This window comes from Stenotrophomonas sp. Marseille-Q5258, assembly GCF_946900935.1.
Classification (GTDB): Bacteria; Pseudomonadota; Gammaproteobacteria; order Xanthomonadales; family Xanthomonadaceae; genus Stenotrophomonas; species Stenotrophomonas nematodicola.
This window is the reverse complement of the sequence record NZ_CAMPPN010000005.1, coordinates 1-57,154: the sequence shown is the minus strand read 5'-3', so window position 1 is coordinate 57,154 and position 57,154 is coordinate 1. Positions and strand designations below refer to the sequence as shown.

Genomic DNA, 57,154 nt, shown 5'->3' with positions numbered 1-57,154 from the left:
GGCCCGCCGTCCCACCGCCGCGAGCGGGTCACCGTGTCGCTGGGCAGGTCCCAGTCCCACAGCCCATGTCCGGCATGCTCCAGAGCCAGCTCCCAGCGACTGCCCGCATAGGCGGCCACCGGCTCGGGCACGCTCAGGGTGAAGGCCAGCAGCTGCCCGTCGGCATCGTGGACCGCGCGCATCCAGCCGTCGAACCGGCCGCGTGGCCCGCCGGGAAGCTGGCACGGCACCAGGCCACCGTCGGCAGCGAGCAGCCGCAGGTCTTCCAGTACCTCGCCGTACGCGGCCAGGGTTGCCGGCAGGCCGTGCTCGCGCGCGGCCGGATTGGCCGCCAGTGGGCGACCGGCACGGTCGAGGATGACCAGTGCCGAGGCCAACGGGTGCTGCAGCAGACTGGCGATGATCCCTTGGTCCACGCGGTATGACTCCGAAAACGCACCCGACAACCGGGAACGCAATCGTTAGCGGCGGGTTTGGCCGATTATTGAGTGCCCCCCCGCATAGGGACCCGCCCGAGGCGTCCTCACCCCCTCACCTCAAAGCCCTCCGCACCCTCTAAGATGGTTGCCGCCCTCGCCACCGTCTCCCGCCGTGCCCATGCCTGTCGACGCCTCCGGCCACTCACCGTCGCCCCCGCCCGAACGCCCGCTTGCGCGCGATCTGCGCCGCGACCGCTGGCGGGTGGTGGGGCTGTATCTGGTGCTGGCGCTGGTGTGGATCCTGTGCAGCGACGCGGCAGTACAGGTGCTCGCCGGGGACATGCATACCGCCGCCCGCTGGCAGACCTTCAAGGGTGCCTTCTTCGTGATCGCCAGCGCCGCGCTGATCTACCTGCTGCTGCGCCCGCTTGCCCAGCACGTGCTGCATACCCACGCGCTGCTGGAAGGCTCGGAAGCCCGCCATCGCCAGATGTTCGAGGGCAACCCGGGGCCGATCCTGGTGTACGACCTGGCCACACTGGCGATCCTGGATGTAAACCCGGCCGCGTGCAGTCTGTTCGGCTGGTCGCGTGACGAGTTCATGGCGCTGCCGGTGGATGCGTTGTGGCCGCCCGGCCAGGATGCCGCACTGACGGACAAGCTGGCCCAGATCCGCGACCAGCCCGAGCAGTTGTGCGTGATCACCGCCGACCTGCGGCTGAAGGATGGCAGCCACCGGCGCATGGAGATGCGCAGCAGTGCGATTGACTACGACGGCCACCAGGCCCGGCTGCTGATCGCCATTGACCGCACCCGCGAGGACCAGGCGCTGCAACGCCGCGACCAGGCCCTCGCCCGCGTCGAAGAGGCGCACGAGATGGCCCGCATCGGCGCGTGGGAGCTGGACCCGGCCAGTGGCCAGGGCCGCTACTCCAACCAGGTCTATCGGCTGCTGGGCCGCCGCCCGCCGGAGGCACGGCGCTGGCACCGCTTCGAGGAACTGCTGGTTCCTGCCGATCCGGCCACTGCGGCGCTGAGCGAGCAGCTGCTGGTCGACATGACCTCCGGCGAGCCGGTGCAGATCGACGTGCTGCTGCCCCTGCTGGCGATGGATGGCCGCGCCCTGATGGTGCATCTGCGCGCGCAGAGCGGCCTGGACGACGCCGGCCGGCCACGGGTACTGGGCACTCTGCAGGATGTGACCGAGCGCGAGCAGTCGCGTCGCCTGCTGCGCGAACGCGAGGAACAGTTCCGTGAGCTGGTGCGGGTGCTGCCGGACGGCGTGGTGATCCTCTCCGACGAACACGTGCTCTACGCCAACGCATGTGCCGCAGCGCAGTTCGGCTATGCCAACCACACCCTGCTCGGCGAACCGCTGGCGGTGCTGGTGGCCAGCGCCGATCTGGCGCGGGTACGGGCCCAGCTGTTCGCGCCCATCCCGGTGCCATCGACCGGCGCCGGCGAAGTGATCGGCATGCGCCGACTGGATGGCCAGCATTTCCAGGCCGGCCTGGCCGTCGGCGATGTGCGATATGGCGGTCGGAACTGCAAACTGCTGATCGTGCGCGACCTGAGCGAACCCGAACGCATCCGCGCGGCGCTGGAAACCAGCAACCGCGAGCTGCAGGCGATGGCGGGCCGATTGTTCTCGCTGCAGGAAGACGAGCGCCGGGCCATCTCGCGCGACCTGCACGATGACATCGGACAGGCAATCACCGCGATGAAACTGTCTGCCTACGCGGCGCAGGACGAGGCCGACCCGCTGCGCCGGGACGAAGACCTGGTGCAGATCATCCAGCTGGCCGACACCACGGTGGCAAAGCTGCGCGACCTCTCCACCCTGCTGCGCCCACCGCAACTGGACGCGCTCGGGTTGGAGGCGGCCCTGCGCTGGCAGGCCGGGGTACTGTTCCGATCGGCGGCCATCGACCTGTTGCCGGACATCCAGTCGCTGCCCCGCCGCCCGGCCGGCGACATCGAACAGGCCTGCTTCCGCATCGCCCAGGAGAGCCTGACCAACGTGCTGCGCCACGCGCGCGCCAGCCAGGTCAGCCTGCAGCTGCGCGACGTGGACGATCACGGCCTGCACCTGCAGATCCGCGACGACGGTGAAGGCTTTGACCCGGACGGCCCGCGCGGGCTGGGCCTGATTGTGATGCGCGAACGTGCGCAGAGCGTCGGCGGCACCCTGAAAATCGAGTCGGCGCACGGCGCCGGCACCCTGATCGACCTGTACCTGCCCTACCGCGCCACCGGCGTGAGGGCCGCTGAACTCCTGGAACACTGAGCCCATGTGGAACCCTTCCCTGCCCCTGGTCAGCATCGAGGATGCCCCGGACCGCCTTGGCGCCGGCAACCCCGAGCTGCAGGCGATGGTGGCCGAGGCCGCCTCCGGCGGCACCCCGCTGATGCTGATGCACGTGGACATCGACCATTTCGCATCGGTCAACGAGAACATGAGCGCCGAGGTGGGCGACCAGGCCCTGGTGCTGGTCGCCCAGCGCCTGCAGCACCACCTGCGTGGCCGCGGCAAGCTGTGGCGGCATGGCAGCGATGAGTTCCTGATCGCGGTGCAGCGCACCGCCGATGTGCCGCTGCCCGAGGACCTCGCCGAGGAAATCCGCCAGCAGCTGGAGCTGCCGCTGTCGGTGCTGCCCTACACGCTGTTCATGACCGGCAAACTGGGCGTGAGCCTGTGCCCCGAACACGCCAGCGGTGCGTCGCGGCTGCTCGACCATGCCGAGGACGCGCTCTACCAGGCCGCGCGCGAAGGCGGCAATGCGGTGCGCATCCATGCGGTGGATACGCCATCGAGCGCGCACAGCGAGAGCATCATTGCCCGGCAGATCGTCGATGCCATTCCCAACGGTGAACTGAAGCTGCGCTACCAGCCGCTGGTCAGCGCACGCGACGGCCACGTGGTGGGCATGGAAGCGCTGCTGCGCTGGCAGTCGCCGACGCTGGGCATGCTGGTGCCGGAGCGCTTCATGCGCACGGCCGAGCGCCTGGGCATCATCGTGCAGATCGGCACGTGGGTGCTGGAAGGCGCACTCAAGCAGGCGCGGTTGTGGCGCGACCAGGGCTTCGACGATTTCACCATCGCGGTGAACGTGTCCACCCTGCAGCTGCTGCGCCCGAATTTCTTTGCCGAGGTAATGGCGCTGATGCAGACCGCCGGGGTGCCGGCGCACATGCTGACGCTGGAGATCAACGAGAGCGCGCTGACCAACAACGTCAATTTCGTGCACGAAACGCTGGTCAACCTGCGCAATGAAGGCATCAGCCTGAGCCTGGACAACTTCGGCACTGGCGACTCCAGCCTGAGCGCGCTGGTGCGCTACCCGGTCGACAAGCTCAAGATCGACCGCAGCTTCATCAAGAGCGCGCCGGCCGGCAACCGCGAGGCGGCCATCGCCCGCGCGATCATCGCGATGGGTCACCAGTTGGGCATGACCGTCATCGCCAATGGCGTGGAGTCGCAGGCACAGCTCGGCTTCCTGCGCCGCAACGACTGCGATGTGTTCCAGGGCTATCTGTTCGGCGAGCCGATGTCGGCCGATGCGGCCGGGATGACGCTGCGCCGGCGCTACCTGCGCCCGGAAGCCTTCGCCGAAACACGCCCGGACCGGACGCTGCTGCTGCTGGACGACGAAGAGAACGTACTGCGCTCGCTGGTGCGCCTGTTCCGCCGCGACGGCTATCGGATTCTGGCGGCCGGCAACGTGCGCGATGCCTTCGACCTGCTGGCGATCAACGACGTGCAGGTGATCCTGTCCGACCAGCGCATGAGCGACATGAGCGGTACCGAGTTCCTGGGCCGGGTGAAGATGCTCTACCCGGACACGATCCGGCTGGTGCTGTCAGGCTACACCGACCTCAACACCGTCACCGACGCGATCAACCGCGGCGCGATCTACCGCTTCCTGACCAAGCCGTGGAACGACGATGAGCTGCGCAAGCACATCCACCAGGCGTTCCGCACGCACGAAGAGCAACGCCGCGCCAACACCGCCCCGCCGGTAGCGATTGCAGCGCCGGAAGACGAGTGACCTGACGCCAGCGCGAACAGCCCCCGGCATCTGCCTGCCGCTGGCTGGGCCGACGGGTGCGGGCTTACGGGACACCCGCACCCGTCAGCACCGCACGGTACGTTCATCGGCCACAGGCTGTTCGCGCCGACCCCGCCCACCCGGCCATCGCCGGGCGTCACGCAATCACCCGATCTCGCCAGCGCGGGGTTCAGCGCGGCTGTTTGATCGGCAGTACCACGCGGAAACGAGCGCCCTCGCCCGGGGTGCTGTCCAGGTCGATGCGGCCGTGGTGCTTGTTGATGATGCTGTAGGAGATCGACAGGCCCAGACCCGTGCCGCTGCCCACCGGCTTGGTGGTGAAGAACGGGTCGAAGATGCGCTGGCGCAGTTCCGGCGAAATGCCGCCGCCTGTGTCCTCGAACTCCACCCAGACCGTGTCGCCGTCCACGCCCGTGCGCACGGTGATCGTGCCGCGTTCGGCGATCGCGTGGCCGGCATTGAGCAGCAGATTCATGTAGACCTGATTGAGCTCGGACGGCAGGCATTCCACCAGCGGGAGCTGGCCGAACTCGCGGTGCAGCGTGACCTTGTACTTGAGCTCGTTCCAGATGATGTTGATCGTCGATTCCAGGCCCGCGTGCAGGTCCACCAGCTTCCACGACTCGTCGCGGCCGGAGTACGAGAAGTCCTTCAGATCGCGCACGATACGCGTCACCCGCTCGATGCCCTCGCGCGACTCGGCCATCAGCTGCGGCAGATCGCGGCTGATGAAGTCGATGTCGAACCGGTTGCGGATGTCGTCGATTTCCGGGATCAACGCCTTGGGGTCGGGCGCACGCAAGGCACGCTCGTAGGCTTCGATCACCGTGAACAGACTGCGCAGGTATTCCTGCAGGCTGCCCAGATTGGAGTGCACGTAGCCGATCGGATTGTTGATCTCGTGCGCCACGCCGGCCGCCAGCTGGCCGATGGACGCCATCTTCTCCGACTGCAGCAGCTTTTCCTGCGTGCCGTTCAAGCGCAGGTAGGCCTGCCGCAGCTCGGCGTGACGCTGCTGCAGCTCACGCTCATAGTCTTCCTGGCCTTCGATGCGGTGGAACAGGGCCAGATAGTGGCGCTCACCTGCCGCCTCATGATGGTAGACGTGGGCGATGACCATGCGCTCGCCGACCGGCAGGCTGCCATTCCAGTGGCCCTGCTGCCGTGCATGCTCCAGCGCGTCCGGCGGCAGGCGTTGCCGCAGCCATTGGGTCGCGCTCAGGCCGGCATCGGGCTCGGCCTGGCCGACGATGGCGCGCAGGGCCGCGTTGGCCACTGCCACGCTGCCGTCCTCGCGAAACAACAGCACCCCTTCACGGGTGTGCTCGAACAGGGCGAGCAGGACCGGCTGGGGCGGCAACGGCGCGGTAACAAACGAGATATCGGCGGTCACGGTCACGTCGGGCAGGTGAAAACAGGCGCCCAATATACGCGAACCGGAAACCCCGGCCCGGCACGTGCTGCCCGGGCCGGTCAGGCGACGGCCAGCGGCCGGCGCGTGTGAAGCGTGCTGGATTGGCCCTTGGCGTCATATGCCGACGCCTCCTCACTGCGGCCCAGCTGGCGCAATGCCCAGTTGACCTCGCGGCGGCGGCGCGCCAGCAGCACGCCGTTGGCGCGATTGCGCTCGGCCAGTTCCTGCAGACGCTCGGCCTGGCCGACCGGCAGCGCCGCTTCGAGCGCACGCAGCGCCTCCAGCTTGGCGCCGGTCGCCTGAATCAGCGCGTGGACATCATGCTCGACCAAGGCCAGGCGTTCGACGTCCAAGGCATCGCTGAGGCGCTGCAACGGCTCGCTCATCGCCAGCGTCATCCCTGCAGCTGCTGGTCCAGCTCAAGCATCCGCGAGGCAATGGCGTCAGGGTTGATCGTGTAAGTGCCGTTCTGCAGCGACTCGCGCACGGCCTGCACGCGGGCCGCGTCGATCGCCGGGGCCGTGCTCAGCTCGCGCTGCATGGCCTGCAGCGAGGTGGCTTCACCGGTCAGCCGCAGGCTGTCCACGGCTTCCACCGGGCGCGCCTGGGGATCGGTACCCGCGCTGGGCTTGGTGCCGAGGGCGACACTGCGCAGATGGGCGGTGGCCTGCAGGTTGCCGTCGATTTTCTGGCTCATGGAGATGTCCTGGGTGTTCGGTTCACAAGGGATAACGGCACAGAGGCCGCCACCTTTAGGGGGAAATGGCAGGGTTTTTCAGCACAAACGGGTGCCGGTCAGCATTGTGATCAACGCGTCACTAAAACGTCGCCACTGGCGTCCACGGTACCTTGAACGATCTTGCGTGACGACAGGTTCTCCACCGACACCCGTTCGTGCTCGCCCGCGTCGGCCATCGCCCGCCCGGCCACCCGCACCTCCACCCCGCCCCGGCGCGAGACCAGGGCGACGCTGTCGCCCCGGCGCACCAGGCGCTGGGCGACCAGGTCGTTGGCCGACAGCAGGCTGCCGGCGCTCAGGGTCCGGCGGGCTACCCGGCCGACCGCCACCTGGGGGTCGGCCAGTGCGGCGCCGGCAATGCGCGCCACGTCACGCTGGGCAGTGGTGATATCGGCCGCCGTCAACGTTTCTCCAGCGGCGATCCCGCGGTTGAGGACCAGCACCTGCTGGTTGCGGCGGACCTTGACCGGCACGAACAGCCGCCAGCCGCCGGCATCCGGGCAGCTCACCTCCACCGTACTGGTACCGGTCGGCTGGGCGCGCAGTGCTTGACCGCAGGCCGGCAGGCGCAGCGCCGAGTCCAGCGACGTGTCGCCTTCGGTGCCGGCCGGCAGCGTCGACAACGCCGCACCGCGGATGCTCTCCACCGGCTGCCAACCGGCGGCAGCCCCGGCCGGGAATGCCAGCAGCAGGGACAGAACGACCAGGACAGAACGCATGCAGTCTCCAGGGGCAACGGACATGCGCAGGGCGATGCAAGGTGCGTGCCGCAACCCACCGTCGCTCCCGGGCGCGCCGCGCTCAAGTCGCGCCGGGTGGCGCCGATACCAGACCCATGTCCCATGACCTGCTCAACCGCATCGACCAGCGTACGCGACTGGCCGGCCACAATCGTCTGGCCCTGCTGCTGTTCCGGCTTGGCGGACGTCAGCTTTTTGGCGTGAACGTGTTCAAGGTACAGGAGGTGCTTCGGCGCCCGTCCCTGTTCCAGGTCCCCGGCCTGCCCAGCCAGTTCGCCGGCGTTGCCGACGTGCGCGGCCGCTCGGTGCCGGTGCTGGACCTGGGCCTGGCCATCGGCCACCCCGAACGCGAACCGGATGCCGATACCGCGCCAGGCTATCTGGTGGTGACCGAGTTCAACCGCTCGATCCAGGGCTTCCTGGTCAGCGGCGTGGAACGGATCGTCAACATCGCGGTGGAGGACATCCACCCGCCGCCGGAACTGGGTGCCGAATCGAGCTACCTGACCGCCGTCACCCGTTTCCAGGGTGAATTGATCCAGGTGATCGACGTGGAAAGCGTCCTGGCCGATATCGCCCAGGTGCGCGGCGAAGCCGTGCTGGACCCGTCGATGGCCCTGCCGGCCGATGCCCCGCCGATGCAGGTACTGGTAGTGGACGACTCGCGCGTGGCCCGCCAGCAGATCCGCAGCGTGCTGGACCAGCTGGGCGTGAGCGCGACCCTGCTGTCGGACGGCAAGCAGGCGCTGGACCATCTGATCCAGATCCATGCGGCCGGGGAGAATCCCGCCGAGCGCTACGCGATGGTGATCTCCGACATCGAGATGCCGGCGATGGACGGCTACACCCTGACGACGGAAATCCGGCGCCACCCGGGTCTGGCCGGCCTGTACGTGCTGCTGCACACCTCACTGTCGGGCGTATTCAACAACGCGATGGTCGAGCGGGTGGGCGCCAACGCCTTCGTGGCCAAGTATTCCCCGCACGAACTGGCCGATTTCGTGCTGGACCGGTTGCGCAAGGTGGCAATGGCCGCCTGAGACACGGCGGTCGCACGCGACCGCCGACGTCCACGCTCCCCCGGGAAGGCCGGAGCGGCATCGTTCATCCTCACGCCCAGCACCTGCTGGGCTTTTTTGTGGGCGTCCGGGCCGCCTTGCCCGCGCGCTGTCGACCCGGGCCATATGCCCCGACGCCATACCGATTGGCACAGCCCTTGCAGCCTCCCCCGCATCGTCCCGTGGGAGCGCGCCATGCCCAATCTGATTTCCGACTATCTGGGGGTCCATGCCCAGGCCATGCCGTTGCGCGAGCAGCGGATGAAGCTGATCGCCAGCAACCTGAGCAATGCCGACACCCCCGGCTACAAGGCCCAGGACCTCGACTTCGACGCCGCCCTGCGCCACGCCCAGGGCCTGGACGCCAACGGACTCATGAAAACCACCAACGAACAGCACTTCGCCATCGGCGGCGGCCTGAACCCCTTCCAGATTGCCAAGGACGGGGTGCAGCCCAGCATCGACGGCAACACCGTCGACCCGGACGCCGAGCGTGCCGCCTACGGCCGCGCCGCGCTGGAGTACCGCGCCTCGCTGAGCTTCGTCGAATCCAAGGTGCGCTCCATGCTCACCGCCATCACGGGCCAATAAGCCATGAGCAATCTGCCGATCTTCGACATCGCCGGCTCGGCCCTGCAGGCCCAGTCGGTGCGCATGAGCACCATCGCGTCCAACCTCTCCAATGCCGATACCGTCGCCGGGTCGGCCGATGCGGTCTACAAACCGCTTGAACCGATCTTCCAGTCCGTCACCAGCCGGACAGACCCGAACATCACCACCGTCCAGGTCAAGGAAATCAACCAGAGCGACGCGGCACCCATCAAACGCTACGAGCCCGGCCATCCGCTGGCCGATGGCGATGGCTACATCTACCAGCCCGACGTCGATCCGGTGGCGCAGATGGTCAACCTCATTTCCACCTCGCGCAATTACCAGGCCGGCGTGGAGATGCTGACCACCGCCAAGGAACTGGCACTGGCCACCCTGAGCATGGGTCGCTGACCCCCACTTTTGCAGGACATACCGTCATGAGCAGCACCAGCGGCGTCGGCCAGGGCAGCGATATCTATACCGCGCTCGGCCTCAACGCACCCAACAGTGACACCAGCAAGAAAAAAAGCACCCTGGACCAGGCCGACTTCCTGCGCCTGATGACCGAGCAGCTGCAGCACCAGGACCCGCTCAAGCCGATGGACAACACCCAGATGGTGGCGCAGATGGCGCAGCTGTCGCAGGTGCAGGGCATCACCGACCTCAACGCCACGGTGAAGGGTTTCCAGGACCAGATGTCCGGTGACCAGATCCTGCGCGGGGCTGCACTGGTGGGCCACGACGTGCTGGTTCCTTCGACCACGTGGTCGCTGGAAACCGAAGGCAGCACCAGCGGCATGGTCGCGGCACCCGGCGCCGGCTTCGTCAATGTGGACATCACCGACGCCAACGGCGTCAAGGTCAACACGCTGAGCGTGGAGGCCAAGGCCAGCGGCGAAGTCACGTTCGAGTGGGACGGCAAGGACGCCAACGGCAACCGCATGCCGCCCGGCAGCTACACCCTCGCCGCCACCTTCACCGACAGCGCCGGCGCCAAGACCAAGGCCAATACCTACGTCGAAGCACCTGTGGAAAGCGTCACGGTCGGCTCCGACGGGCTGTACCTCAACCTCAAGGGCCTGGGTACGGCCCCGATCGACTACGTGCTCCGCATCAGCTGAGCCGCCCCACCCCGCATACCAGGAGCAATCTCATGGGCTTCAATGTCTCGTTGTCCGGCATCAACGCCGCCAATGCCGATCTGAACGTCACCGCGAACAACATCGCCAACGTGAACACCACCGGCTTCAAGCAGTCGCGCGCCGAGTTCGCCGACCTGTTCTCGGCCACCAGTTACGGTCTGTCCAAGAACGCCATCGGCCAGGGCGTGCGCCTGACCAACGTGGCCCAGCAGTTCTCGCAGGGCAACAACGAGCAGACCGGGCGCAGTCTGGACATGGCCATCTCCGGTGAGGGCTTCTTCACCATGACCATGAACGGTGCGCGCGTGTACTCGCGGGCCGGCAACTTCCAGACCGACCAGGCCGGCTACGTGATCAACCCGCAGGGCGCGCGCCTGCAGGTGTTCGCCCCGAACGCGGACGGCACCAGCTTCGACGCCGGTCGCCTGGTCGACCTGCAGCTGCTCACCACCGACAGCCCGCCCAAGCAGACCAGCAAGGTCAACGTCAGCTTCACCCTGCCGGCCGACGCCAAGGAGCCTACGGTCACTCCGTTCAGCCCGACCGACTCCAACAGCTACAGCCAGTCCACCGGCGGCATCACGGTGTACGACTCGCTCGGCGTGAGCCACACCCAGACGTCGTACTTCGTCAAGGGTGCCGCCGCCAACGAGTGGCAGGTCTACAACTATGTGGACGGCCAGGCACAGGGTGCGCCCACCACGCTGACCTTCAACAATGCCGGTGCACTCACCTCGCCCGCCAACGGCCAGATCACCCTCACGCCGTTCACCCCCAGCACCGGCGCCGGCCAGCTCGCGCTGACCCTGGACATCTCCGGGTCCACCCAGTACGGCGAGAAGTTCGCGCTGCGCAATACCCAGCAGGACGGTTACGCGGCCGGCAAGCTCAACGAGATCACCGTGTCTGAAGAAGGCGTGGTGTACGCGCGCTATTCCAATGGCGATGACAAGGCGCTGGGCCAGGTGGCACTGACGACCTTCAACAATACCCAGGGCCTGGAAGCCAAGGGCAACAATCTGTGGGTGGAGACCTTCGGCTCGGGCACCCCCCGCACCGGGGCACCGGACAGCTCCAACCTCGGCAAGGTCCAGGCCGGTTCACTGGAAGCCTCCACGGTCGATCTGACCGAGCAGCTGGTCAACATGATCACCGCCCAGCGCAACTTCCAGGCCAACTCTCAGATGGTCTCGACCATGGACCAGATCACCCAGACCATCATCAACATCCGTTGATGAACCACTGACCGCATCACGGGACGACAACGATGGACAAGGCGCTCTACGTAGCGATGACCGGTGCACGCGCGTCGCTGCAGGCCCAGGGCACGCTTTCGCACAACCTGGCCAACACCGATACCCCTGGCTTCAAGGAAGCGCTCGCCAACACCGAGGCGTTCCCGGTCAAGGGCACCGGCTACGCCTCACGCGTGGACGCCCTGCACGTGGACGCCGGGTTCAACCGGCGCATGGGTGCCCAGCAGATCACCGGCAACCCGCTGGACCTGTCGCTGCAGTCGGGCAACTGGCTGGCGGTGCAGCCGCCGGCCGGTGGCGGTGAAGCCTATACCCGCGGTGCGGCACTCTCGATCACGCCCAATGGCCAGCTGGTGACTGCCGGCGGCCATCCGGTACTGGACGAGAACGGTGCGCCGATCGCCATTCCGCCTCACCAGGCGATGGACATCGGCAACGACGGCACGATCTCGATCATTCCGCTCGGCGAAGGCCCGCAGACGATGGCCAATATCGGCCGGATCCGCGTGGTGGCCGCCGCCGACGACCGCCTGGAACGCGGCCTGGATGGGTTGATGCGCAACACCGATCCGCAGCAGCCGTTTGTGCAGGCCCAGGGCAAGTCGCTGGAAAGCGGCCAACTGGAGGGCAGCAATGTCGATGCCGCCGGTGCGCTGGTGCAGATGATCCAGCTGCAGCGCCAGTACGAAATGCAGGTGAAGGTGATCAAGCACGGCGACGACAACGCCCGCAGTGCCAACAGCCTGTTGCGCCTGGGCGGTTGATCGCCCTGTCGACGGCGCGGTGACGCGCCCCCGACGGAATTCCGGCGCGGTTCTGGCACGCGCCATGCATTGCCTCTTGTAACGGCCGCCCCCCTGCGGCCACCCGCAGAACACAAAGGAACATCGCCATGAACCAGGCATTGTGGATCGCCAAGACCGGACTGGATGCGCAGCAGACGCGCATGTCGGTGGTGTCCAACAACCTCGCCAACACCAACACCACCGGGTTCAAGCAGGACCGCGCCAGCTTTGAAGACCTGCTGTACCAGCAGGTGCGCCAGCCTGGCGGTGCGTCTTCAGCGCAGACCCAGCTGCCGACCGGCCTGCAGCTGGGCACCGGCGTGCGCGTGGTGGCCACCTCGAAGAACTTCGAGCAGGGCAGCCAGCAGCAGACCGGTCGCGCGCTCGATGTGATGGTCAATGGGCGTGGCTTCTTTGAAGTGCAGATGCCCGACGGTTCCTCGGCCTATACCCGCGACGGCTCGTTCCAGCGCAACCAGCAGGGCGAACTGGTCACCAACAGCGGCTATCCGGTGCAGCCGGGCATCCAGATTCCCGAAGGTGCACAGTCGCTCACCATCGGTACCGACGGCACGATCAGCGTGAAGATGGCCGACGACGCCGCCTCGGTGGAGATCGGCGCACTGACCCTGACCGACTTCGTCAATCCGGCCGGTCTGCAGGCACGGGGTGAAAACCTGTTCCTGGAAACCACCGCCTCCGGCCCCGCGCAGAACGGCAACCCCGGTCTCAACGGCCTGGGCAGCGTGGTGCAGGGCGCGTTGGAAGGCAGCAACGTCAACGTGGTCGAAGAGCTGGTGTCGATGATCGAAACCCAGCGCGCCTACGAAATGAACGCCAAGGCGATCTCCACGACCGACGCGATGCTCGGTTACCTCAACCAGAACGTCTGATCGGCCGAACCGGAAGCCCTGCCATGTCGCCCCTGCGCCCTACCCTTCGCCTGCTGTTTGCCGGCTCCCTGGTTGCCCTGCTCGGCGGCTGCGTCATCGCTGGCGATGTCCGGCCCTATCCGGCGATGGCGCCGGTTGTCCCGATCGCAGCGCCTACCCCTCAGGCCACCGCCGGTGCGATCTACGCCGCCGGCCCTGGCCTGCAGCTGTATTCGGATCGACGCGCGCGTGATGTCGGCGACCTGCTGACCATCACCTTGACCGAAAACACCACCGCGCAGACCACCGCCAATACCACGACGGCCAAGGAATCGGACCTGAGTATCGGCACCCCGACGGTCTTCGGCGCACCGGTCACGCTGGGCGGCAAGGACATCCTGAGCGCCAGCGCCAAGGGTTCGCGCGACTTTGCCGGCAAAGGCACCAGCGCACAGAGCAATCGCCTGCTCGGCAGTGTCACCGTCACCGTGGTGCAGCGCCTGCCCAACGGCAACCTGGTGGTGCAGGGTGCCAAGAACCTGCGGTTGAACCAGGGCGATGAACTGGTGCAGGTGCAGGGCATCGTGCGTGCCGCGGACATTTTCCCCGACAACACCATTCCGTCCAGCCGCGTCGCCGATGCCCGCATCGTCTACGGCGGTCGCGGTCCGGTGGCCCAGTCCAATGCAATGGGCTGGCTGAGCCGCTTCTTCAACTCGGCGTTGACGCCGTTCTGAGCCTGACATGACCTTTTCCTTCTTCATTGCTGGGCAGCGACGCACCGCGTCGCGCTACGCGCTGCGTGCGGCGGCGACGCTGCTGGCGGTGTTCGCCCTGGCTGCCCCCGCTTACGCCGAGCGCATCAAGGACCTGGCGCAGGTGGGCGGCGTGCGCACCAACGCGCTGGTCGGCTACGGCCTGGTCGTGGGTCTGGACGGCAGCGGCGACCGCACCAGCCAGGCGCCCTTTACCGTGCAGAGCCTGAAAAACCTGCTTGGCGAGCTGGGCGTCAATGTGCCTGCCAACGTCAACCCGCAGCTGAAGAACGTGGCCGCCGTGGCCATCCACGCCGAACTGCCGCCGTTCGCCAAGCCGGGTCAGCCGATCGACATCACGGTCTCTTCGATCGGCAACGCGGTGTCGCTGCGCGGCGGCTCGCTGCTGATGGCCCCGCTGCGCGGCGCCGACGGCCAGGTGTATGCGATCGCGCAGGGCAACCTGGTGGTCGGCGGCTTTGGGGCGCAGGGCAAGGACGGCTCGCGGGTGTCCGTGAACGTGCCCAGCGTGGGCCGCATTCCCAACGGCGCCACGGTGGAACGGGCGCTGCCGGACGTGTTCAACGGCGGCGGCGACATCACACTGAATCTGCACAAGAATGACTTCACCACGGTGTCGCGCATGGTCGCCGCGCTCAACCAGGCGTTCGGCGATGGTGCGGCACGCGCGATTGACGGGGTGACGGTGTCCGTGCAGTCGCCCAGCGACCCTGGCGCGCGCATCGGCCTGCTCGCCCGCATCGAGAACCTCGAACTCACCCCCGGCAGCGCGCCGGCCAAGGTGGTGGTCAATGCGCGGACCGGCACGGTGGTGATCGGCTCGCAGGTTCGGGTGGGCGCAGCGGCCATTTCACATGGTTCGCTCACCGTGACCATCAACGAGAACACCAACGTCAGCCAGCCCAATGCGTTCGGCAACGGCCAGACGGTGGCCACGCCGCAGTCCACCATCACCGCCACCAACGATGGCAGCCGCATGTTCAAGTTCACTGGCGGCACCACGCTCGATGAAATCGTGCATGCGGTGAACGCGGTGGGCGCCGCCCCCGGCGATCTGATCGCCATCCTGGAAGCCCTCAAGCAGGCCGGCGCGCTGAGCGCCGAACTCGAGGTGATCTGACATGCGCATTACACCCGCACTGGAACTCAACCCGGCCCATGCCAACAGCCCGGCCAAGGTCGACAAGGTGGCACGCCAGCTGGAAGGCCAGTTTGCGCAGATGCTGGTCAAGAGCATGCGCGATGCCAGCTTCGGCGATTCGCTCTTCCCTGCCGAGAACACCATGTTCCGCGAAATGTACGACCAGAAGATCGCCGAGGCGATGACGCGGGGACGTGGCCTGGGCCTGTCGGCGATGATCGCCCGCCAGCTTGGGGCCGCCGAAGGCGAGGCGGCCGCGCCGGTCGATACCGCGCTGAACCCGGCCGCCGCCCTGCGCGCGTACCGGCTCAATGCGCCATCGGCCGCGCCGATGGCGTTGCCAGCGGGCACTGCGCCGACTGCCGTGCCCAGCGAGGTGGACGTGCTTCAGCACCTGCGTGGCGCTGATCCGTCAGCAGTACTGCAGCCTATGGAGCGTGCGCTGGACCTGATCGCCGGGCGCGAAAGCAGCCAGATGCACGAAGCGCTCGGGCGGAACGATCCGTATGCCACGCCGCCGGCCGTGAGCGGGTCCGCCGGGGAAAACTGGGCCGCGTTGTCCAACGACCGCTGGAGCGGCGTCAATGACGGTGCCACGCGTACCACCGGTGCCGTGGACACGCTGGCCGCCAGTACGGCGGCCGCCACGCTGGGTCCGCACACCCCGGAAGGCTTCGTCGCCAGCATCTGGGGCCATGCCCAGCAGGCGGCGCGCGAGCTGGGCGTCGATGCCAAGGCCCTCGTCGCCCAGGCGGCCCTGGAAACCGGCTGGGGCCGCAAGCTGGTGCAGCGCAATGGCGGCGGCAGCTCGCACAACCTGTTCGGGATCAAGGCCACCGGGTGGAGCGGTGAGCGTGCCAGCAGCGGTACCCACGAATACGTTGACGGCGTTCGCCGCAACGAAACCGCCAGCTTCCGCGCGTATACGTCGGTGGGCGACAGCTTTGCCGACTACGTGAAACTGCTCAAGAACAGCCCGCGTTACCAGAACGCGCTGCAGGCCGGCGGCGATGTCCGCGGCTTTGCGCAGGGCCTGCAGAAGGCCGGCTACGCCACCGATCCCGGCTATGCGGCCAAGATCGCCGCAATTGCCGGCGGCCCCACCATCGAGCGCGCCATCGCCGCCGTGGGCGACGCCAGCCGGCGCCTGGGCCAGACCTTTGCCAGTACCGCCAGCCCGACCGGGCTGGGTGTCATCCGTCGTTGAGGTAACCCATGTCCAGCGTACTTTCCACCGGCACCAGTGCCCTGCTCGCGTTCCAGCGGGCGTTGGCCACCACCAGCCACAACGTCGCCAATATCAACACCCCCGGCTATAGCCGGCAGAAGGTCGACTTCGCCACCGCCAACCCGCAGAACTTCGGCTATGGCGATGTCGGCAACGGCACCCGCATCACCGACATCCGGCGCGTCGCCGACCAGCTGGCGATATCGCGGCTGCTCGACGGCAGCGGCGAACTGGCGCGCCTGAAGCAGCTGTCGACGATGGCCGACCGCGTCGATGCGATGTTCTCCGACACGGCCACCAATGTGGCCGGGGTGTGGTCGAGCTTCTTCGATACGGTCAGCGGCCTGTCCTCCAATGCCTCGGGCACCGCCGACCGGCAGAACGTACTGGACGGTGGCAAGACCCTCGCCAACCGCTTCCAGCAGCTCAACGGTCAGCTCAACACGCTCAACGGTGAGGTCAACAACGGCCTGATCGCCGGTGCCAGCGAGATCAACCGGCTGGCCAAGGAGATTGCCCAGCTCAACGGCGCCATCGGCGGCAATGCGGCCAATGCCGCGCCGGATCTGCTGGACCGCCGCGACCAGCTGATCGCCAACCTGGTCGGCTACACCGGCGGCAACGCGGTGATGCAGGACGGCGGCATCATGAATGTCTACACGGCCGGTGGCCAGGCACTGGTGGTGGGCACCACCGCGTCCAAGGTCACTACCGTGACCGACCCGTACATGCCCGAGTGCCTGCAGCTGGCATTGGAAAGCGCCGGGCAGAAGATCACCCTGGAATCGAAGACCCTGGGCGGCCAGATCGGCGGCCTGCTCGAGTTCCGCGATACCGTGCTCACCCCCACCCAGGCCGAACTGGGCAAGCTGGCGATCGGCATGGCCAGCAGCTTCAATGACGTGCACCGCCAGGGTGCGGACCTGTATGGCAACCTCGGCGGCGACTTCTTCAACATCGGCGCGCCGCGCATCACCGGCCACGCCGGCAATGCAGGCACGGCCAGCATGGCCGCCAGCTTCGGCGACCTGTCCAAGCTGGACGGGCAGAACGTCGTGCTGAAGTTCGACGGCACCCAGTGGCAGGCCAGCCGCGCCGATACCGGCGTGGCGGTGGCCATGACCGGTACCGGTACTGGCGCTGATCCGCTGGTGCTCAATGGCGTGGAGCTGGTGATGACCGGCACGCCGGCGCTCAACGACCGCATGCTGCTGCAGCCCACGGCGGGCGTGGCCGGCACGATGTCCGTAGCGATCACCGATACCTCGCGGATTGCCGCCGCCGCTCCGATCAAGGGCACCGCAGCACTGTCCAACAGTGGCACCGGCAAGCTCAGCGGTGTCAAGGTGACCGACCACGGCAACGCCGCGCTGCGCAACCCGGCGGCGATCGTGTTCACCAGTGGCACCCAGTACACCCTGGATGGCGCCGGCCCGTTCACTTACACCGCAGGCCAGACCATCAGCGCCAATGGCTGGAGCTTCGTGCTCGACGGCGCGCCGAAGACCGGCGACACCTTCAGCATCGGTCCGACGCCGGCCGGCTCCTCGGACAACAGCAACGCATTGCTGCTGGCCAAGGTGGAACAGGCCAAGGCCTTCAACGATGGCACCGTGACCCTGAGCGGCGCTCTTGGCGGGCTGACCACCCAGGTCGGCGCCGCCGCCCGCTCGGCCGACTACTCCCTGCAGGCCCAGCAGGTGATCACCGACCAGGCGCAGTCCGCGCGCGATGCAGTGTCAGGGGTGAACCTGGATGAAGAAGCCGCCGACATGCTGCGGCTTCAGCAGGCCTACCAGGCCGCCTCGCAGCTGATCTCCACTGCCGACACCATGTTCCAGACCATCCTCGGAGCCGTAGGCCGATGAACAACCGTATTTCCACCGGCATGATGTTCAACCAGTCGGTCTCGTTGATGATGGCCAAGCAGGCCAAAATGAGCCACCTGGAGCAGCAGATCGCCACCGGCCGCCGCCTGGTGACCGCCAAGGACGATCCGGTCGCCTCCGGCGCCGCCGTGGGCCTGGACCGCACCCTGGCTTCCCTGGAGCGCATGCAGCTCAACGCCGGCAATGTGCAGAACCGCCTGGGCCTGCAGGAGAACGCGCTGGCCCAGGTTGGCGACATGATGGGCCGCATCACCGAACTGACCATCTACGCCAACAACCCGGCGCTGGCGGCGTCGGACAAGCAGTCGATGGTGACCGAGATCGAGGCCATCCGGGGCAACCTGCTCGCGCTTGCCAACAGCACCGATGGCACCGGCCGCTACCTGTTCGGCGGCACGGCCGACGGCAGCCCTCCCTTCAGCCAGATTGACGGGAAGGTGGTCTACAACGGCGATCAGAACCAGCGCCAAGTGGAGGTGGGCCCGGACACCTACGTGCTCGATGCCCTGCCCGGCAGCGAGATTTTCCTGCGCATCGGCACCGGCGACGGCCATGTGGATGGTGCCGCGGCCAGCGGCAACACCGGTACCGGCGTGCTCACCAATGTCACCCGCGATGGCAGCAACAGCTGGGACGGCAAGGCCTTCAGCGTGCGCTTCACCGCCGCCGACCAGTATGAGCTGGTCGACGACACCGGTACGGTGGTGTCCAGCGGCACCATGAAGGCCGGCGACGACCTGGTGCTCAACGGCGTGCGCCTGCACGTGGATGGCAAGCCTGCTGCCGGTGATACCTTCAACGTGGCCCCGGCCACCAGCCGCGACATCTTCAGTACCCTGGACAGCCTGATCGGCTCGCTGAAGATGGATACCGGCAGTGCCAGCCAGTCCGCCGCCCAGCAGAACCTGCTGCAGAGCGGACTGCGCGACATCGCCCGAGCCTCCGAACGGATGATCGACTCGCGCGCCGCTGGCGGTGCCCAGCTCAAAGCGCTGGACAATGCCGCGGACATGCGTGAATCCAACACCGTCACCCTCAAGGGCACGCTGTCGCAGATGCGCGACCTGGACTACGCCGACGCCATCAGCCAGTACCAGCTGGAAAGCACTGCCCTGCAGGCCGCGCAGACCCTGTTCTCACAGATGCAGCAGATGTCGTTGTTCAACACGCTGCGCTGACGGCGCGTCATCCCGTAACGGAAAGCCTCGAAGGCCGCGGTGCGAACAGCATCGCGGCCTTTCTCGTTATGCGTCGCCAAACACGCCCGTCGCACGCGCCCCACTGGCAGGGGCGCGCGCCGGAGAGCGTGAGCCGGGGCCGCCGCGGGCGCCCTGTCTCCGCGATCCGGCGCGGTGGCTGCCGCTGTGAGCGTGGCCGGGACCTTGACCCCGGGGCCGCCAGGCAGAGCCCGGCTTGACGGGCAAAAAGCCCTTCAATCTCCACCTCCGGTGCCGTTAACCCTTCTATCGGGGAGCTCAGCCACGGCCCCGGACGGCAGCACCGGCACCCCGGCGAGATTTCCGCCTAAAGGTTGTTGACAAAGCGCCGTTATTGATTTGGCAACAGCGAAGCACACAGCCAAACAAAAAAAAACGGCGGCGCTTCGTTCCATCAACCACCGGGATTCCAATAAGGGAGACGACCCATGGCACAGGTAATCAACACCAATACGATGTCGCTCAACGCTCAGCGCAACCTGAGCACCAGCGGCAGCTCGCTCGCTACCACCATCCAGCGCCTCTCGTCCGGTCTGCGCATCAACAGCGCGAAAGACGACGCCGCCGGTCTGGCCATCAGCGAGCGCTTCGGCACCCAGATCCGCGGCACCGACGTCGCCATCCGCAATGCCAACGACGGCATCTCGCTGGCCCAGGTCGCCGAAGGCTCCCTGAGCGAAATCGGCAACAACCTGCAGCGCGTCCGCGAACTGGCCGTTCAGGCCTCCAACGCCACCAACTCGGCCAGCGACCGCAAGGCCCTGCAGGCTGAAGTGACCCAGCTGGTCAGCGAGATCGACCGCGTCGCCAAGCAGTCCGACTTCAACGGCACCAAGCTGCTCGACGGCAGTTTCACCAGCCAGCTGTTCCAGGTCGGCGCCAATGCCGGCCAGGCCATCGCCATCAACAATGTCGTCGACGCCAAGGCCAGCTCGCTGGGCAACGCCAAGTTTGCCGCCCCGGTCAACGGCACCGACATCGGCACGATCACCGACCTGAGCGACGTTGTCATCAACGGCGCCACCATCGGCACCATCTCCGGCAAGACCACCGCCGAATTCGCCGCCTCCGCCGCTGCCCAGATCAACAGCAAGATCGGCGAAGCCGGTGTCTATGCCGAAGTGGTCACCACCGCTGGCACCCCCGACACCCACAGCCTGAAGCTGACCTCCGTCCAGGCCGACCGCGACCTCGTCATCGACGGCGCCACCCAGCTTGGCCTGGCTGACTCCACCGCCGCCGCGCCCAGCTCGGTTGCTGCCACCGCCACCTCCAGCTTCGTGGAGGATCTGGACGTCTCGTCCTACGTCGGCGCCCAGAAAGCGTTGGAAATCGTTGACAAGGCACTGGAATCGGTCAACAGCGTTCGCGCCGATCTGGGTGCCATCCAGAACCGTTTCACCTCCGTTGTCGCCAATCTGCAGACGTCCTCGGAAAACCTGTCTGCCTCGCGCAGCCGTATCCGCGATACCGACTTCGCCAAGGAAACCGCAGAGCTGACCCGCACCCAGATCCTGCAGCAGGCCGGTACGGCCATGCTGGCCCAGGCCAACCAGGTGCCGCAGAACGTGCTCAGCCTGTTGCAGCGCTGACATAAGCCGCTCCTGAAGCACGTCATGAGCGTCTAACCCCAATCACGTGCAACCGCTCAAGGACCTCTTCCCATGGCACAAGTCATCAATACCAACACGATGTCGTTGAATGCTCAGCGTAACCTGAGCACCAGCGGCAGCTCCCTGGCCACCACCATCCAGCGTCTGTCGTCCGGTTCGCGCATCAACAGCGCCAAGGACGATGCGGCCGGCCTGGCCATCTCCGAGCGTTTCGGCACCCAGATCCGCGGCACCGACGTGGCCATCCGCAATGCCAATGACGGCATCTCGCTGGCCCAGGTCGCCGAAGGTTCGCTGACCGAAATCGGCAACAACCTCCAGCGCGTCCGTGAGCTGGCTGTCCAGGCCTCCAACGCCACCAATTCGGCCAGCGACCGCAAGGCCCTGCAGGCCGAAGTGACCCAGCTGGTCAGCGAAATCGACCGCGTCGCCAAGCAGTCCGACTTCAACGGCACCAAGCTGCTGGACGGCTCGTTCTCCAGCCAGCTGTTCCAGGTCGGTGCCAACGCCGGCCAGGCCATCGCCATTGACAAGGTGGTGGACGCCAAGGCCAACGCACTGGGCGGCGCCAAGTTCGACAGCAACGCGCTGGCCCTGGCCGACCCGGCCGCCAATGCCGATTTCAAGATCACCGGCATGAAGATCAACGGGGTCGACATCGCCACCGTGGAAGTCAAGCAGGGCGCCGACGAGGCCGCCACCGGCAAGGCTTCGCGCGAGGCCGTGGTCAGCGCGATCAACGCCAAGATCGGCGAAACCGGCGTCTACGCTGAAGTCAACGCCGCCGGAAACGCGGTTACCCTGACTTCGGTCAAGGACAGCGTCGACGCCAATGGTGCCTTCAAGGCCATCACCGCCACCCCGGGCGCCTGGACCGGCGGCGCCACCACCCCGACGTTCGTCCCCACGCTGGCCGCCGCCGCACCGGCTGCCAAGTACGCCAGCGACCTGGACGTCAGCACCGTCAAGGGCGCCCAGCAGGCGCTGGAAATCGTCGACAAGGCGCTGGGTTCGATCAACAGCACCCGTGCCGACCTCGGCGCCGTGCAGAACCGCTTCACCTCGGTCGTTGCCAACCTGCAGACCTCCACGGAGAACCTCTCGGCCTCGCGCAGCCGCATCCGCGACACCGATTTCGCCAAGGAAACCGCAGAGCTGACCCGCACCCAGATCCTGCAGCAGGCCGGTACGGCCATGCTGGCCCAGGCCAACCAGGTGCCGCAGAACGTGCTCAGCCTGCTGCGCTGACCCACGCCTGCCCTGTCGGCGCCGGTGTGACCGGCGCCGCCATCGATACCGACGTCCAACGCTCCACCCACGCCTGAAGGAACTTCCATGGCACAAGTCATCAACACCAACACGATGTCGTTGAATGCTCAGCGCAACCTGAGCACCAGCGGCAGCTCGCTGGCCACCACCATCCAGCGCCTGTCGTCGGGTTCGCGCATCAACAGCGCCAAGGACGACGCCGCTGGCCTGGCCATCTCCGAGCGTTTCGGCACCCAGATCCGCGGCACTGACGTGGCCATCCGCAATGCCAATGACGGCATCTCGCTGGCCCAGGTCGCCGAAGGTTCGCTGACCGAAATCGGCAACAATCTGCAGCGCGTCCGTGAATTGGCGGTGCAGTCGTCCAACGCCACCAACTCGGCCAGCGACCGCAAGGCCCTGCAGGCCGAAGTGACCCAGCTGGTCAGCGAAATCGACCGCGTCGCCAAGCAGTCCGACTTCAACGGCACCAAGCTGCTGGACGGCTCGTTCTCCAGCCAGCTGTTCCAGGTCGGTGCCAACGCCGGCCAGGCGATTGCCATCGACAAGATCGTCGACGCCACGACCGCCAAGCTGGGTACGTCGACCTTCGCCACCGGCAAGGTCGGCGACGCGGCTGCGCCGCTGGCCGCTGATGCCACCCTGACCGGCACCATCAAGGTCGGCACTGCCACCGTCACCCTGGACAAGATCGAACTGAAGAGCGGCGCCACCGTGGCCGACCAGAACAAGGCTGCCGTCACCGCCATCAACTCCAAGCTCGGCGAAACCGGCGTGCTGGCAGAGCTGGACGACACCGGCAAGATCGTGGTCACCCAGGTCAAGGACGGCGTGGCAATGGCCGACGCCGACATCACCCTGACCGGCGCCGCCGGCTTTGCGCAGACCGCCGATGCCGTGGTCACCACCGCCAACGTCGCCAACCTGGACGTGTCCACCGTGACCGGTGCGCAGAAGGCACTGTCGCTGGTCGACAACGCGCTGAGCTCGATCAACAACACCCGTGCCGACCTCGGCGCCGTGCAGAACCGCTTCACCTCGGTCGTTGCCAACCTGCAGACCTCCACGGAGAACCTGTCCGCATCGCGCAGCCGCATCCGCGATACCGACTTCGCCAAGGAAACCGCAGAGCTGACCCGCACCCAGATCCTGCAGCAGGCCGGTACGGCCATGCTGGCCCAGGCCAACCAGGTGCCGCAGAACGTGCTCAGCCTGCTGCGCTGATCCTGCGTGAATCGAAGGCGCCGGGCGACCGGCGCCGCTTCCACCGCACCACGCTCCACGCACACCCGAAGGAATTCTCATGGCACAAGTCATCAACACCAACACGATGTCGTTGAATGCTCAGCGCAACCTGAGCACCTCCGGCAGCTCGCTGGCCACCACCATCCAGCGCCTGTCGTCCGGTTCGCGCATCAACAGCGCCAAGGACGACGCGGCCGGCCTGGCCATCTCCGAGCGCTTTGGCACCCAGATCCGCGGCACCGACGTGGCCATCCGCAATGCCAACGACGGCATCTCGCTGGCCCAGGTCGCCGAAGGCTCGCTGACCGAAATCGGCAACAACCTGCAGCGCGTCCGCGAGCTGTCGGTGCAGGCCTCCAACGCCACCAACTCGGCCAGCGACCGCAAGGCCCTGCAGGCCGAAGTGACCCAGCTGGTCAGCGAAATCGACCGCGTCGCCAAGCAGTCCGACTTCAACGGCACCAAGCTGCTGGACGGCTCGTTCTCCAGCCAGCTGTTCCAGGTCGGTGCCAACGCCGGCCAGGCCATCGCCATCGACAAGGTGGTGGACGCCAAGACCAACGCACTGGGCGGCGCGCAGTTCGCTACCGCCACCGTGGCCAAGGTGACCGGCGCCAACAACACCGACGTGGCCATCGATGCCTTCAGCATCACCGACAGCAAGGGCACCGAAGTCAAGTTCGACGCCCTGGACGTGAAGAGCGTCGGCACCGCCGCCCAGAACGAAGCGGCCGCCGGCAAGGCGCTGGCCACCCACATCAACGCCAAGATCGGCGAAACCGGCGTCTACGCCGAAGCCGATGCCACCGGCGCGGTGACCTTGACCTCGGTCAAGGACAGCGTGGACAAAGACGGCGTCGCGACGGTCTTCTCGACCGACGTGGACGGTGCCGGCACCGTCACTATGGGCACCAAGCAGTTTGCCGATGCGATCGACGTGTCCACCGTGAAGGGCGCCCAGCAGGCCCTGGAAATCGTCGACAAGGCCCTGGGTGCGATCAACAGCACCCGTGCCGACCTTGGCGCCATCCAGAACCGCTTCACCTCGGTGGTTGCCAACCTGCAGACCTCCACGGAGAACCTGTCCGCATCGCGCAGCCGCATCCGCGATACCGACTTCGCCAAGGAAACCGCAGAGCTGACCCGCACCCAGATCCTGCAGCAGGCCGGTACGGCCATGCTGGCCCAGGCCAACCAGGTGCCGCAGAACGTGCTCAGCCTGCTGCGCTGATCCACGCGTCCACGCCGCCGGCAACAGCCGGCGGCGCGGGCAAACCCCGAAACATCCGTTCAAACCTCACGCAGGAACGGGCCATGTCCATGCGCCGGATTCTCTCTCCCGGCAGCCACATCCCCGTGGACATGGCCCGCCCCTGCGGCAGAACCGTTATCAGCGCGGTTAGTTTGACTGAACATCCCGGGTGGCTTCGTCTCCCCCCGCTTTTTCAGTAGCCTGAGCCCTCCTCTACATTGGAGGAGGGTTTTTTACAGACCCCCGGCCGGACCGGTACTGCGTCCCGCCCCGATTCCCCTGCAAAGCGCGTGCCATTCTTCCGCGCCGAGCCGGTGGCACAACTCCTGCATCAACGTGGTTCTAAAGACCCGGCGGCTACGGCCGCTACATTCGTTGACGGCACGGCCACGCGGTATGACCGCGACGGCACACAGACAGGAGAAACAACGTGGCTGACTTTGGTTATGGTGGCATCGGTTCCGGACTGGACATTTCCGGCATGGTGGCCAGCCTGGTCGCGGCCGACCGCAAGCCGGCGGACAACGCCCTCAACCTGCAGCAGTCCAAGGCCAAGATGCAGCTGTCGGCGGTGGGCACGGTCAAGTCCGCGTTCGACCTGCTGACCAGCTCGCTCAAGACGCTCAAGGCCTCCACCGCCTTCGATGCCCGCCTGGTCAGCGCCACCAAGAGCGGCACCGACGACATCCTGACGGTCTCCAGCACCAACGCCGCGGCGACCGGCAACCACGAGATCAATGTCACCCAGTTGGCCACCGCCAACAAGTGGATCGCCGACACGTCGGTGTCCAAGACCAAGACCTTCGGCGCCGGAACCCTGACGCTGGATGTCGGCGTGGGTGACAAGAAGAAGACGCTGGAGATCCAGGTCGACGCCGATGACACCCTCAGCTCGATCCGCACCAAGATCGAAAAGGCCGGGCGCAGCCTGGGCGTGCAGTCCACCCTGATCGCCTCCGGCGACAACCAGTTCCTGTCCATCTCGCAGGAAAAAGCCGGTACCGCCAATGCCATCAAACTCAGCGCAGGGGCCGGCAACGCCGACCTGACCGCGCTGGCAGCCAGCCTGTCCGAGCGCACCCCGGCGGCAGACGCCAAGCTCACCATCGATGGCGTGGAGGTGGTGTCCAGCGAGAATACCGTCACCGACGTGGTGCCCGGCCTGACCCTCAACCTGAAGAAGACCGGCGCCAGCACCGTGACGGTCAGCACCGACGTGGCTGCCGCACGCAAGGTCATGCAGGACTTCGTGACGGCTTACAACGGCGCCATCAGCGCCATCAACACGGCCACCAAGTACGACATCGAGAACAAGGAGCCGTCGTCGCTGACCGGCGATGCGCAGATGCGCGGCGCCTCCAGCCAGCTGCGCGCGATGATGGGCGGCGTGCTCAAGGACCTGGCCGCCGCCGGCCTGGACCCGAAAACACTGGGGCTGCAGACCCGCGCCTACCCCAATGCCGATGGCAGCCTGGTGCTGGATGGTGCCAAGTTCGAAGCGGCCCTGGTCAACCAGGCCGGCGCGGTGCGCCAGGCCCTGACGGGCGATGATGGCGCGGCCGCCAAGCTGTTCAGCATGGTCGAGGGCTACACCAGCACCGCAGTGGGCAAGGAAGGTGCCTTCGTATCGCGCACCAAGAGCATCAACGCCACGCTCACCGACATCGACAAGCGTCGCAAGGCACTGGATGTGCGCATGACCGGCGTCGAAGAACGGTACAAGAAGCAGTTCCTGGCACTGGACGCGCTGATGGGCAAGATGAGCCAGACCATGAGCAGCCTGAGCAGCCAGTTGTCCCAGCTCACCGGTTGACCACGTCGCCCGCGTAGACCCACTCAAGTTGCGCGCGCCCGCTGCCGATATGGATAGCAACGCATCACCCGCCGCAGCACTCCACCCGGTGCCGCAGACCTCGCGAGGCATGCGGCCCCGCACGAAGGAGACATGATTGATGTACGGTTCGAACCGTCAATTCACCGAGCAGTACCGCCAGGTCGGCGTGCAGAGCGCGATCAGCGATGCCGATCCGCACAAGCTGGTGGCGCTGCTGCTGGCCGGCGCGCTGGAGCGCGTGCGGCTGGCCCAGGCCTGCCTGGAAGGCGGCGACCAGGCCCGCAAGGGCAAGGCGATCGGCGAAGTCTGCGCGATTGTCGGCCACCTCAACGGCTCGCTCGACCACGAGGCCGGCGGCGAAATCGCCGCCAACCTGTCGGCGCTGTATGACTACGTGATGCAGCGGCTGACCGAAGCCAATCTGCACAACGACCCGGACGCCCTGCGTGAATCGCTGGAGCTGCTGGGCGAGATCGACGCCGCCTGGAACGCGATCCCGCGCGACCAGCGGGTGCCTGCGCAGGCAGCGGTGTAATGGCTGACACCCTGCTCACGCTGGCGCACCTCAACGCCGAGCTGGACGCGCTGGAAACCGCGCTGCTGGCCGACGACCACGAGCGTGCCGGCGACTGTCTGGACAGGCTGCACCTCAACCAGGCGCGGTTCCTGGCCATGCCCGGTGCGCTGGACGACGTGGCTGGCCTGAGCGCCCTGGAGGGCCGTCAACAACGCATCATGGTAATGATGATGAGCCAGCGCGACGAAGCCGGCCGCCACGTGCGCCACGGCGCAAGCGCCAACCGCGCCGCCCATGCCTACCTCACCGCAGAGTCGCTGGCATGAACGACGAGCGCGCGGCAGCCATCCATCACCCGGCCGAAAGCGAGCTGTTCGATGAGACGCTGAGCTGCGAGGTCGCGCTGCCCGCCGAGTTCCGCCTGGGCACGGCGGTGATCCGTCCCGGCAGCGCCGAGACGCTGCTGCGCAGCGTGGCGCTGGTGGAAGACTCGCGCGGCGACGACGGGCACGACGAGCGTGGCGACGCCACCCTGCAGCTGCAGCGGCTGGAAGCCAAGCTCGACCTGACGATGGTGCTGCTGGGCCGCCTGGTCCGCCAGCAGACCCAGGACCTGCCCCTGCGCCCGCTGCGCTGGTCCCGGCGCGGCATCCGCCTGGAACTGGGCGTGCGCAGCGGCGCCAGCCCCGCTGCCCTCGGCGTGATCCGCCTGCAGCCGTGTGACTGGTTGCCCGACCACATCGATCTGCCGGTAGCGGTACTGGCCGAGGCGGCCAACGGCTCGGGGGCCCATTACCTCTGGCTGCGTTTCGAAGGGCTGAGCGATGGCCTGGAGATGGCGCTGGAGCGCCATCTGTTCCGCCTGCATCGCCGCCAGATCGCCGAAGCACGCCGTCTGCGCTGACCATACGGTCCCGACCGTTACCGATGGACCTTGGCGGTTTCACGCCACTCCGTTAAGGTGGCGCATCCCCCGCTTCCCTGCCTGCCTGTGCGCGTTCTCATCGTCGACGATCACACCCTGGTCCGCGCCGGCCTCGGCCGCCTGCTGCAGGGCTTTGCCGGCGTGGAGGTGGTCGCCGATGCCAGCAATGCAGAGCAGGCCCTGCAGATGGCCGTGCAGCATTCACCGGACGTGATCCTGATGGACCTGTCCCTGCCCGGCCGTACCGGTCTGGAGGCGCTCAGCGACATCCTGCTGCGCGCGCCGGGCTCGCGGGTGGTGATGATGACCATGCATGACGATGCCGTGCACGTGCGCGATGCGCTTGATCGCGGTGCGGTCGGGTTCGTGGTCAAGGATGCCGCCCCGCAGGAACTGGAACTGGCCCTGCGCGCCGCACATGCCGGCCAGGTGTTCCTCAGCCCGCAGATCTCGGCCAAGATGCTCGCGCCGATGCTCGGCCGCGAGAAGCCGGTCGGCATTGCGGCGCTGTCGCCCCGCCAGCGCGAAATCCTGCGTCAGATCGGCAAGGGCGAAAGCAACAAGGAAATCGCGGCCGACCTCGGCATCAGCGTCAAGACCGTGGAAACCCACCGCGCCCGCATGATGGAGTCGTTGGGCTGCCGCCGCGCCAACGATCTGCTGCTGCTGGCCGCCCGCCACCAGCACGAACTGGAGTAGACCGGCGACGGCTCTCCGTCGCCAGGCGTCCTGCCCGCGTTCCCGCGTCGATTTATTGAACCAGCCTCCCCCCTTCCGCCTTGGCCAGAGCCCCCGGAACGGCACAGACAGCGTCAAATAACCCGACACTTGTCAGGAGAATCCCTACACGCTGTCGGGAGTTTGACGACCCCACTCAGGAACCCCCTGATTCCGGTGCTGCCGGAACAGAAGCAAGATGTGTTCCAGATCGCGCCGGGGAGTCGGCGCCGACGGGGAACGGACTTGAAAGCCAATCTTTCGACCCAGATGGGTCAGCAGCTTCACCTCACACCGCAACTGCTGCAGTCGATCCGACTGCTGCAGCTCAACGGCATGCAGCTTGAGCTGGAGATCCAGCGTGCGCTGGAGACCAACCCGCTGCTCGAACTGGACGAGGCCGCCGAAGAGCGTGCCGATACCACCGACGTCGCCGCCGCCACCCAGGACGTGGCCGCGTTCGACGAGCTGCCGGAAAGCTCGATGTGGGACGTGGCCGGCAGCAGCTGGCAGGACGGCGACGATGACCGCATGCAGCGTGTGGCCGCCGGCGAGTCCAGCGACCCCCAGCTGCGCGCCCTGCAGCGGCTGTCGCTGGAGCTGGCACCGCGCGAACTGGCCGTGGCCGCCTTCTGGCTGGAACACTGCGACGATGCCGGCTACCTGGACGCACCTCTCGCACAGCTGCAACTGCTGGCCAGTGCACTCTGCGACGTGGATGCCGAGGGGGTCGAAGCGGTCCGCCAGTACATCCTGCACGGCGACCCGGTCGGCCTGGCTGCACAGGACCTGCACGAGTGCCTGTGCGTGCAGCTGCGCGCCCTGCCCGGCCGCGTGCCGGCCCGGCACCTGGCCCTGCGCGTGCTCGATGAGGGCCTGGTCACCCTGGCGACCCACGACTACGCCGCGCTGGCGCGCGAACTGGACGCGGAGATCGCCGACATCCACGAAGCGGTACGCCTGATCCTCTCGTTGCAGCCGCGCCCGGGCGAAAGCCTGCTGCCGGATACCAACGGCGCGGTCATCCCCGACGTCGTCGCCTGGCATGCCGACGGGCAGTGGCGCGTGGCCCTCAACCCGGCCACCAGCCGCCGCCTGAGCATCAACCCGCACTACGAACAGGCACTGGGCGAGGCCGGCGACGGCGCCCAGCCGCTGCGCGACATGCTGCAGGAAGCCCGCTGGCTGACCCGCGGCCTGTCCATGCGCTACGACACCCTGCTGCGCACCGCACGGGTGATCATCGAGCGCCAGGCCGGCTTCCTGACCCGCGGCGAAGAGGCGATGGCGCCGCTGACCCTGAAGGAAGTGGCCGATGCGATCGGCATGCACGAATCCACGGTATCGCGCATCACCACCGGCAAGTACCTGCAGACCCCGCGTGGCACGCTGGAGCTGAAGCACTTCTTCGCGGTACGGCTGGAAGGCGCCAGCGTCTCCGGGCAGGCGGTAAAGGCGATGGTCCGGCGCCTGATCGACGCCGAACCGGCCGGCCGGCCGCTGGCCGACGAGGCCATCGCCGGCCTGCTGTCGCGCCAGGGCGTGAACATCGCCCGCCGTACCGTTGCAAAATACCGCGAACAACTGGACATCGCCCCGGCGCGTGAACGTCGCCGGGCCAATGCCAGGGCTCCGCAGCTGGCCCGGGTGGGCTGAAGGAATGAACGACATGAACAAGCTCACCGTCCTGCTGGTCGACGACCACGAGGGCTTCATCAACGCCGCCATGCGCCACTTCCGCAAGGTCGACTGGCTGGACGTGATCGGCAGCGCCGGCAATGGCCTGGAGGCCATCGAGCGCTCCGAGTCGTTGCGCCCGAAGGTGGTGCTGATGGACCTGGCCATGCCCGAAATGGGCGGCCTGCAGGCCACCCGCCTGATCAAGTCGCAGGACGACGCACCGTACATCGTCATCGCCAGCCACTTCGATGACGCCGAACACCGTGAACACGCGCTGCGCGCCGGCGCCGACAACTTCGTCAGCAAGCTGTCCTACATCCAGGAAGTCATGCCGATCCTGGAAGGCCTGAAGGGGAATGGATCATGAGTGAGTCGCGCATCCTGGTACTGGACAACGACGCCGTCCGCGCCGAACGCACCGTCGCCCTGCTGGAATTCATGGACTTCAACCCGCGCTGGGTGGCCGACGCGGCTGACATCGACACCGCCCGCCACCGCCAGAACGACTGGATGGCGGTGATCGTCGGTGCGCTGGACGCCAATGAGCGCAGCGACGCCCTGTTCGCCTGGCTGGGGCGCAGCTCGCTGCCGCCGCCGGTGATGCTGATCGATGGGGATACCACCGCATTCGCCCGGCAGCACGGCCTGCACGAAGCCACTGTGTGGCCGCTGGAAGCACCGCTGCGCCATGCGCAGATGGAAGGCCTGCTGCGCCGCGCCAGCCTCAAGCGCCTCGATGCCGAGCACCAGGCCGGTGCCGTGCAGGAACAGGGCCCGACCGGCGACGGCGCTGCCGTGAGTGCGTTGCGCCAGATGATCGACCAGGTGGCCGCGTTCGACACCACCGTGCTGGTGCTGGGCGAATCGGGTACCGGCAAGGAAGTGGTCTCGCGTTCGATCCACCAGCGCTCGCCGCGCCGCGATGGTCCGTTCGTGGCCATCAACTGCGGTGCGATCCCGGCCGACCTGCTCGAGAGCGAACTGTTCGGTCACGAAAAAGGCGCGTTCACCGGTGCGCTGAGCGCGCGCAAGGGTCGGTTCGAGATGGCCGAGGGCGGCACCCTGCTGCTCGACGAGATCGGCGACATGAGCCTGCCGATGCAGGTCAAGCTGCTTCGCGTGCTGCAGGAGCGCAGTTTCGAGCGCGTCGGTGGCAACCAGACCATCCGCTGCAATGTGCGGGTGATCGCCGCCACCCATCGCGACCTGGAGTCACGCATCGCCGACGGCAAGTTCCGCGAGGATCTGTTCTACCGTCTCAACGTGTTTCCGATCGACGTGCCGGCACTCCGTGAGCGCAGCGAGGACCTGCCGGCGCTGGTCACCACCATCGCCGGTCAGCTGGCCCGTACCGGCCGCGGTGAAGTGCGCTTCAGCGCCGAGGCCCTGCAGGCGCTGGCCAGCTACGAGTGGCCGGGCAACGTGCGCGAGCTGACCAACTTGGTCGAGCGCCTGGCCGTGCTGCATCCGGGCGGCAACGTGCGCGTGCAGGACCTGCCCGCCCGCTACCGCGGCGACTTCAGCCCGGCCGCCGTTCCCGCCGCCGCGCCGGCGCCGGCAGCGGACGAACGTCTGGACCTGCGCAGCTTCTCCTTCCATACCCCGGCACCGGGCAATACCGCGCCGCTGGAGAACAGCATCGGGCCGGTCACCCGTGCGCCGGCCCTGCCCGACGCCGGACTGGACCTGCGCAACCACATGGCCAACATCGAACTGAACCTCATCAACGAAGCCTTGGAGCGCACCCAGGGCGTGGTTGCCCACGCCGCCCAGCTGCTCGGCCTGCGCCGCACCACGCTGGTGGAGAAGCTGCGCAAGTACGGTATCGAGCGCGACCACACCGAACTGGCCAGCTGATCCACCGACGGTCACCGCACCCTTGAAGCCCGGGCCCGTCCCGGGCTTCTGCGTTCCGGGGCCATCGCGACGCCTCGCGGGGGTGCCCGCCGGTTTTCCGACGCCGGGCATCCGACGCCGGTCACCGCGCCATCGCGCCGGAGCGACATTCCGTCGCACCGCCACGACCCGGCACGGGAGATCAACGCCGCGCTGAATGCGTAAGTGCCCGCCACCACGACAAAACTGAACCAATGGCCGGTTTCGGCACGGGGCTTGCAACGTATTCACTCGAAACCCCATCCCCAGATTCGGAACGTTCCAGATGTCGCACTCCGTTACCTCCGTCCTTTCCCAGATCCGTTCCTTCCAGACCCAGATGGGTCAGTCGGCCGTCAGTCCGCTGACGGAAGCGCCGAAGAGCAATGCCATCCAGGGGCTGGTATCGCCGCAGGAAGTCCAGGGCCCGAGCTTCACCGAAACGCTGCGTGGCGCCATCGCCGGCGTCAACGACGCACAGCAGAAATCCGGCGCCCTGGCCAAGGCCTTCGAGCTGGGCGATCCCAGCGCCGACCTTGCCAAGGTCATGGTCGCCTCGCAGCAGTCCCAGATCGCCTTCCGCGCCACCGTGGAAGTCCGCAACCGTCTCGTCCAGGCTTACCAGGACGTGATGAACATGCCGCTGTAAGGATAGAAACGCATGGCCCTGTCGCTTACCAAGGAATCCCTGAACGCCGAGAAGGCGGGCCAGTGGTTCGACCGGCTGCAAAGCCTGCAGATCACCCGTCGGCTCGGACTGATGGCGATGATCGCCGTGGCCGTGGCGGCAGGTCTGTTCGTGTTCTTCTGGTCGCAGAAGCCCGGCATGGTGCCGCTGTACACCGGGCTGGACCAGAAGGCCACCGCCGAAGCCACCGACCTGCTGCGCGCCGCGCAGATTCCGTTCGAGCTGGATGCCGCCACCGGCGGCATCACCGTGCCGGAAAAGAACCTGCACGATGCCCGACTGAAGCTGGCCGGCTCCGGGCTCACCGACAGCGGCCGGCTCGGCTTCGAGCTGATGGAACGCGATCCGGGCTTCGGCGTCAGCCAGTTCATGGAGAACGCCCGCTACCAGCATTCGCTGGAAACCGAGCTGTCGCGCACCATCAACACCCTGCGCCCGGTGCGCGATTCGCGCGTGCACCTGGCCATTCCCAAGCCGAGCGCCTTCACCCGCCAGCGCGATGTGGCCAGTGCCTCGGTGGTGCTGGAACTGCGTGGCGGCCAGCAGCTTGAGCGGGGGCAGATCGATGCCATCGTGCACATGGTCGCCGCCAGCATCCCCGACCTGGCGCCGGAACGGGTGACGGTGGTGGACCAGAGCGGCCGGATGCTGAGCGTGTCCGATCCGAACAGCGATGCGGCGATGAATGCCGCGCAGTTCGAACAGGTGCGCCGCCAGGAAACCTCGTTCAACCAGCGCATCCGCGAACTGCTGGAGCCGATGACCGGCCCGGGCCGGGTCAATCCGGAAGTCAGCGTGGACATGGACTTCTCGGTCATCGAAGAAGCCCGCGAGCTGTACAACGGCGAGCCGCAGAAACTGCGCAGCGAACAACTGAGCGAAAACAGCAGCAACGTGCCGGGGCCGCAGGGCATTCCGGGCGCCACCAGCAACACCCCGCCGGGACCGGCGGCGGCACCGGCCACCGCACAGGCACCGACCGAGTCGTCCAAGAACGCGACCCGCAACTACGAGCTGGACCGCACCCTGCAGCACACCCGCCAGCCGGCCGGCCGGATCAAGCGCGTGTCGGTGGCCGTGCTGCTGGACAACGTGCCGCGCGCCGGCGCCAACGGCAAAACCACCGAGCAGCCGCTGTCGGCGGCCGAGCTGACCCGCGTTGAAGCCCTGGTCAAGCAGGCGGTCGGCTTTGATGCCGAGCGTGGCGACACCGTATCGGTGATGAACGCGCCCTTCGTCCGTGAGGTCACCCCGGTCGAGGGCCCGAAGTGGTGGGAACTGCCCCAGGTGCAGGACGGCCTGCGTCTGCTGCTCGGCGCGATCGTGGTGCTGGCGCTGGTGTTCGGCGTGCTGCGCCCGGCGCTGCGCTCGATCACCGGCACGGCCAGCAAGCCGGATGAAGACGAACTGGAACCGCATGGCGCCGACGTACACCTGGTCGAGGACGGCGATGCGCTGCCCGCGCTGGGCAACGATCGCAACCACGCGGGCGGACATGAAACGCTGGCATTGCCGGTGGACTCCTACGAGGAACGACTGCGCATGGCGCGTGAAGCTGTAAAGACCGATTCCAAGCGTGTGGCGCAGGTCGTCAAGGGCTGGGTGGCCAATGACTGACGCCCCTCCCCTGACCGGTGTGCAGCGCGCCGCCGTGCTGCTGCTGTCGCTGGGCGAACTGGACGCAGCCGAAGTGCTGCGCCACATGGAACCCAAGGAAGTGCAGAAGATCGGTATCGCGATGGCGACGATGACCGATATCACCCGTGAGCAGGTCGAGCGCGTGATGGATCAGTTCGGCAGCGAGCTGGGCTCCAAGACCTCGCTCGGTGTCGGGTCGGACGACTACATCCGCAACATGCTGGTGCAGGCACTGGGCAGCGAGAAGGCCGGCAATCTGATCGACCGCATCCTGCTCGGCCGCAACACCACCGGCCTGGACGCGCTGAAGTGGATGGACCCGCGTGCCGTGGCCGACCTGGTGCGCAACGAGCACCCGCAGATCATCGCGATCGTGATGGCGCACCTGGAAACCGACCAGGCCGCCGACGCGCTCAAGCTGCTGCCCGACCGTACCCGGGTGGATGTGCTGCTGCGCATCGCCACCCTGGACGGCATTCCGCCGAACGCGCTCAACGAACTCAACGAGATCATGGAGCGCCAGTTCGCCGGCAACCAGAACCTGAAGTCGTCCAACATCGGCGGCGTCCAGTGCGCCGCCAACATCCTCAACTTCATGGACAGCGGCCAGGACCAGGCGATTCTCGGCGAGATCGCGCGCATCGACGCGCCGCTGTCCGGGCGCATCCAGGACCTGATGTTCGTGTTCGACGATCTGGTGGACCTGGAAGACCGCGAACTGCAGCTGGTGCTGCGTGAAGTCAGCGGCGAGCGCCTGGGCCTGGCCCTGCGCGGCGCCGACATCAAGGTGCGCGACAAGATCACCCGCAACATGTCCCAGCGTGCCGCCGAGATCCTGCTCGAAGACATGGAAGCCCGTGGCCCGGTGCGCCTGTCGGATGTGGAAACCGCGCAGCGCGAGATCCTGGCGATCGTCAAGCGCATGGCCGATGAAGGCACCGTCACCATCGGCGGCAACGCGGAGGCAATGCTGTGAACAACGCCGTGCGCTGGCTCGCCCCGGACCTGCTGGCGGTTCCCGAACCGCCGGTGGAGGAGACCGTCGAACTCACCGGGCCCGATCCGGAGCACGAACCGGAGCCGGTCCTGCAGCTGCCGACGCTGGAGGAGATCCAACAGATCCAGGACGAGGCCGAGAAGGACGGCTTCGAGCGCGGCCACGCCGACGGGCAGGCCCAGGGCCAGGCCGAAGTGCGCCGCCTGGCGGCGCAGATCGAAGGCATCCTCGACAACTTCAGCCGGCCGCTGGTGCGGCTGGAGAATGAAGTGGTGGCCGCGCTCGGCGAACTTGCGGTCCGCATTGCCGGCACGCTCGTCGGGCGTGCCTATGAGGCCGACCCGGCGCTGCTCGCGCAACTGGTCGGCGAAGCCATCGATGCGGTCGGCGGGGCCACGCGCGAGGTGGAAGTGCGCCTGCACCCGGACGATATCGCCGCCTTGACCCCGCTGCTGCAGCTGGCCCCGCACCAGCGGCTCAGCCCGGACCTCAGCCTGAGCCGCGGCGATCTGCGCGTCCATGCCGAGGCCGTGCGCATCGACGGCACCCTGGAAGCCCGCCTGCGCGGCGCGCTCGATGCGGTGATCCGCAAGGCTGGAGCCAGCGCATGAGTACCGACACCGTTCCCGCGCCCGCCGCCGACTGGGCCGCCGCGCGCAACCTGCGGCTGGCCGCTCGGCTGGACGGCATCCAGCCAGATACCGCGCACGGGCGCGGCCTCATCCGCGAAGGCGTGCTGCGCCGCGCGGTGGGCCTGACCCTGGAAGCGGTGGGCTGCGAATCGCCGCTGGGCGCCAGCTGCAAGGTCGAAGTCATGGACGGCGGCTGGGTGGATGCCGAAGTGGTCGGCTTCGCCGGCGAACGTACCTATCTGATGCCCAGCGCCGAGCTGCACGGCCTGCTGCCGAATGCCCGCGTGATCCCTGCACTGGGACGGGGTGGCGTGGAAGTGGGCGAAGGCCTGCTCGGACGCGTCATCGACAGCGACGGCGTGCCGCTGGACGGCAAGGGCCCGATCCGTGCCGAAGGAACCGTGGGCATGGCCGGCGTCTCGATCAACCCGCTGGCGCGCGAGCCGATCACCCAGCCGCTTGACGTCGGCGTCCGCGCCATCAACGCGCTGCTGCCGATCGGCCGTGGCCAGCGCGTGGGTCTGTTCGCCGGCTCCGGCGTGGGCAAATCCACCCTGCTGGGCATGATGACCCGCTACACCGCCGCTGACGTGATCGTGGTTGGCCTGATCGGCGAGCGTGGCCGCGAAGTGCGCGACTTTGTCGAAACCACGCTTGGCGAAGAGGGGCTGCGCCGCGCCGTGGTCGTGGCCAGCCCGGCCGACCGGCCTCCGCTCGCCCGTCTGCACGGTGCCTACCGCGCCACCGCCATTGCCGAGTGGTTCCGCGACCAGGGCCTGAATGTCCTGCTGCTGATGGATTCACTGACCCGCTTCGCACAGGCCCAGCGTGAGATCGGCCTGTCGGTCGGTGAGCCGCCGACCACACGTGGCTACCCGCCGTCGGTGTTCGCCAAGCTGCCGGCCCTGGTCGAGCGCGCCGGCAATGGTGCCAAGGGGCGCGGCTCGATCACCGCGTTCTACACCGTGCTGACCGAAGGCGATGATCCGCAGGACCCGATCGCCGATGCGGCGCGTGCCATTCTCGACGGCCACATCCTGCTCTCGCGCCGCGTCGCCGACAGCGGTCTGTACCCGGCCATCGACGTGGAGTCCTCGGTCAGCCGCGTGGTCACGGAAATCGCCGATGAACCGTGGCGCCTGCGCATCCGCAAGCTCAAGCGTCTGATCTCGGCGTACTCGACCAACCGCGACCTGATCGCCATCGGCGCCTATCAGCGCGGCAACGACCCCGCTACCGACGAAGCACTGGAACGCTGGTCGGACATCGTTGAATTCCTCGGCCAGGACGTCGGCAAGGCAGCCGACCTGCCGCACAGCCAGGCCGCACTGAAGCGGCTGGTGGAACCAGAGACTTAAGCCATGATCCAGTCCAAGCGAATCGACCCCCTGCTCAAGCGCGCCCAGGACCACGAAGACGAGGTCGCCCGTGATCTGGCCGAGCGCCAGCGCATGCTCGACACCCATCTGTCGCGCCTGGACGAACTGCGTCGCTACGCCGAGGAATACGCCAGCGCCCAGATGGCGGCCACCAGTCCGGCCCAGCTGATGAACCGCCGCGCCTTCCTGGACCGCCTGGACAGCGCCGTCGCGCAGCAGCGCCAGACCGTGGACACCAACCGCGAGAAGGTCGAGGCCGAGCGCGCACGCCTGGTCCTGGCCAGCCGCGACAAGCAGGTGCTGGAACAGCTGGCCGCCAGCTACCGGGCGCAGGAAAAAGTGCTGACCGACCGCCGCGACCAGCGCGAGATGGATGACATCGGCGCGCGCCGCAGCCGCCAGGCGCAGCGCGGCGACGGCGACAACGGAGGCGCGCCGTGACGCCCGCCTCCGTGCTCGGCGGAAGCCCCGCCACCGCTACCGCCGGCAAGAGCGGTGGCACCCCGCGCAGCGGGACCGGTGACGGTGACGCGCGCCGGGACTTTGACACCCTGCTCAAGAACGACGCGGGCAGCGCCAAGCGCGTCGGCGCCAGCGACGGCAAGCCCGCGCCAGCCACGCCGACGGCCGACGACGGACGCGGCACCGGCGCCGACCGCCCCACACGCGGCAGCCGCGAAACGCCTCCCCCGACCGACGGCGACACCGCCAGCGAGGCGACCGCCAGCACCCCGTCGACGCCTGATGCGCAGGACAGCACCGACCCGGCTGACACCGCACCGTGGCCACCGCTCGGGCTGGCCGGCCTGGCGCTGGCCGGCGTCGAGCCGCAGCCCAGCGTCCCGCCGCCGACCACGACGGCCACAACCACCCTGCCCGGCGCCGTGGTGGCACCTGCAGCGGCAACGGGGGCCCCGACCGGCCCTCTCGCCGTGCCCGCCGATGCCGGCACCGGTCCAGCCGCGCTGCTGCTCCCGGTTGATGCCGAGCCGACCCCCGACGCGGAACTGTTGAAGACCGTTACCGATGCGATCACCGCCGCTGGCGACGGAGCCGATGCGCCGCCGACGCCCCTCCTGCACGCGCTGAACGCTGCGGTCGAGCTGAAGACCTCAGCCCCCGCGGCCCCCTTCACCGGGGCGCCGACGGCCACCCCCCACCTGGGCGGCGACGACTTCGAAGACGCTGTCGGCGCACGCATCGGCTGGCTGGCCGACCAGAAGATCGGTCACGCGCACATGAGGATCACCCCGGACGACCTGGGCCCGATCGACGTACGTCTGCACCTGGACGGCGACAAGGTGCATGCGTCCTTCACCAGTGCGCACGCCGACGTCCGCCACGCGCTGGAAAGCAGCCTGCCGCGCCTGCGCGAGATGCTCAACGAGCAGGGCTTCCAGCTGGGCAACGCCGACGTGGGCCAGCAGCAGACCGCCCAGGACGGCAAGGCTGGCGACGGTCGCTCCGGCCTCGCTGGTGACGACGGCGAACCGTCACTGGCGGACGCCACCGTTTCCCCGGCGCAGCTGATGCGCCAGCGTGGGCTGGTCGACGCCTACGCGTGAGGCGTATGCGTACCGGCCAACGGCCGGTGCGCACCCCCGTCAATTTTCCGGCGACCGCAGCCGGGGCCATTCAGGCACAGCGTTTGCATGTAGCCAGGAAGCAATCCAATGGAGCTTCCCCCCGTGGCCGCAGCCGCCGACAAAACCAAGAAATCCGCCGAAAAGGACAAGGCCGCCAAGCCGCGCAGTCCGCTTCTGATCACCGCCCTGGTTGCGGTGCTCGCCGCCGGTGCCGCCGGAGGTGGTGTGTGGTACTTCACCCAGTCCAAGCACGACGAAAAGCCGGCCAAGGCCACCGCCAGCAAGGGCGTGCCGGCCCCGGCGCAGTACTTCGGCCTGGAGCCGCCGTTCGTGGTCAACCTCAACGGGTCCTTCGACGGTCCGCGCTACCTGCAGGTGGAGGTGCAGCTGATGACCCGCGATCCGGCCGCGATGGAAGCGATCAAGGTTCACGCCCCGGCCATCCGCGCCAAGCTGCTGATGCTGTTCTCGCAGGTCGAGCCGGCGCAGATCGCCGACCGCGCCGGCAAGGAGCGCCTGCAGGCCGACTCGCTGGCCGAAGTGCAGAAGCTGCTCAAGGCCGAGACCGGGACCAAGGGCGTGGACGAACTGCTGTTCACCAGTTTCGTGACCCAGTAAGGGCATGCCATGAATGACCTGCTTTCCCAGGACGAGATCGATGCCCTGCTGCACGGCGTGGACTCCGGTGCGGTGGAAACCGATATCGACGCAGCGCCCCCCGGCGAGGCGCGCTCCTACGATTTCGCCAGCCAGGACCGCATCATCCGCGGTCGCATGCCGACCCTGGAGATGGTCAACGAGCGCTTCGCCCGCCTGTGGCGGATCGGCCTGTTCAACCTGATCCGGCGTTCCGCCGAGCTGTCGGTGCGCGGCATCGAGCTGATCAAGTTCAACGATTACATGCACTCGCTCTACGTGCCGACCAATCTGAACCTGATCCGCTTCAAACCCCTGCGTGGTACCGGGCTGATCGTGTTCGAGCCGACCCTGGTGTTCGCCATCGTCGACAACTTCTTCGGCGGCGACGGGCGTTACCCGACCCGTATCGAAGGCCGTGAATTCACTGCCACGGAAATGCGGGTCATCCACCTGCTGCTCAAGCAGACCTTCGCCGACCTGCAGGAAGCATGGGCGCCGGTGATGGACGTCGAGCTGGAGTACATCAACTCCGAGATCAACCCGCACTTCGCCAACATCGTGACGCCGCGCGAGTACGTGGTGGTCTGCCGGCTGCACGTCGAACTCGACGGCGGCGGCGGCGACATCCACGTCACCCTGCCCTACTCGATGCTCGAACCGATCCGCGAGCTGCTCGACGCCGGCATCCAGAGCGACCGCAACGACCGCGATGCCAGCTGGGGCGTGATGCTGCGCGAACAGCTCAACATCGCCGAAGTCACCCTGTCCAGCGTGCTGGCCAGCAAGCGCATGAGCCTGCGCGAACTGACCCGCCTGAAGATCGGCGACATCCTCCCGATCGAGCTGCCGGCGCAGGTGCCGGTGTGCGTGGAGAACATCCCGGTGTTCACCGGCGAGTTCGGCATCGCCAACGGCAGCAACGCAGTGAAGATCACCGCCACCCACCCCCCGGGCGTCCGCCCGCGCGTTCCCGTAATCCAGGAAGACCCGCAATGAACGACATCGACACCAACGCGCCGGCACCGGCCCAGTTCACCAACCTGCAGTCCGACGAGATCCCCGGCAGCACCGACCTCAACCTGGATGTGATCCTCGATGTGCCGGTCACGCTGTCATTGGAAGTGGGTCGCGCGCGCCTGCCGATCCGCAACCTCCTGCAGCTCAACCAGGGCTCGGTGGTGGAACTGGAGCGTGGTGCCGGCGAGTCGCTGGACGTCTTCGTCAACGGCACCCTGATCGCCCACGGCGAAGTGGTGGTCATCAACGATCGCTTCGGCGTGCGCCTGACCGACGTGGTCAGCCCGAGCGAACGGATCCGGAGACTGCGTTGAGCGCCTGGGCGCTGATCGCCGCCGGCACCACCACCGCCAAGGTGGGCCAGCACGCCGCTGCCGCACCGAGCATGTTTGGTGCCGTGCTGGCGCTGCTGGCGGTGCTGGCCCTGATCGTCGGCCTGGGCTGGGTGCTCAGGCGCATGCCGGGCAGCGGCTTCCGCCCTGCCGAAGGCCTGCGCGTGGTGGCCAGCCTGACCGTCGGCGCCAAGGAGCGCGTGGTGGTCGTGGAGGTCAACGGCGAGCAGTTGCTGCTCGGCGTCACCGCCGGTGGCATCAACGCCCTGCACCGCCTGCCCGAACCGTTGCCGACGCCTGCCCCGGCGCGGCTGCCGGACTTCAAACACTTGCCGAATTTCGCGCAGATGCTGCAACAGCGGCTGCGCAAGGACTCCTGACATGCGTGGCCCTCGTAACCCCTGGACCCATTACCTGCCCCTGCTGATGCTGCTGGCGCTGTGCGCGCTGCCGGCACTGGCCTGGGCCGCCCCCGGCCTGCCCGGCACGCCGGCGCTGCCGGACGTGAACGTCGGCAAGATCGGCGGCCAGCCGGTGAGCCTGCCGCTGCAGACGCTGCTGCTGATGACGGCGATCACGCTGATTCCGTCGATGCTGCTGGTGTTGACCGCTTTCACCCGCATCATCATCGTGCTGGGTCTGCTGCGCCAGGCACTGGGCACCGGGCAGACCCCGTCCAACCAGGTGCTGCTCGGCCTGGCCCTGTTCCTGACTGCAATGGTGATGCTGCCGGTGTGGCAGAAGGCCTGGGGCAGTGGCATGGCGCCCTACCTCAACGGTGAGATCGACTTCCAGACCGCCTGGACGCTGACCACCCAGCCGCTGCGCGCCTTCATGCTGGCGCAGATCCGCGAGACCGACCTGATGACCTTCGCCGGCATGGCCGGCCACGGCACCTACGCCAGCCCGGATGCGATTCCGTTCCCGGTGCTGGTGGCCTCGTTCGTCACCAGCGAGCTGAAGACCGCCTTCGAGATCGGCTTCCTGATTTTCATTCCGTTCGTGATCATCGATCTGGTCGTGGCCAGCGTGCTGATGTCGATGGGCATGATGATGCTGTCGCCCATGCTGGTCTCGGCCCCGTTCAAGATCCTGCTGTTCGTGCTGGTCGACGGCTGGGTCCTGGTGGTCGGCACGCTTGCCGCCAGCTTCAACGCGGTCTGAGGTCGCCATGACGCCCGAACTTGCCCTTACCGAACTGCGCGGTGGCCTGATCACCGTGCTGTGGGTTGCCGGCCCGCTGCTGCTCACCGTGCTGATCGTCGGCGTGGTGGTCGGCGTGGTGCAGGCCGCCACCCAGCTCAACGAGCCCACCATCGCCTTCGTGGCCAAGGCCGCCGCGCTGACCGCCGTCCTGTTCGCGCTCGGCAGCCTGCTGATCGGCCACCTGGTGGAATACACCACGCTGCTGTTCCAGCGCATTCCCCACCTCATCGGCTAGGCAGGCACGCACGATGGATTCGGCCACTCAGATGGCTGCCGATGGCCTGCAGGCCTTCGGCATGATCGGCACCATCCTGTGGACCATGCTGCGCATCGGCGCGATGGTCATGGCGATGCCATTGATCGGTACCCGCGCGGTGCCGCAACGGGTGCGGGTGATGCTGGCCGGTGCGCTGGCCATCGCCCTGTCGCCGATGCTGCCGCCCGTGCCAGCCTGGACCGGGTTCGACGCCGCCACCGTATTGAGCATCGCGCGCGAACTGGCCATCGGCGTGTCGATCGGCTTCCTGCTGCGGCTGGTGTTCGAGGCCGGGGCGATGGCCGGCGAACTGGTCGCCCAAGGCACCGGCCTGGCGTTCGCGCAGATGAGCGATCCGCTGCGCGGCGGCAGCTCCGGCGTGATCGGACAATGGTTCTACCTGCTGTTCGGCCTGCTGTTCTTCACCTCCAACGGGCACCTCGCGCTGATCTCGCTGCTGATGGACAGTTACAAAGCCGTGCCGATCGGTGCCGAGCTGCCCAATGTCGATGCGTTTCTCAGTGCCGCCCCGACCTTTCTGCTGCAGGTGTTCCGCGGCGCGCTGACCCTGGCCCTGCCGCTCACCGTGGCGATGCTGGCGGTCAACCTGGCCTTCGGTGTGCTGGCCCGGGCGGCGCCGGCGCTCAACCCGATCCAGCTTGGCCTGCCGGTGGCCCTGCTGCTCGGCCTGTTCCTGCTGACCGTGCTGGCCGGTGAAATGGGCCCGCCGGTGCAGCGCCTGTTCGACGCCGCGTTCCAGGCTGCCGACGGCGTGACGCACTGAGCCGGGGCGCGATGCACGTTCCGTCACGGATTCGTGCTGCGGCTCTTGCGAGACCCCCCGGGCATCGCGGTAGTCTTCACGGGTAGCGTTCGTTTCATCGGAGTCATGGGGAGACTGCCGGTGAGGGTGCCATTGCGCATCCTCGGTGATCACGGCGGTGTACGCCATGCCATCGCATTCGTGCAGGCCAGGGAGAGTCACCCATGCTCGTCGGCAGCTACGCCCCGTCCCTCGTACTGATCTCGCTCCTGGTCGCCGTGATGGCGTCCTTCACCGCGCTGGACATGGCCGCACGGGTCACCACCGCGCCGAGCCGGCGCCAGACCGCGCTCTGGCTCGCCGGCGGGGGATGTGCGATGGGGCTCGGCATCTGGTCGATGCACTTCATCGGCATGCTGGCCTTCCGCCTGCCCATCCCGCTGGGCTATGACATCGCCATCACCGGGACGTCGCTGCTGGCCGCGATCGCCTCTTCCGTATTCGCCCTGTGGCTGGTCTCGCTGCCCACCCTGCCGCACACGCGGCTGGCACTGGGGGCCCTGCTGATGGGCATCGGCATTGCCTCGATGCACTACCTGGGCATGGCCGCGATGCGCATGCAGCCGGGGATCGTGTACGACCCGGCCTGGTTCGTGGCCTCGGTGCTGATCGCCGTGGCCGCCTCCTGGACCGCCCTGTTCGTGGCCTTCCGCCTGCGCGGCAGCCAACGCCGCCTGCGCGACCGGCTGGCGCCGGCGGTTCTGCTCGGCACCGCCATCGTGGGCATGCATTACACCGGCATGGCAGCCGCGCGATTTCCCGCCGGCAGCATCTGCGGCGCGGCCGGTCGGGACGGGCTGCAGACGCAGTGGCTGGCGGCGATCGTGCTGGTGCTCACCATCTCGATCCTGACCATCGTGCTGGTGGTGTCCTGGCTGGACCAGCGCATGCAGTCGCACCTGCTGCGGGTGCGCAACTCGGACCTGCGCACCTCCCTTTACGACGCCCAGGCCGAACTGACCCAGGCCGCCCTGCACGATCCGCTCACCCGCCTGCCCAACCGGCTGCTGCTCCAGCAGCACATCGAGCAGTCGCTGAGCCGGGCCGAGCGCAACGGCACCCGGTTTGCCGTGATGTTCATGGATCTGGACGGATTCAAGCAGGTGAACGATGCGTATGGCCACCAGACCGGCGACGCCCTGCTGGTCGCCGTGGCCGAGCGCACCCGCCAGCTGCTGCGCCCCGATGACGTGCTCGCACGGTTGGGCGGCGACGAGTTCGTGCTGGTGGTCGGCATCGACAACGGCGAGGACATCGCCGCCTTGGCCAGCCGCATCATCCAGACCATCGGCCACGAGCCGCTGCTGCCCGACCACGAGCTGCAGGTCACCGCCAGCATCGGCATCGCCATCTGCCCCGATCATGCCGCCAGCGAGCGGCAGCTGATGGCCTTCGCCGACGCGGCGATGTACCAGGCCAAGGAAGCCGGCCGCAATGCGCAGGTGCTGTTTTCTGACTGGATGAACGACAGCGCCGAGCAGCAGTTCCAGCTGCTCGCCGATCTGCGCCGGGCGATCGGCACGGACCAGCTGTTCCTGCATTACCAGCCCAAGACCCGCGTGGCGGCCCACACCGTCTGTGGCGCCGAGGCCCTGATCCGCTGGCGCCACCCGCAGCACGGACTGGTGCCCACCGAACGTTTCATCCGGCTCGCTGAACGCAGCGGCGTGATCAACGAGATCGGCCGCTGGGCGCTGGACGAAGCCTGCCGGCAGCTGCGCGAGTGGCACGACGCCGGCCACGACAGCTGGACCGTGTCGGTCAACCTGTCGCCGGTCCAGTTCAGCTCGCCGGACCTGCTGCAGGACGTGCGGCGCGTGCTGCAGACCCATCGCATGGACCCGCGCCGGCTGATCCTGGAGATCACCGAGAACACCGTCATGCGCGACACGGAAGCCAGCCTGCGCCTGCTGCAGTCACTGGCCACGCTGGGGGTCGGCATCTCCATCGACGATTTCGGTACCGGCTATTCCAGCCTGCTGTACCTCAAGCGGCTGCCGGCCAGCGAGATCAAGATCGACCATGCGTTCGTGCGCGACCTGGAGAACAGTTCGGAGGATGTGGTGATCGTCTCGGCGATCGTCGCCCTGGGCCATGCGCTGGACATGGACATTGTCGCCGAAGGCGTGGAGACCACCGGCCAGCGCGCGTATCTGGAACGGCTGGGCTGCGACTACCTGCAGGGCTATCTGCTCGGCCGGCCGGTGGACGCGCAGCGCTTCATGCAGCTGCATGACCATCCGAGGCCACGGGTGGTAGTGGCGCCGGAGTGGAACGCGGACGAAGACCTCTCCCCACCCGGCCACCCGGCCGGCTGACGGCACCCCGCCGGTTCAATCCAGCAGTGTCGCGTCGGTGAGGTCCAGCAGCCCCAGCTGCGCCATCCGCGCTTCCACCTCATGCACCTGGCGCAGGTGCGCCTTGTTGCGCAGGTCCAGACAGCCCTCTACGGACACGATGATCGTGCCGCAGCCTTTCACCACGTGGACCGAGGCAGCTTCAGGGATGTACCGGTGCGGAACCAGTTCGGGGACGAACCCCATCCAGCCTAGCCAGCGGCGATGGGGAAACAGGCGGTGGTGCTGGACGTAAGTGTCGAAACCCTCTCCATCAGGGAGAGCGCATGTCACGTCGGTAGCAATGTGAAGGACACCCAACACCTCTGCAAGGGCCGCCACGACGCTGCGCACCATCTGCAGCGTGCCATCACGTCCGAACGCTTCCACAGGCTGATACAGGGAGATCGTACAGACGCCAAACCAGGGCCTGAGCGCAATCTCCACACAGCCGGGGGACAACCATGCAGCGGGGGTGTGTGCTGTCGTGATGACACCCTCGACCGTGCTGGGCAATGTGCCGTAGTCAACGCGATCGGCGTCTGCGTAGCGCTGCATCCTCTCCATGAACCCGCGCGGATTGGAAAGTGGCATCAGACCGCGATCCGGCGCTCGAGGCAGGGAGACCCACGCTGACGGGGGCGGAAACACGCCCTGCAGCTTTTCGAGCATACGCACGAGGCAATCATGCACAGCCTCGGACGTCATCGAACGTTCGGGGAGAATGGCCTCGACGAGCACACTTCTCATCGTCATGGGGAGTACCGGCAAGCGGATGACAACGGCCCAAATGCCTTGGAGGCTGCTTCATAGCAAAGGCGCTGCAGAAAATGCCACTCCAGCTTTGCGGGAGCACCTTGTCGATGGACATGCAGCGACTGGGCGCTAAATTGACGCATCCAGCTTTCAACTACATTCGGCGACCTGAATCTGGCCCAGCCTTGCAGTTCTCCGTCACTCTCAAAGAACTGCTGGTGGTGCCCCTTCGCCTCAACCACCGTGCACCGCGAACGCCAGAATCCATCAAACCGGATCGCGCCGTGCCGCCATTCGGTGACCGTAATTTCGGTCATGGACTTGGGCACTCTGGCCAGCATCCGGTCCAGTGCCGTTCCGCCGTAGGTGTAGTCGAAGTGCTCCGGCGCCGCGTACAGGTTGGCGATACGTCGCTGGTAATCGAAATCACGGAACTGCCTGTACGGAATGGTGTAGTTGGCCGGCGTCAGATAGCCCTGCGCCAGCTTGCACGTCGTGCAGGCGTTCTGATTGCTGGTCTGCGCGCAGTCGGTATCGCGCGCCTGCACCGACGGCGCCACCACGGTATCGGTACCGATACCCACGGCGCGCTGGATGTCCGCCCAGACCTGGCCGATGCTCGGCCCGGTGGGCACCTCGCGGGTCGGGTCCCAGCCGCCGGGATGAGCCGGGGGCGGCGGCGGAAGTGGCAGGGGCAAGGGAAGTGCACCCATCAACGCTCCTTTCGGTGGGACAGGTGTGGCGAGGCAAGCAACGCGAGCAGGTCGGCAGCCGTCACGTTGGGCTGGTCGGTGCTGTTGAACCACACGCCGGTCACGGCGTGGTCGCGCAGCGTGCGTGCCCAGGCCACGTCCGCTTTCACCCAGCGCACCAGCGTGGGCGGATGGGTGATGCGCAGTGCACGCACCGCGTGCCGGTAGCTGTCGTGCACGGTCGCCCGCAATGCATCGTCGGCGACAGCGAACGTGGCGTCAGGGTAATCGTGGCGGACTTCGGCCGCCATCGCGGGCGCCCAGTCCGCTGCATCGGGCAGGCTCAGCGCGGCGTACTGTCCTGCAGAGAGCTGCAGCGGGCCGGTGCCCGACGGTTCGGTTTCCGGGTCCGCCCGCACCGTGACGGGGCGCCCCTGCAGGGTCGTCTCCCACACTCGCACGGGGCCGAGCAGGTCGCGCTGCTGAGCCGGGGTCAACACGTCTCCATAGCGCCGCCAAGCACGCGGGCAGTAGAAGCGCATCAACGCACGCTGGCCATCCGGGAGGCGCAGTTCGAGGCGTGCCTGCAGGTGGTCGAACAGCGCGTCGAACCCGCCCGCCGCCCAGACCCGGGTGACGCCGGCCGCCGTGCCGCCCAGCGTCACCCGCCAGCGTTCCACCGCCTGCTGAAGCGCGCCCTGCGGCAGCGCCACCAGCCAAGGCGCCGCGTCGGCATGGATGGCCTCGGGACGGCCGGCGAACAGGCATCGCGCGACCACCCCCGCACTGGCGACGTGGTGGCGCAGGTCGCCGATGCGCCCGGGTGACGCGGCACAGTCAACCAGGGCGTAGTCCTGCAACGCACTCATTCCAGGCGCACCATCGGCGTGCCGGACCGTGCGGCGTCCATCAGGCACTCCAGACAGACCGGCGGCGCACTGGACGCGGCTGCCGGCGCGCAGACAACCGCCGGTCCCGCGACGTCTTCCTTCGCCGGCGCGGGCGCCGCCTCCACGTACACCAAACGCTGCACGGTCGAGCGCAGATGGCAGCCACACGCAAGCAGATCCCCGTCCAGCGCGACAGGCTGGCCATCCACGCGCAGGGTCGGATCTCCACCGACGATGGCGAACGCGCGCCACTGCAGCGCCCTCGATATCGGTGAACGGCGAGCCGGTGATCACCCGGCCGCACCTGCTGGTGGTGTCACCAACAACGATCCAGTAGCTGCGCATGGCCGTCTCTGCCTTCCCTGGGGCCAGGACTGTCCCCCGCGCAGCGCCGGCGTCGCCATCGGAATCGACCGAATCTGCCGGCGCGCCCGATGCTCCCCTGTGACACGGGCGATGGCGGGCAGGCGGCCTGCCCCGCCGGATGTCGCGACTGCCCTGCCCCGCGGCCTGCCCCGCCCTGGCCGGCGTCGAAACGAAACGGAACGGATCTTGCACGCACTTGGAGGAATCCTCCCCCGTGTCGTGCCCCGATGTCCGAGAACGAACAAGCCGGCGAAAAAACCGAACAACCGACCGAGAAACGGCTGCGCGACGCCCGCGAGCAGGGCAACATCCCGCGCTCGCGCGAGCTGGCCACGGCCGCGGTGTTCGGCGCCGGTGTACTGGCGCTGATGGCCTTCTCCGGCGGCATTTCACGCAACGCGCAGGCCTGGATGAAGCAGGCGCTGAGCCCCGAACCCGGTCTCCGCCAGAACCCGATGGCCCTGTTCGGCCATTTCGGCGAGAGCCTGGCCCAGCTGCTGCTGGCGCTGTGGCCGCTGGTGGTGGTGTGCCTGCTGGCCAGCTTCCTGTCACCGGTGGTGATGGGCGGCCTGCGCTGGTCCAACAAATCCCTGATGCCCGATGTGAAGCGGCTCAGCCCGATGGCCGGGATGAAGCGCCTGTACGGCCCCGAGGCGATCGCCGAGTTCACCAAGTCGCTGCTGCGCATCGCGTTTGTCGGCACGGCGGCCGGACTGGTGGTCTGGGGGGGTATCCAGCCGTTGCGCGCCCTGCTCCACCAGCCGCTGGAAGCGGCGATGGTGCATGGGCTTGGCTTCACCCTGAAGCTGATGCTGGCCACCGGCGGCGCGATGCTGCTGCTCGCGGCGATCGATGCGCCGTACCAGCGCTGGAACTGGATGCGCAAGCTGAAGATGACCCGGGAAGAGCTGCGCCGGGAAATGAAGGAGAGCGAGGGCAGCCCCGAGGTGAAGGGCCGCATCCGCCAGCTGCAGCAGCAGATGTCCAACCGACGGATGATGGAAGCGGTGCCTACCGCTGACGTGGTGGTGGTCAACCCGACCCACTACGCCGTGGCCCTGAAGTACGACGGCGGCAGGATGGGCGCCCCCACCGTGGTGGCCCTGGGGGTGGATGAAACCGCCTTGCGCATCCGCGAAGTGGCCGACGGCAACAAGGTCGCCATTGTCTCCGCGCCGCCTTTGGCACGCGCCTTGTATCGGGAAGGCCAACTCGGCAAGGAAATCCCCGTGAGATTGTATTCGGCCGTCGCCCAGGTCCTGTCCTACGTCTACCAGCTGCGCAGCTGGCGTTCCGGCCCGATGCCGGCCTCGCCGCGCATCGACATTGAAGAATTCACCAACGGAGCCCGCCCGTGAGCGCCCAGCCTGCAGGAATGAACGTGCGCAAGGCGCTGGATATGATCCGCCACGGGCTGGGTGCCCCGCTGATCGTGCTGGCGTTGCTGGCAATGGTGGTGGTGCCGCTGGCACCGCCGGTCCTGGATGCCCTGTTCACCTTCAACATCGCCATCTCGCTGATGGTGCTGCTGGCGGTGGTCTATGTGAAGCGGCCGCTCGACTTCACCATCTTCCCGATCGTGCTGCTGATCACCACCATGCTGCGCCTGGCGCTGAACGTGGCCTCCACCCGCGTGATCCTGCTCAATGGCCAGAACGGCCACGAGGCGGCCGGCAAGGTGATCGCCGCGTTCGGCGAGTTCGTGATCGGCGGCAACTACGCGGTGGGCATCGTGGTGTTCGCGATCCTGACCATCATCAATTTCGTGGTGATCACCAAGGGCGCCGGACGCGTCTCGGAAGTGACCGCGCGCTTCATCCTCGATGCCATGCCCGGCAAGCAGATGGCCATCGACGCCGACCTCAACGCCGGTTTGCTGACGCGTGAGGAGGCCAAGGCCCGTCGTGAGGAAGTCCGTGAGGAAGCCGACTTCTACGGTGCGATGGACGGCGCCAGCAAGTTCATCCGCGGCGACGCCATCGCCGGCATCCTGATCCTGTTCATCAACATGCTCGGCGGCCTGGCCGTAGGCGTGTTGCAGCACGGCATGCCATTTGGCGAATCCGCGGCCACCTACACGCTGCTGTCCATCGGCGACGGCCTGGTGGCGCAGCTGCCGGCACTGCTGGTGTCCTCGGCGGTGGCGATGCTGGTCACCCGCGCCTCGCGGTCGCAGGACATGAGCCAGGCGATGATGGGCCAGGTGTTCGGCCAGCATCGCGCGCTCACCATCGCCGCGGCCATCCTCGGCGTGGTCGGGCTGGTCCCGGGAATGCCCAACGTCGCCTTCTTGACGCTGGCCGCCATCCTCGGCTTCATCGCCTGGAAGCTCTGGAAGAAGAGCACCGCGGCTGCCCGCGCCGCTGAAACCGCAAGCGCCGGCCGCCCCGATGCACCGGGCCTGCCCGGCGCCACGCCCTCGCCCACCGCCGAGCTGACCTGGGACGAACTGCGTCCGGTCGATCCGCTGGGCCTGGAAGTGGGCTACCGGCTGATCCCGCTGGTGGACAAGAACCAGGGCGGCGAGCTGATGGCACGGATCAAGGGCGTGCGCCGCAAACTCACCCATGACATCGGCTTCCTGATCCCTTCGGTCCACATCCGCGACAACCTGGAGCTGCCGGCCACCGGCTACCGCCTGCTCATCCACGGCGTGCCGGTAGCGACGGCGGAAATCCACCCGGACCGCGAGCTCGCCCTGGACCCGGGCAGCGCGCTCGGCGCGCTGGACGGCATCGCCGGCAAGGACCCCGCGTTCGGCCTGGACGCCACCTGGATCCAGCCGCATCAGCGCGCCCATGCCGAGTCGATGGGCTACACCGTGGTCGACCCCGCCACCGTGGTGGCGACCCACCTGTCGCACCTGATCCGCGAGCACGCCCCGGAACTGCTGGGCCACGAGGAAGTGCAGCAGCTGCTGGCCAACCTCGGCAAGAGCGCCCCCAAGCTGGTGGAGGACCTCACGCCCAAGTCGCTGCCGCTGTCGGCGGTGGTGCGGGTGCTGCAGAACCTGCTGATCGAGCGCATTCCGATCCGCCAGCTGCGCAAGATCGTCGAAGCGCTGGTGGAGAACGCGCCCAACAGCCAGGACCCGTCGGTGCTGACCGCCGCCGTGCGCAACGCGCTGGGCCGCTTCATCGTGCAGGAGATCGCCGGCATGTCGGCGGAGCTGCCGGTGTTCACCCTCAACCCGCAACTGGAACGCGTCTTGCAGGAGTCCACGCAGGGCAACGGCGCCGCGCTGGAACCCGGACTCGCCGAGCGACTGCACCAGAGCCTGGCCGACTGTGTCGGCAAGCAGGAAGCGAAGAACGAGCCGGCGGTTGTGCTGGTACCCGGCCCGGTACGTGCCGCGCTGGCACGGCTGGTACGCCACAGCGTCCCCTCGCTGTCGGTACTGGCCTACAGCGAGGTGCCGGAGGACAAACGGTTGAAGCTGGTCGGCACGATCAGTTGAGCCGGTACTCCGACGGCAACGCGCCAGAAAACAGACACCCCCACTTTTGACATCACCGCAGCAGGACACAGAGGGAAACCCGGACCGTGCAGACCACCGACAACCAGCGCTTCCCTTCCACCACCCCGCCGCCCCAGTCCCGGTACCACAGCATGAAAATCAAACGCTTCGTCGCCTCCGATATGCGCTCGGCCATGAACCTGGTGCGCAAGGAACACGGTCCTGACGCGGTGATCCTGTCCAACCGCCGGATCGAGGAAGGCGTGGAGATCGTGGCTGCGGCCAACTATGACGAAGGCGCCGTGCAGCGCGCCCTGGAAGCCTCGCGCAAGGATGTCGCGCCGCCGCCGGTGCCGCGCCCGCGCAGCGCCGCCGATGCGGTGATCGCCGCCGTCACGCGCCGCAAGGCCCCGGTCGTCGCCCCCGAACCGGTCGCGGCCACCACCTCGGCCGTGGCCGCCCTGGCGCGCGCGGCCGTTGGCGCCACCGGCCGCACGCTGGATACCGCCAACGAAAACGTGCCCCCGCCGGGCAGCGCCGGCTTTGCCGCCACGCTGTCGCGGGCCAGTGTGGCCACCCCCGTCAATGAACCGTCGCTGCCGGAGCAGATCTTCGCGCCGTTCAATGTCGAACAGGCGGCCGCTGCTGCGCCCGCGCCGATCGCGGCCCCGGCCGCACCGGCCGCCGCGCCGATCAACCGCGCGCGCTTCGTGATCGACCCGCCGATGGACGATGCCCCGCACATCCAGATGTATGCACCGCCGGCCCAGGCGCCGGTGACGATGCCGCCGCTGCCGGTCGCCGCCGTGGCCGCGCCGGTGTCGGCGGTCCTGGACCCCGTGCCGGTGGCGCAACCGCCGGCACTGCCGGTCGCGGTCGCCGCTGCTGCAGCCGACATCGCGGCCGATGCGGTTGCGCGCCCCGCACCGGAACTGACCGTGGTGCCCCGGGACGACGAGGAAATCCGCCAGCTGCGTCACGAAGTGGCCGGCATGCGCCATGTGATCGAGCGCGAAATGCATCGCTTCACCGACGAGCGTCTGCGTGGCTCGCCGGTCCGAGCGGCCGCGTTGGACCTGATGGAGGAGTACGGCTTCGATGCCGGCATCAGCCGCGACGTGGCCCTGCAGATCCCGCTGGATACCGAAGCCCATCGCGGCCGCGGGCTGATGCTGGGCCTGCTGTCCAAGAAGCTGCCGATCGCCCCGGTCGATCCGCTTGACGCCGGTGGTGTGATCGCCCTGGTCGGTCCGACCGGTGCCGGCAAAACCACCACCATTGCAAAGCTGGCCTCGCGCTTCGCCGAGAAGCACGCCGCACGCGACGTGGCCCTGGTGACCACCGACACCGGCCGCATCGGCGCCCGCGAGCAGCTCTACGGGTTTGGCCGCCAGCTTGGCATCGCCGTGCATGAAGCCAACAGCGGCACCGACCTGAGCCAGCTGCTGGAGCGCCTGCAGGACTACAAGCTGGTTCTGATCGACACCGCCGGCCTTGGTCCGCGCGACCGTGCCCTCGCCGCGCAGCTGCAGTGGCTGCGGGCCGCCGACCGCATCCGCACCCTGCTGGTGCTGCCGGCCAATACCAGCTTCGGCGACATGGACGAAGTGGTCCGACGCTTCAGCGCTGCCAACCCGCAGGGCGTGGTGCTGAGCAAGCTGGACGAGACCGGCCGCTTCGGCACCGCCCTGTCCGTGGCGGTAGACCACTGCCTGCCGATCACCTGGGTGACCGACGGCCAGGACGTCCCGGAGGACCTGCACCGCGCCAGTGCGGCCAATCTCGTCCTTCGCCTTGAAGATTTGCGCCGCGCGGCCGATATGCCCTGCAACCCGGAGTTCAACCATGCCGTCGCGTGAGTACGCCAAGCTGACCAAGACCTTCCCGTTGTCGGCTACCCGCAGCCAACCGCTGGGCCCTGTCCGCACCATCGCCGTCACCGGCGGCAAGGGCGGCGTGGGCAAGACGAACGTTTCGGCCAACCTGGCCGTAGCGCTCGCGGACATGGGCAAACGCACGCTGCTGCTGGACGCCGACCTCGGCCTGGCCAACATCGATGTGATCCTCGGCCTGCAGCCGAAGGTGACCCTGGCCGACCTCGTCGCCGGGCGCTGCACGCTGGAGGAAGTGATCATGGAGGGCCCGGGCGGCGTGCTGGTGGTGCCGGCCGCGTCCGGTCGCCGCCACATGGCCGAACTGCAGCCGGCCGAACACGTGGGCCTGGTCAACGTGTTCTCCGAGCTGGAGCGCGAGCTGGACATCATGGTGGTGGACACCGCCGCCGGCATCACCGATGGCGTGCTCACCTTCTGCCAGGCCGCACAGGACACCGTGGTGGTGGTCTGTGACGAGCCGGCCTCGATCACCGACGCCTACGCACTGATCAAGGTGCTCTCCCGCGAGCGCGGCGTGGACCGCATCCAGGTGGTGGCCAACATGGTGCGCGACCCCAACGAAGGCCGCGTGCTCTACGAGAAGCTGACCCGGGTCTGCGAGAAGTTCCTCGCCGACGTGTCGCTCAACTACCTCGGCTGCGTTCCGCAGGACGACTGGCTGCGCCTGTCGGTGCAGCGCCAGCAGCCGGTGGTCAAGGCCTACCCGTCCAGTCCGTCGGCGCTGGCGATCACCGAGATCGCCCGCCGGACCGCCCGCTGGCAGGCCCCGACCGAGCCGCGCGGCGGCGTCGAGTTCTTCCTGGAACGCATCCTCAAACAACGCGGGGTGGCCGCATGAAAGGCGCCGCACAGTACAAAGAGGTCCAACGTACCGCCGCCAACGAGTGCATCGCCCAGCATTCGGACCTGGTGCGGCGCATCGCCCACCACCTGGCCGCGCGTCTGCCGGCGAGCGTGGAAGTGGATGACCTGATCCAGGCCGGCATGATGGGGCTGATCGAGGCCTCGCGCAGCTACGACGCCGACCAGGGCGCCTCGTTCGAGACCTACGCGTCGATCCGCATCCGCGGGTCGATGATCGATGAGATCCGTCGTGGCGACTGGGTGCCGCGATCGGTGCACCGCCGTGCACGCGATGCGGCCGCCACCATCCGCCGCCTGGAGCAGAGCACCGGCCGTGCCGCCAGCGCCACCGAAGTGGCCAACGCGATGGACATGCCGCTGCCGGAATACCTGCGACTGATGGAAGACGCCGCACGCGGCCAGGTACTGAGCCTGGAATCGCGGATCGAGGACCAGGGCGAGCTGGATACCGTCGCCCAGGGCGGCCCGACCCCGCAGCAGGTCCTGGAGCGCGGCGAGTTCGGCCGTGAGCTGGGCAATGCGATCGGCCTGCTCCCCGAGCGCGAACAACTGGTGCTGTCGCTGTACTACGAACAGGAATTGAACCTGAAAGAAATCGGCGCGGTGCTCGGGGTGAGTGAATCCCGGGTGTGCCAGATCCACGGCCAGGCGGTATTGCGCCTGCGCGGCCGACTGAAGATCTTCGAGGCGGCCGACGCCGGCCTCGAAAACCCTTGAAATCGAGGAAAGTGCTTTGAACAAGAACATGCGTATCCTGATCGTCGACGATTTTTCGACCATGCGTCGTATCGTCAAGAACCTGCTGGGCGATCTGGGCTTCACCAATACGGCCGAAGCCGAGGACGGGCATGCCGCGCTGGCACTGTTGCAGAGCCAGCCGTTCGACTTCGTGGTCACCGACTGGAACATGCCGGTGATGACCGGCATCGACCTGCTCAAGGCGATCCGTGCCGACGCCAAGCTGAAAACCCTGCCGGTGCTGATGGTGACGGCTGAAGCCAAGCGCGAGCAGATCATCGAAGCGGCCCAGTCCGGCGTCAACGGCTACATCATCAAGCCGTTCACCGCACAGACGCTGGAAGAGAAGCTCGGCAAGATCTTCGAACGCCTGGCAGCGAGCGCCTGATGGAAACCCTCAGCGACAAATCGGCGCTGGTGCAGCGCCTGCAGGACGCCCTGGCCGCGCTGGAAGGCGGCGACGAGGCCGGCTGGCGCCGGGAAATCGACGCGCTGGCGGCCCTGCGCACGCAGCCGATGATGGCCGGCCTGAACCGGCTCGCGCGCGAGCTCGGCCAGGCACTGGGCGAACTGCCCAGCCTGCCCAGCGAAGCCGGCGAACTGGACGACGCCTGCGCGCGCCTGGACCACGTGGTGGCGATGACCGAACAGGCCACCCACCGCACCCTGGACCTGGCCGAAGAATGCCGCGCGTTGACCGAACAACTGCGCGCCAACGGGCTCAGTCCGGACCAGGACCTGCAGCTGGACCGCATCCGCCACAACCTCACCGAGATCGCCCTGACCCAGAGCTACCAGGATCTGACCGGGCAGATCATCCGCCGCGTGGTCGGCATCGTGCGCCGCGTGCACGAAGGCTTCGGCGCGCTCGGCCTGCCGCCGCAGGAAGACGACGCGCGCCGGCGCGACACCGGCCTGGCCGGCCCGGCCGTCACGGGCCTGGACCGCCACCAGGTTTCCCAGGTCGACGCTGACGACCTGCTCTCCGATTTGGGGTTGTAAGACGATGAGTGCTGTTCCGGACGACATTGCCGCCGATTTCATTCTCGAGGCCCAGGAGATCCTGGATCGCCTCGGCGAACAGCTGGTGTCGCTGGAGCAGTCGCCCCAGGATACGGATCAGCTCAACGCCGTGTTCCGCGGCTTCCACACCCTCAAGGGCGGTGCCGGCTTTCTCGGCATCCAGGCGATGGTGGAGCTGTGCCACGCCGCCGAGGAGACCCTCGGCATGGCCCGTTCCGGCCAGGCCACCCTGCAGGCGCACCACTTCGACGCCGGCCAGCAGTCGCTGGACTACCTGCAGTCGATGCTGGACTCGGTCTCGGCCGGCACCGAGCCGGGGTACGCCCCGCCGGAGCTGATCGCCCAGTTCGATGTCAACGGCCCGGCCACGCCCGCACCGGTAGCGGCCCCGGCGGGCAATGGTGAGCTGATCACCGAGGACGAGTTCGAGGCCCTGCTGGACCAGCTGCATGGCGGCGCGGCGCCGACGGCGGTGGCCAAGGCCGCCGATGGCCTGATCGGCGAAGACGAGTTCGAAGCACTGCTCGACCAGCTGCATGGCGGCGCCGCCCCCGGTGCCCCCCCGGGGGGCGTCTCCCTCTGCGGCTGCCCCCGGGGGGGGGACCCCCCCCCCCCCGGCGCGGTGGCGCACCGGGGCCCCCCGCGCTGGCGCGCCCGGGCGGGGGCCGGCGCTGCCCCGG

At 67.7% G+C, this 57,154-nt stretch carries 58 protein-coding genes (1 of these 58 cut by a window edge); 49 read left to right on the top strand and 9 right to left on the bottom strand.

The genetic code is table 11. The annotated features are described in order from the left end of the window. On the bottom strand, nt 1-416 hold the 5' portion of the coding sequence (locus OC534_RS03525; protein ID WP_136004104.1) for a bifunctional diguanylate cyclase/phosphodiesterase. 2,377 nt of this gene lie to the left of the window's left edge; the window shows 416 of its 2,793 coding nt (coding positions 1-416); its start codon is at nt 414-416; its stop codon lies off the left edge, out of view. A 181-nt stretch (nt 417-597) separates the two neighbouring features. Between OC534_RS03525 and OC534_RS03520 the strand changes: the two genes are divergently transcribed. Together OC534_RS03520 and OC534_RS03515 are read left to right on the top strand one after the other, a co-directional pair. Then, the gene (locus OC534_RS03520) at nt 598-2,706 is read left to right on the top strand and encodes a PAS domain S-box protein (protein ID WP_136004102.1); all 2,109 of its coding nucleotides are present in this window, start codon (nt 598-600) and stop codon (nt 2,704-2,706) included. 4 nt (nt 2,707-2,710) lie between these two features. After that, entirely contained in the window at nt 2,711-4,468 is a 1,758-nt protein-coding gene (locus tag OC534_RS03515; RefSeq protein WP_017354429.1) for an EAL domain-containing protein, read from the top strand. A 190-nt stretch (nt 4,469-4,658) separates the two neighbouring features. Here the strand turns inward: OC534_RS03515 and OC534_RS03510 are convergent, their stop codons facing one another. From OC534_RS03510 to flgA, 4 genes are all read right to left on the bottom strand, one after another. Beyond that, nucleotides 4,659-5,849, bottom strand: coding sequence for an ATP-binding protein (locus tag OC534_RS03510; RefSeq protein ID WP_229296464.1), 1,191 nt, complete (start codon nt 5,847-5,849; stop codon nt 4,659-4,661). A 113-nt stretch (nt 5,850-5,962) separates the two neighbouring features. Then, a complete protein-coding gene (locus OC534_RS03505) occupies nt 5,963-6,301 on the bottom strand; it encodes a flagellar protein FlgN (RefSeq protein WP_136004101.1) in 339 nt (112 codons plus the stop codon). Next, the gene (gene flgM / locus OC534_RS03500) at nt 6,298-6,600 is read right to left on the bottom strand and encodes a flagellar biosynthesis anti-sigma factor FlgM (protein WP_017354432.1); all 303 of its coding nucleotides are present in this window, start codon (nt 6,598-6,600) and stop codon (nt 6,298-6,300) included. Before flgM ends, OC534_RS03505 begins: the two co-directional genes overlap by 4 nt. A gap of 110 nt (nt 6,601-6,710) precedes the next feature. Then, nucleotides 6,711-7,361, bottom strand: coding sequence for a flagellar basal body P-ring formation chaperone FlgA (gene flgA, locus OC534_RS03495; RefSeq protein WP_017354433.1), 651 nt, complete (start codon nt 7,359-7,361; stop codon nt 6,711-6,713). A gap of 116 nt (nt 7,362-7,477) precedes the next feature. Between flgA and OC534_RS03490 the strand changes: the two genes are divergently transcribed. The 39 genes from OC534_RS03490 (at nt 7,478) to OC534_RS03300 (ending at nt 45,775) form a co-directional block, all read left to right on the top strand. After that, nucleotides 7,478-8,422, top strand: a complete 945-nt coding sequence (locus OC534_RS03490) for a chemotaxis protein (RefSeq protein ID WP_017354434.1) — start codon at nt 7,478-7,480, stop codon at nt 8,420-8,422. A 213-nt stretch (nt 8,423-8,635) separates the two neighbouring features. After that, the gene (flgB, locus tag OC534_RS03485; protein ID WP_017354435.1) at nt 8,636-9,031 is read left to right on the top strand and encodes a flagellar basal body rod protein FlgB; all 396 of its coding nucleotides are present in this window, start codon (nt 8,636-8,638) and stop codon (nt 9,029-9,031) included. Nucleotides 9,032-9,034: 3 nt separating this feature from the next. Then, nucleotides 9,035-9,442, top strand: coding sequence for a flagellar basal body rod protein FlgC (gene flgC, locus OC534_RS03480; protein ID WP_017354436.1), 408 nt, complete (start codon nt 9,035-9,037; stop codon nt 9,440-9,442). Between the two features lie 26 nt (nt 9,443-9,468). Then, entirely contained in the window at nt 9,469-10,152 is a 684-nt protein-coding gene (locus tag OC534_RS03475) for a flagellar hook capping FlgD N-terminal domain-containing protein (RefSeq protein ID WP_166472963.1), read from the top strand. A gap of 32 nt (nt 10,153-10,184) precedes the next feature. Further along, on the top strand, nt 10,185-11,408 hold the full coding sequence (flgE, locus tag OC534_RS03470; RefSeq protein WP_017354438.1) for a flagellar hook protein FlgE: 1,224 nt from the start codon (nt 10,185-10,187) through the stop codon (nt 11,406-11,408). Nucleotides 11,409-11,440: 32 nt separating this feature from the next. After that, a complete protein-coding gene (locus OC534_RS03465) occupies nt 11,441-12,193 on the top strand; it encodes a flagellar basal body rod protein FlgF (protein WP_017354439.1) in 753 nt (250 codons plus the stop codon). A gap of 128 nt (nt 12,194-12,321) precedes the next feature. After that, nucleotides 12,322-13,107, top strand: coding sequence for a flagellar basal-body rod protein FlgG (gene flgG, locus OC534_RS03460; RefSeq protein ID WP_017354440.1), 786 nt, complete (start codon nt 12,322-12,324; stop codon nt 13,105-13,107). 23 nt (nt 13,108-13,130) lie between these two features. Beyond that, entirely contained in the window at nt 13,131-13,823 is a 693-nt protein-coding gene (gene flgH, locus OC534_RS03455; protein ID WP_017354441.1) for a flagellar basal body L-ring protein FlgH, read from the top strand. A 7-nt stretch (nt 13,824-13,830) separates the two neighbouring features. Continuing rightward, a complete protein-coding gene (locus tag OC534_RS03450; RefSeq protein ID WP_136004094.1) occupies nt 13,831-14,982 on the top strand; it encodes a flagellar basal body P-ring protein FlgI in 1,152 nt (383 codons plus the stop codon). Nucleotide 14,983: 1 nt separating this feature from the next. Then, complete coding sequence (gene flgJ / locus OC534_RS03445; RefSeq protein WP_262071367.1) at nt 14,984-16,210, top strand: flagellar assembly peptidoglycan hydrolase FlgJ; 1,227 nt, start codon at nt 14,984-14,986, stop codon at nt 16,208-16,210. Nucleotides 16,211-16,218: 8 nt separating this feature from the next. Further along, entirely contained in the window at nt 16,219-18,099 is a 1,881-nt protein-coding gene (gene flgK / locus OC534_RS03440) for a flagellar hook-associated protein FlgK (protein ID WP_262071366.1), read from the top strand. Next, nucleotides 18,096-19,298 carry a flagellar hook-associated protein FlgL gene (flgL, locus tag OC534_RS03435; protein WP_017354445.1) on the top strand — a complete coding sequence of 401 codons (1,203 nt, stop codon included), beginning with the start codon at nt 18,096-18,098 and terminating at the stop codon, nt 19,296-19,298. The genes flgK and flgL overlap by 4 nt, the downstream gene beginning before the upstream one ends. Before the next feature lie 467 nt (nt 19,299-19,765). Then, nucleotides 19,766-20,929, top strand: coding sequence for a flagellin (locus tag OC534_RS03430; RefSeq protein ID WP_153164158.1), 1,164 nt, complete (start codon nt 19,766-19,768; stop codon nt 20,927-20,929). 72 nt (nt 20,930-21,001) lie between these two features. Then, nucleotides 21,002-22,198, top strand: a complete 1,197-nt coding sequence (locus OC534_RS03425) for a flagellin (RefSeq protein ID WP_153164159.1) — start codon at nt 21,002-21,004, stop codon at nt 22,196-22,198. 87 nt (nt 22,199-22,285) lie between these two features. Continuing rightward, nucleotides 22,286-23,443 carry a flagellin gene (locus tag OC534_RS03420; protein WP_153164161.1) on the top strand — a complete coding sequence of 386 codons (1,158 nt, stop codon included), beginning with the start codon at nt 22,286-22,288 and terminating at the stop codon, nt 23,441-23,443. Between the two features lie 79 nt (nt 23,444-23,522). Continuing rightward, complete coding sequence (locus OC534_RS03415) at nt 23,523-24,695, top strand: flagellin (RefSeq protein ID WP_136004082.1); 1,173 nt, start codon at nt 23,523-23,525, stop codon at nt 24,693-24,695. Nucleotides 24,696-25,146: 451 nt separating this feature from the next. Next, on the top strand, nt 25,147-26,529 hold the full coding sequence (gene fliD, locus OC534_RS03410; RefSeq protein WP_136004080.1) for a flagellar filament capping protein FliD: 1,383 nt from the start codon (nt 25,147-25,149) through the stop codon (nt 26,527-26,529). A 139-nt stretch (nt 26,530-26,668) separates the two neighbouring features. After that, the gene (fliS, locus tag OC534_RS03405; protein ID WP_017354509.1) at nt 26,669-27,085 is read left to right on the top strand and encodes a flagellar export chaperone FliS; all 417 of its coding nucleotides are present in this window, start codon (nt 26,669-26,671) and stop codon (nt 27,083-27,085) included. Continuing rightward, complete coding sequence (locus tag OC534_RS03400; protein WP_017354510.1) at nt 27,085-27,393, top strand: hypothetical protein; 309 nt, start codon at nt 27,085-27,087, stop codon at nt 27,391-27,393. Before fliS ends, OC534_RS03400 begins: the two co-directional genes overlap by 1 nt. Beyond that, on the top strand, nt 27,390-27,971 hold the full coding sequence (locus OC534_RS03395) for a PilZ domain-containing protein (RefSeq protein ID WP_262071365.1): 582 nt from the start codon (nt 27,390-27,392) through the stop codon (nt 27,969-27,971). Before OC534_RS03400 ends, OC534_RS03395 begins: the two co-directional genes overlap by 4 nt. A gap of 87 nt (nt 27,972-28,058) precedes the next feature. After that, entirely contained in the window at nt 28,059-28,691 is a 633-nt protein-coding gene (locus tag OC534_RS03390) for a response regulator transcription factor (protein ID WP_166472958.1), read from the top strand. 264 nt (nt 28,692-28,955) lie between these two features. Beyond that, nucleotides 28,956-30,365, top strand: coding sequence for an RNA polymerase factor sigma-54 (gene rpoN / locus OC534_RS03385; protein ID WP_136004078.1), 1,410 nt, complete (start codon nt 28,956-28,958; stop codon nt 30,363-30,365). A gap of 13 nt (nt 30,366-30,378) precedes the next feature. Further along, a complete protein-coding gene (locus OC534_RS03380; protein WP_026070520.1) occupies nt 30,379-30,756 on the top strand; it encodes a response regulator transcription factor in 378 nt (125 codons plus the stop codon). After that, entirely contained in the window at nt 30,753-32,246 is a 1,494-nt protein-coding gene (locus OC534_RS03375; RefSeq protein ID WP_017354515.1) for a sigma-54 dependent transcriptional regulator, read from the top strand. Before OC534_RS03380 ends, OC534_RS03375 begins: the two co-directional genes overlap by 4 nt. Before the next feature lie 304 nt (nt 32,247-32,550). Beyond that, complete coding sequence (fliE, locus tag OC534_RS03370; RefSeq protein WP_017354516.1) at nt 32,551-32,913, top strand: flagellar hook-basal body complex protein FliE; 363 nt, start codon at nt 32,551-32,553, stop codon at nt 32,911-32,913. A 12-nt stretch (nt 32,914-32,925) separates the two neighbouring features. Then, on the top strand, nt 32,926-34,569 hold the full coding sequence (gene fliF / locus OC534_RS03365) for a flagellar basal-body MS-ring/collar protein FliF (protein WP_017354517.1): 1,644 nt from the start codon (nt 32,926-32,928) through the stop codon (nt 34,567-34,569). Nucleotides 34,570-34,579: 10 nt separating this feature from the next. Beyond that, nucleotides 34,580-35,566 (top strand): flagellar motor switch protein FliG, encoded by a 987-nt coding sequence (fliG, locus tag OC534_RS03360; RefSeq protein WP_026070521.1) that lies wholly within the window; start codon nt 34,580-34,582, stop codon nt 35,564-35,566. Further along, nucleotides 35,563-36,198 carry a FliH/SctL family protein gene (locus OC534_RS03355; protein WP_017354519.1) on the top strand — a complete coding sequence of 212 codons (636 nt, stop codon included), beginning with the start codon at nt 35,563-35,565 and terminating at the stop codon, nt 36,196-36,198. Before fliG ends, OC534_RS03355 begins: the two co-directional genes overlap by 4 nt. Continuing rightward, a complete protein-coding gene (locus tag OC534_RS03350; RefSeq protein ID WP_136004072.1) occupies nt 36,195-37,577 on the top strand; it encodes a FliI/YscN family ATPase in 1,383 nt (460 codons plus the stop codon). The genes OC534_RS03355 and OC534_RS03350 overlap by 4 nt, the downstream gene beginning before the upstream one ends. A 3-nt stretch (nt 37,578-37,580) precedes the next feature. Then, nucleotides 37,581-38,039, top strand: a complete 459-nt coding sequence (gene fliJ / locus OC534_RS03345) for a flagellar export protein FliJ (protein ID WP_166472956.1) — start codon at nt 37,581-37,583, stop codon at nt 38,037-38,039. Then, nucleotides 38,036-39,163 (top strand): flagellar hook-length control protein FliK, encoded by a 1,128-nt coding sequence (locus OC534_RS03340; protein ID WP_262071364.1) that lies wholly within the window; start codon nt 38,036-38,038, stop codon nt 39,161-39,163. The genes fliJ and OC534_RS03340 overlap by 4 nt, the downstream gene beginning before the upstream one ends. A gap of 123 nt (nt 39,164-39,286) precedes the next feature. Beyond that, entirely contained in the window at nt 39,287-39,802 is a 516-nt protein-coding gene (locus OC534_RS03335; RefSeq protein ID WP_082316394.1) for a flagellar basal body-associated FliL family protein, read from the top strand. Between the two features lie 9 nt (nt 39,803-39,811). After that, nucleotides 39,812-40,819, top strand: coding sequence for a flagellar motor switch protein FliM (gene fliM, locus OC534_RS03330; protein ID WP_017356079.1), 1,008 nt, complete (start codon nt 39,812-39,814; stop codon nt 40,817-40,819). After that, the gene (fliN, locus tag OC534_RS03325; protein ID WP_136004066.1) at nt 40,816-41,154 is read left to right on the top strand and encodes a flagellar motor switch protein FliN; all 339 of its coding nucleotides are present in this window, start codon (nt 40,816-40,818) and stop codon (nt 41,152-41,154) included. Before fliM ends, fliN begins: the two co-directional genes overlap by 4 nt. Beyond that, nucleotides 41,151-41,552 (top strand): flagellar biosynthetic protein FliO, encoded by a 402-nt coding sequence (gene fliO / locus OC534_RS03320; RefSeq protein WP_017356081.1) that lies wholly within the window; start codon nt 41,151-41,153, stop codon nt 41,550-41,552. The genes fliN and fliO overlap by 4 nt, the downstream gene beginning before the upstream one ends. Before the next feature lies 1 nt (nt 41,553). Then, on the top strand, nt 41,554-42,336 hold the full coding sequence (fliP, locus tag OC534_RS03315; protein WP_017356082.1) for a flagellar type III secretion system pore protein FliP: 783 nt from the start codon (nt 41,554-41,556) through the stop codon (nt 42,334-42,336). Nucleotides 42,337-42,343: 7 nt separating this feature from the next. Then, nucleotides 42,344-42,613 carry a flagellar biosynthetic protein FliQ gene (locus OC534_RS03310; RefSeq protein WP_017356083.1) on the top strand — a complete coding sequence of 90 codons (270 nt, stop codon included), beginning with the start codon at nt 42,344-42,346 and terminating at the stop codon, nt 42,611-42,613. A gap of 13 nt (nt 42,614-42,626) precedes the next feature. Then, nucleotides 42,627-43,418, top strand: a complete 792-nt coding sequence (gene fliR, locus OC534_RS03305) for a flagellar biosynthetic protein FliR (protein ID WP_017356084.1) — start codon at nt 42,627-42,629, stop codon at nt 43,416-43,418. Between the two features lie 203 nt (nt 43,419-43,621). Then, nucleotides 43,622-45,775, top strand: a complete 2,154-nt coding sequence (locus tag OC534_RS03300) for an EAL domain-containing protein (RefSeq protein ID WP_136004064.1) — start codon at nt 43,622-43,624, stop codon at nt 45,773-45,775. 15 nt (nt 45,776-45,790) lie between these two features. On the opposite strand, the gene OC534_RS03295 is transcribed toward OC534_RS03300, so the two are convergent. The 4 genes from OC534_RS03295 to OC534_RS03280 are packed head-to-tail and all read right to left on the bottom strand — an operon-like array spanning nt 45,791 to nt 48,340. Beyond that, nucleotides 45,791-46,549, bottom strand: coding sequence for an immunity 52 family protein (locus tag OC534_RS03295; RefSeq protein WP_262071363.1), 759 nt, complete (start codon nt 46,547-46,549; stop codon nt 45,791-45,793). Continuing rightward, a complete protein-coding gene (locus OC534_RS03290; protein ID WP_262071362.1) occupies nt 46,546-47,262 on the bottom strand; it encodes a restriction endonuclease fold toxin 5 domain-containing protein in 717 nt (238 codons plus the stop codon). Before OC534_RS03290 ends, OC534_RS03295 begins: the two co-directional genes overlap by 4 nt. Further along, nucleotides 47,262-48,110 (bottom strand): DUF4123 domain-containing protein, encoded by an 849-nt coding sequence (locus OC534_RS03285; protein ID WP_262071361.1) that lies wholly within the window; start codon nt 48,108-48,110, stop codon nt 47,262-47,264. Before OC534_RS03285 ends, OC534_RS03290 begins: the two co-directional genes overlap by 1 nt. Beyond that, nucleotides 48,107-48,340, bottom strand: coding sequence for a hypothetical protein (locus OC534_RS03280; RefSeq protein WP_262071360.1), 234 nt, complete (start codon nt 48,338-48,340; stop codon nt 48,107-48,109). The genes OC534_RS03285 and OC534_RS03280 overlap by 4 nt, the downstream gene beginning before the upstream one ends. Before the next feature lie 384 nt (nt 48,341-48,724). Here OC534_RS03280 and flhB point away from each other — a divergent pair, with 384 nt between their 5' ends. The 8 genes from flhB to OC534_RS03240 all read left to right on the top strand — a co-directional run. Continuing rightward, nucleotides 48,725-49,855 carry a flagellar biosynthesis protein FlhB gene (gene flhB, locus OC534_RS03275; protein ID WP_017356089.1) on the top strand — a complete coding sequence of 377 codons (1,131 nt, stop codon included), beginning with the start codon at nt 48,725-48,727 and terminating at the stop codon, nt 49,853-49,855. A gap of 17 nt (nt 49,856-49,872) precedes the next feature. Further along, nucleotides 49,873-51,954 (top strand): flagellar biosynthesis protein FlhA, encoded by a 2,082-nt coding sequence (gene flhA / locus OC534_RS03270; protein WP_166473660.1) that lies wholly within the window; start codon nt 49,873-49,875, stop codon nt 51,952-51,954. Between the two features lie 152 nt (nt 51,955-52,106). Next, a complete protein-coding gene (locus tag OC534_RS03265) occupies nt 52,107-53,813 on the top strand; it encodes an AAA family ATPase (RefSeq protein ID WP_166472949.1) in 1,707 nt (568 codons plus the stop codon). Then, complete coding sequence (locus OC534_RS03260; protein ID WP_017357463.1) at nt 53,800-54,687, top strand: MinD/ParA family protein; 888 nt, start codon at nt 53,800-53,802, stop codon at nt 54,685-54,687. The genes OC534_RS03265 and OC534_RS03260 overlap by 14 nt, the downstream gene beginning before the upstream one ends. Then, nucleotides 54,684-55,430: an RNA polymerase sigma factor FliA gene (locus OC534_RS03255; protein WP_017357462.1), complete on the top strand. Its 747-nt coding sequence runs from the start codon at nt 54,684-54,686 to the stop codon at nt 55,428-55,430. Before OC534_RS03260 ends, OC534_RS03255 begins: the two co-directional genes overlap by 4 nt. 16 nt (nt 55,431-55,446) lie before the next feature. Beyond that, entirely contained in the window at nt 55,447-55,839 is a 393-nt protein-coding gene (cheY, locus tag OC534_RS03250; protein ID WP_017357461.1) for a chemotaxis response regulator CheY, read from the top strand. Next, nucleotides 55,839-56,453: a protein phosphatase CheZ gene (locus OC534_RS03245; RefSeq protein WP_017357460.1), complete on the top strand. Its 615-nt coding sequence runs from the start codon at nt 55,839-55,841 to the stop codon at nt 56,451-56,453. The genes cheY and OC534_RS03245 overlap by 1 nt, the downstream gene beginning before the upstream one ends. 4 nt (nt 56,454-56,457) lie before the next feature. Next, on the top strand, nt 56,458-57,154 hold a 697-nt coding region (locus OC534_RS03240; RefSeq protein ID WP_262071359.1), incomplete at its 3' end, for an Hpt domain-containing protein.

Excerpts from the sequence above, each read along its gene's own strand:
- OC534_RS03520 (WP_136004102.1), top strand. The coding sequence starts at position 598 with ATGCCTGTCGACGCCTCCGGCCACTCACCGTCGCCCCCGCCCGAACGC.
- OC534_RS03515 (WP_017354429.1), top strand. The coding sequence starts at position 2,711 with ATGTGGAACCCTTCCCTGCCCCTGGTCAGCATCGAGGATGCCCCGGAC.
- OC534_RS03505 (WP_136004101.1), bottom strand. The coding sequence starts at position 6,301 with ATGACGCTGGCGATGAGCGAGCCGTTGCAGCGCCTCAGCGATGCCTTG.
- flgM (WP_017354432.1), bottom strand. The coding sequence starts at position 6,600 with ATGAGCCAGAAAATCGACGGCAACCTGCAGGCCACCGCCCATCTGCGC.
- flgA (WP_017354433.1), bottom strand. The coding sequence starts at position 7,361 with ATGCGTTCTGTCCTGGTCGTTCTGTCCCTGCTGCTGGCATTCCCGGCC.
- OC534_RS03490 (WP_017354434.1), top strand. The coding sequence starts at position 7,478 with ATGTCCCATGACCTGCTCAACCGCATCGACCAGCGTACGCGACTGGCC.
- flgB (WP_017354435.1), top strand. The coding sequence starts at position 8,636 with ATGCCCAATCTGATTTCCGACTATCTGGGGGTCCATGCCCAGGCCATG.
- flgC (WP_017354436.1), top strand. The coding sequence starts at position 9,035 with ATGAGCAATCTGCCGATCTTCGACATCGCCGGCTCGGCCCTGCAGGCC.
- OC534_RS03475 (WP_166472963.1), top strand. The coding sequence starts at position 9,469 with ATGAGCAGCACCAGCGGCGTCGGCCAGGGCAGCGATATCTATACCGCG.
- flgE (WP_017354438.1), top strand. The coding sequence starts at position 10,185 with ATGGGCTTCAATGTCTCGTTGTCCGGCATCAACGCCGCCAATGCCGAT.
- OC534_RS03465 (WP_017354439.1), top strand. The coding sequence starts at position 11,441 with ATGGACAAGGCGCTCTACGTAGCGATGACCGGTGCACGCGCGTCGCTG.
- flgG (WP_017354440.1), top strand. The coding sequence starts at position 12,322 with ATGAACCAGGCATTGTGGATCGCCAAGACCGGACTGGATGCGCAGCAG.
- flgH (WP_017354441.1), top strand. The coding sequence starts at position 13,131 with ATGTCGCCCCTGCGCCCTACCCTTCGCCTGCTGTTTGCCGGCTCCCTG.
- OC534_RS03450 (WP_136004094.1), top strand. The coding sequence starts at position 13,831 with ATGACCTTTTCCTTCTTCATTGCTGGGCAGCGACGCACCGCGTCGCGC.
- flgJ (WP_262071367.1), top strand. The coding sequence starts at position 14,984 with ATGCGCATTACACCCGCACTGGAACTCAACCCGGCCCATGCCAACAGC.
- flgK (WP_262071366.1), top strand. The coding sequence starts at position 16,219 with ATGTCCAGCGTACTTTCCACCGGCACCAGTGCCCTGCTCGCGTTCCAG.
- flgL (WP_017354445.1), top strand. The coding sequence starts at position 18,096 with ATGAACAACCGTATTTCCACCGGCATGATGTTCAACCAGTCGGTCTCG.
- OC534_RS03430 (WP_153164158.1), top strand. The coding sequence starts at position 19,766 with ATGGCACAGGTAATCAACACCAATACGATGTCGCTCAACGCTCAGCGC.
- OC534_RS03425 (WP_153164159.1), top strand. The coding sequence starts at position 21,002 with ATGGCACAAGTCATCAATACCAACACGATGTCGTTGAATGCTCAGCGT.
- OC534_RS03420 (WP_153164161.1), top strand. The coding sequence starts at position 22,286 with ATGGCACAAGTCATCAACACCAACACGATGTCGTTGAATGCTCAGCGC.
- OC534_RS03415 (WP_136004082.1), top strand. The coding sequence starts at position 23,523 with ATGGCACAAGTCATCAACACCAACACGATGTCGTTGAATGCTCAGCGC.
- fliS (WP_017354509.1), top strand. The coding sequence starts at position 26,669 with ATGTACGGTTCGAACCGTCAATTCACCGAGCAGTACCGCCAGGTCGGC.
- OC534_RS03400 (WP_017354510.1), top strand. The coding sequence starts at position 27,085 with ATGGCTGACACCCTGCTCACGCTGGCGCACCTCAACGCCGAGCTGGAC.
- OC534_RS03395 (WP_262071365.1), top strand. The coding sequence starts at position 27,390 with ATGAACGACGAGCGCGCGGCAGCCATCCATCACCCGGCCGAAAGCGAG.
- OC534_RS03380 (WP_026070520.1), top strand. The coding sequence starts at position 30,379 with ATGAACAAGCTCACCGTCCTGCTGGTCGACGACCACGAGGGCTTCATC.
- OC534_RS03375 (WP_017354515.1), top strand. The coding sequence starts at position 30,753 with ATGAGTGAGTCGCGCATCCTGGTACTGGACAACGACGCCGTCCGCGCC.
- fliE (WP_017354516.1), top strand. The coding sequence starts at position 32,551 with ATGTCGCACTCCGTTACCTCCGTCCTTTCCCAGATCCGTTCCTTCCAG.
- fliF (WP_017354517.1), top strand. The coding sequence starts at position 32,926 with ATGGCCCTGTCGCTTACCAAGGAATCCCTGAACGCCGAGAAGGCGGGC.
- OC534_RS03350 (WP_136004072.1), top strand. The coding sequence starts at position 36,195 with ATGAGTACCGACACCGTTCCCGCGCCCGCCGCCGACTGGGCCGCCGCG.
- fliJ (WP_166472956.1), top strand. The coding sequence starts at position 37,581 with ATGATCCAGTCCAAGCGAATCGACCCCCTGCTCAAGCGCGCCCAGGAC.
- fliM (WP_017356079.1), top strand. The coding sequence starts at position 39,812 with ATGAATGACCTGCTTTCCCAGGACGAGATCGATGCCCTGCTGCACGGC.
- fliN (WP_136004066.1), top strand. The coding sequence starts at position 40,816 with ATGAACGACATCGACACCAACGCGCCGGCACCGGCCCAGTTCACCAAC.
- fliP (WP_017356082.1), top strand. The coding sequence starts at position 41,554 with ATGCGTGGCCCTCGTAACCCCTGGACCCATTACCTGCCCCTGCTGATG.
- OC534_RS03310 (WP_017356083.1), top strand. The coding sequence starts at position 42,344 with ATGACGCCCGAACTTGCCCTTACCGAACTGCGCGGTGGCCTGATCACC.
- fliR (WP_017356084.1), top strand. The coding sequence starts at position 42,627 with ATGGATTCGGCCACTCAGATGGCTGCCGATGGCCTGCAGGCCTTCGGC.
- OC534_RS03300 (WP_136004064.1), top strand. The coding sequence starts at position 43,622 with ATGCTCGTCGGCAGCTACGCCCCGTCCCTCGTACTGATCTCGCTCCTG.
- OC534_RS03295 (WP_262071363.1), bottom strand. The coding sequence starts at position 46,549 with ATGACGATGAGAAGTGTGCTCGTCGAGGCCATTCTCCCCGAACGTTCG.
- OC534_RS03290 (WP_262071362.1), bottom strand. The coding sequence starts at position 47,262 with ATGGGTGCACTTCCCTTGCCCCTGCCACTTCCGCCGCCGCCCCCGGCT.
- OC534_RS03285 (WP_262071361.1), bottom strand. The coding sequence starts at position 48,110 with ATGAGTGCGTTGCAGGACTACGCCCTGGTTGACTGTGCCGCGTCACCC.
- flhB (WP_017356089.1), top strand. The coding sequence starts at position 48,725 with ATGTCCGAGAACGAACAAGCCGGCGAAAAAACCGAACAACCGACCGAG.
- flhA (WP_166473660.1), top strand. The coding sequence starts at position 49,873 with ATGAACGTGCGCAAGGCGCTGGATATGATCCGCCACGGGCTGGGTGCC.
- OC534_RS03265 (WP_166472949.1), top strand. The coding sequence starts at position 52,107 with ATGAAAATCAAACGCTTCGTCGCCTCCGATATGCGCTCGGCCATGAAC.
- OC534_RS03260 (WP_017357463.1), top strand. The coding sequence starts at position 53,800 with ATGCCGTCGCGTGAGTACGCCAAGCTGACCAAGACCTTCCCGTTGTCG.
- OC534_RS03255 (WP_017357462.1), top strand. The coding sequence starts at position 54,684 with ATGAAAGGCGCCGCACAGTACAAAGAGGTCCAACGTACCGCCGCCAAC.
- OC534_RS03245 (WP_017357460.1), top strand. The coding sequence starts at position 55,839 with ATGGAAACCCTCAGCGACAAATCGGCGCTGGTGCAGCGCCTGCAGGAC.